The organism is Kribbella sp. DT2 (assembly GCF_049844575.1).
Taxonomy (GTDB): domain Bacteria; phylum Actinomycetota; class Actinomycetes; order Propionibacteriales; family Kribbellaceae; genus Kribbella.
The window spans coordinates 1-56,764 of the sequence record NZ_JBNCLH010000003.1 but is presented as its reverse complement, the minus strand read 5'-3'; the positions used below and the strand labels follow the sequence as shown (position 1 = coordinate 56,764).

The following is a 56,764-nucleotide window of genomic DNA, read 5'->3' as shown; positions in this document are numbered from 1 at the left end:
GCGATCGCCTGCTCACCGGCAGGCAGCACCGACACGGCCCACTCCCCGCCGGCCAGCACCGCCTCGTGCATCCGCACGCCGCGGTCCACGCACACCAGCACCAACGGCGGTTCCAGCGACACCGAGGTGAACGCGCTCGCCGTCATCGCGTGCGCGACCCCACCCTGCACCGTGCTCATGATCGTGATCCCCGACGCGAACCGGCTCAGCGCCGTACGGAAGGCCGCGGGCGCGATGCTGCCACTGGAGTCCGGGGTCACTCCAGCAGCCTAAGACCCACCAGTAACCGACGCGTCGCCCCAGTGCGTGGCCCCGGTCACTCCAGGCCGGCGAACAGGTCCGTCTCGACGCCCTTGGGGCCGGGGACGGCGGTGCCCTTGACCAGGCGGTAGGCCTCGTCGCCGAAGATCTCGCTGCCGTTGTTGTTGGACAGGGCGAAGAACGGGCCGTCGACGGTGATCTGGGTGGCGTGCGCCTTCATCGCGTTCATCTTGCGGTCGATGTACCCGTCGGCGGAGACGATGCAGTCGACCAGGCGGTCGGGGGTGATCATCGGCGGCAGCGGGCCGTCCGGGTCCATGCCCTCGAAGGTGGTGGTGTCACCGGACTCGCGCAGCTTGCGCAGGCCGTCGCGCATCGGGCCCTCGGCCATCGCGGTCCAGTAGATCTTGGCGACGTCCCAGGCCGGGCCGAGGTCCTCGCGGTACGAGCGGGCGGCGGCCAGGGCGGCGGCGTACGTCGCGACGCGGTGGGCCTTGACGTGGTCGGGGTGCCCGTAGTTGCCCCACTCGTCGTAGGTGACCAGGACCTGCGGGCGGATCTCGCGGATGATCGGGACCAGGTCGTTGGCGGCGGCGACCAGGTCGGCCTGCCAAAAGCTGTCCGGCCGGGTGTCCGGCGGTACGGCGGCGTTGCCGGACGCGTCGTAGATCATCCCGGTGTCCCGGTACCGGCCGGGACCGCCGAGGAAGCGGTGGTCGGTGACGCCGAGCTCGTCCATCGCGGCGGCCAGCTCACCGATCCGGTGCTGACCGAGCCCGTCGGTCCGGTCGGCAGCCAGGTGCTCCAGCTCCGGCACCAGCACCTCGCCCTCCTCCCCGAGCGTGCAGGTGACCAGCGTGACGTGGGCGCCTTCGGCGACGTACTTCGCCATCGTCGCGCCGTTGTTGATGGTCTCGTCGTCCGGGTGGGCGTGCACCAGCAGCAGCCGGCGATCAGGAAGCTCGCTCATGCGGCCAGCCTACGTCGCACCCCGGACAGTTCCGGACGACGCAGGCCGGCCGCCACGGGCCGCTACCACCAGGTCACGGCCCGCAGGAGCTCAGCCGAAACGGCGTACCAGCAGGCACCCCGCCTGGAACCGCGACCGCGCCCCCAGCCCGGCGATCAGCGCGCTGATCTCGGACCGCACAGTCCGCAGCGACAGGCCGAGCTGCCGCGCGATCGCGGCATCCTTCGCCCCGGTCGCCATCAGCCGGCCGATCATCACCTGACGGACTGTCAGGTCCTTCGCCGCGGCCGGTGTGGGCCGCCGCGAACCGAGCTCGTACACCTCGCAGACGACCTCCGGCGCGAAGTCCTCCATTCGCACCACAGGGACAGCCTGGTAAACGGACATCCTCAACTCCTCCCCAGATTGGTCCAGCGCAGCCCATTCTTCTGACGGCCCGGGGAGGTCACCAGGTACAACCCATACAGTTCACCCATACAAAGTCGCGATCGTGAGGGGTGACGGACGTGGAGTCACAGTTCGCGGCCCTGTTGCGCCGGCACCGTACGGCGGCGGGCCTCACCCAGGACGAGCTGTCGGTGGTGTCCAAGATCAGCGTGCAGGCCATCAGCACGCTGGAGCGTGGGACCCGGAAGTACCCCCAGCCGGCCACCGTCCAGGCGCTGGCGGCCGCCCTGCGGCTCGACAAGGACCAGGAGGCCGCTCTGGTCGCCGCGGCCTCCCGTCGCGGCCGGACCGACCGGATGCCGCTGGTCGCGCCAGAGACCCCGGTGGTCTCGCCACGGCAGCTGCCGTTCGCCAGTGGTGACTTCACCGGACGGGTCCAGGAGCTGGCCGAGCTGAGCCAGTACCTGCTCGGCAGCCCCGGCGTGAGCGTCACGGCGATCACCGGCATGGGCGGCATCGGCAAGACCACTTTGGCCATTCACGTCGCCCACGAGGTGGCCTCCCGCTTCCCCGACGGCCAGCTGTACCTGGACCTGCGCGGGTTCGGGCTGGGCCCACCGCTGGAGCCCCTGGAGGCTCTCACCTACTTGCTGGAGGACCTGGGCGAGATCCCGGCGGCCGACCTGCCGACGGCCGCAGCCAGGTTCCGGACCGTGCTGGCCGAACGCCGGCTGGTGCTCCTGCTCGACAACGCGGCCGACCACGAGCAGGTCCGTCCACTGCTCCCCGGGGCCGGCCGCTGCGCCGTGGTCGTGACGAGTCGCCGCAGCATGGCGGGCCTGGGCGGCCGCCAGTACCAGCTGGGCGAGCCACCGCTGCACGAGTCGATCGAGATGCTCCGCCGGATCTCCGGCCGCCCGGACGCACCGGAGGACGAGTGCGCCGAGGTGGTCCGGCAGTGCGGCGGTCTGCCGCTGGCGATCCGGATGGCCGGCGCCCGGCTGGCCTCCAGACCGTCCTGGCCGGTCGCGCACCTGGCTGACCGGCTGGCTGACGGCCGGCGTCGGCTGGACGAGCTCCAGCTCGACGACTCCGGCGTACGGGCGACTCTGGTGCTGTCGATCGAGCAGCTGGCGGGCAGTGACGACCCGATCGACGTACAGGCCGTGTCGATGTTCGCCCTGCTCGGTCTGGCCGAGTGTCCCGACCTGACGTCCGCTCTGGCCGCGTCGTTCTCGGACAGTCCGGAGCAGGAGGCGGAGATCGTGCTGGAGCGGCTGGTGGACGTCCATCTGCTGACCACGCCGGCACCTGGGGTGTACCGCTTGCACGACCTCGTACGAGTCGCCGCCCGGGAGTTCGCCGAGCAGACGCTGTCCCGCGAGGACCGGCTGGCGGTGACCACGCGGTGGATCCAGCGGATCTCGGCTGTCGTCTGGCGAGCCAGCGAGTACTCCGGCCACGGGGTGACCCGGGAGCGATGGCTGGACCCGGAGTGGCTGAAGGGGGCCGACGACCTGCCGACGCAGGAGGACGTGCTCGGCTGGCTGGACGCCCAGCGCTCCGGGCTGGTCACGACGCTCCAGCACGTCGCTACCGAGCAGCCTGAGCTCGCCGTACAGGTGGCGGTCGGTCTCAACGCCTACTACGCCCTACGGCGCGCGTGGCTCGACTGGCTGCAGGTCAACGAGGCTGTACTACGCCTGGTCAGCAACGGCCCGGACCGGATCGCCGAAGGCCTCGTGCTGCACGACCTGGGCGCCGCGCACGCCGAGCTCGACCAGTACCAGCAGGCCGTGACGCCGCTGCGGCGAGCGATCGAGGCAGCCGACGCGTCCGGCGACGGCAACCTGCAGGCGCTCTGCCTGAGCAGCCTCAGCCACGTCCTCGAACGCACCGGCCGGACCGCCGACGGCATCCCGTACGCCGAACGCGCCCGCGAGATCGGCCTGCGCCTGGGCATCCCGCCCCGCGCCGCCTGGGCCTGCCTGGCGCTCGGCATGCTCTACCTGAAGACAGGTGCGACCGAGGCGGCGCAGCGCCACTTCACCGAGGCCCTCGACCTGCTGGTCGAGCCCGGCCAGGAGCGCTACCGCGGCATGATCGCCCAGAACATCGGCGTCTCCTACCGCGAGGCCGGCCGGTACGAGCTCGCCGCCGAGAGCCTCCGGCAGAGCCTCGCCCTCTACCGGGAGGCCGGCGCCGCCGTACAGCAGGCCGAGGTGCTCAACGAGCTCGGCAAGCTCTGCCTGGACCAGGGCCGGCTCGACGAGGCCGTCGCCCACCAGAGCGAGGGCCTGGCCATCGCCGGCCAGTACGGCGACTGGCTGTGCGAAGCCGACATCCGCAAGTCCCTCGGCGAGGTCCGCCACCTCCAGGGCCGCCTCCCCGAGGCCCGCCGCGAGTGGCGCATCGCCCTGTCCATCCGGGACCAGCACAACGCCCACGGCACCGCCGAGCTCCGCGAACTGCTCGGCATCGCGTAGAACGTGCCGAGGGCGGTACCGGAGATCCGGTACCGCCCTCGGGTTCAGCTAGTGCGTGCTACCTGTTCGAGATCAGCCGACCTTCTTCAGGGCGATCTTGGTCAGGTCCGGCAGACCACCGATGTCGGAGTTGGCGGTCGCGCCGGTGACGTTGCCACCGAAGACGTAGATGTTGTTGTCCGCGGAGATCGGCACGAGCGGGAAGCCCTTCATCGCCTCGTCCAGGACGTCGCCCCACGCGGTGGTGGCTTCCTTCTGGTCCGCGATCTTCGGGATCTCGTTCATCTTGTCCCAGCCGATGTTCGAGCGGCCGTAGTTGTTCTGCGCGGCCTTGCCCGGCGCGGAGTTGTCCGGGCCGAGGACCGGCGGAACGATCGTCGACAGCGACGGCCAGTCCTGGCACCAGCCGGCGGTGATCAGGTCGGTCGCCGACGCGTCGTTCTGCTGCGTCGAGTAGTAGTTGTCACCCGGGATCTTCTTGATGTCGACGTTGACACCGATCTTCTTCCAGGCGGCCTGAGCGGCCTCCGCGGCCTTGATCGAGATGTCGGTCGCGTCGGACGCGCCCAGCTGGAGCTTCTCGCCCTTGTAGCCGGACTCGGCCAGCGCGGCCTTCGCCTTCTCCAGGTCACCGGTCACCGGCACCTCGAACGCGGTGTTCTTGCGGTAGCCGTCGAGGCTCTCCGGAACGATCGAGTCCACCGCGACGTTCAGCTTGTCGCCGCCACGGGCAGTGATGTACGCGGTCTTGTCGAAGGCGTAGATCAGCGCCTCGCGCATCTTCGGGTTCTTCAGCAGCGGCTTCTGCTGGTTGAACGCGATGTAACGGCGGCACTGGTCGGTCCCCTCGACCACACGGTCCTTGACGTTGGCCTGGGTCAGCTTGGCCAGGTTCTGCGGCTGAACGCCGGAGAAGCTGATCGAGTTGGCGTCGGCGCCGGTGCCCGCGATCAGGCGCTGGTCGACGATCGCCTCGTCGTCACCGAACTTGAACTCGAAACCGTCCGGCATCGCGGTGTTGATCGGGTCGGTGTTCTGGTCCCAGTTGGTGTTGCGCTCCAGCACCAGCGTCTTGTTGCGGGTGTAGGTCTTGATCTTGTACGGGCCGGACGAGAACACCCGGTTGTCGTACTGGGTCTTGGTGTCCTTGGCCTGCGGCACCGGCGCGAAGATCTTCATCGACGCGGTCATGTCGAACTCCGAGACCGCCTGGTTCAGCTTGAAGACGATCGTCTTGTCGTCCGGAACCTCGATCGCGGTGCAGCCCTTACCACCGTTGTTGCCGGCCGGCGTGTACGGGCCGGCGTAGCCCTTGCAGTCCAGGTAGTTCTTGCCGTACGGCGCACCTTCGGACAGGTCGGCGGAGAACGACCGCTCGACGTTGTACTTGATGTCCTTGGCGGTGATCGGCGAGCCGTCCTCGTACTTCAGGCCGTCCTTCAGCGTGAAGGTCCAGGTCTTGAAGTCGGCCGACTTCTCCCACTTCTCGGCGGTGTCACCGACCAGTTCGACCTTCTTCGCCGTCGGGTCCCACTTGAACGCGGTCAGCGTGCGGTAGAGGAGCTGGCCGGCCATCCCGGTGTCCGTGACGAACGCACGGGCCGGGTCCAGGTGCTCGAAGTCCGAAGCGTGGTAAACGGTAACGATTCCACCCTTCGCCCCCTGATCCGAGCTCTGGGTGCCTGCGTCGTCGCTGTTGTTGTTGTCCCCGCCGCATGCCGCCAGCGTAAGGGTCAGGGCCAGACCCGTGGCGACCACGGTTCCGGCGCGCTTGGCGTGTGTCATGCCATCCTTCTTTCTGTTTCCTCCATCGGGACGCCGGGTCACGGCTGCCCTGGTGACTGGAATGCCGGTCATCTACTCACGACCGTGATTTCCCTTCAACGGTTCTCCGCCTCCGTCACCGGATCGTGACGACTTCAGTGCGGGACGGAGACCGTTTGTTACCGTCTGTGTCCGTCAGACGACGTCGCGTTCCTCCGGGAAGTGGCAGGCGGCCGCGTGGCCGGGGGCTCCGATCTGGATCAGTGGCGGCTCCTGCTCGGCGCAGACGTCCTGCGCCTTCCAGCAGCGAGTACGGAACCGGCACCCGGACGGCGGGTTCAGGGGGCTGGGGACGTCGCCGGTGAGCCGGATCCGTTCGCGGCGCTTGACCGCGTCCGGGTCGGGCTCGGGCACCGCCGACAGCAGCGCGTGGGTGTACGGGTGGCGCGAGTGGTTGTACAACTCGTCCCGGGTCGCGACCTCGACGATCTTGCCCAGGTACATCACCGCCACCCGGTCGGAGATGTGCCGCACCACCGACAGGTCGTGGGCGACGAACAGGTAGGTCAGGTCGAACTCGTCCTGCAGGTCGTCCAGCAGGTTCACCACCTGGGCCTGGATCGACACGTCGAGCGCCGAGACCGGCTCGTCGCAGACGATCAGCTTCGGCCGCAGCGCGAGCGCGCGGGCGATCCCGATCCGCTGCCGCTGACCGCCGGAGAACTCGTGCGGGTAGCGGTTGTAGTGCTCGGGGTTCAGGCCGACCCGGGCCATCAGGTCCTGGACGGCCTTCTTGGTGCCGCCCTCGGACTTGATGCCCTGGATGTCGAACGGCGCGGCGATGATCGTGCCGACCGTCTGGCGCGGGTTCAGCGACGAGAACGGGTCCTGGAAGATGATCTGCACGTCACGCCGGAACGGCCGCATCTGGCGCCGGTTCATGTGCGTGATGTCGGCGCCCTGGAAGGTGATCTTGCCGCCGGTCGGCTCGTCCAGCCGGGTGACGAGCCGCCCGGTGGTGGACTTGCCGCAGCCGGACTCACCGACCAGGCCGAGCGTCTCGCCGGCGATCAGCTGGAAGTCGATCCCGTCGACCGCCTTGACCGCGCCGGTCTGGCGCTGGAACAGGATGCCCTGGGTGACCGGGAAGTGCCGTCGCAGGCCCTCGACCTCGAGCAGCACCTCACCGCGGACCGGGTTGGACCGCTGCGAGAACGCCGTCTGCCGGCCGGTCGACCTCGGCGCCTTCGGGGTGGAGGTGGTGGTCACGTCGTCTCCTCGAGTGGCCGCGCTCACAGCGCCGGCTTGATCTGCTCGGTGAACAACCGCTGCCGTTCCGGGCTGGCGATGTGGCAGCGCGACGCGTGCGGACCGCCGCCGATCTGCAGCAGCTCCGGTACGTCGGTGACGCACAGGTCGCCGGGCACCTTGTCGCGGAAGTCGCAGCGCGGGTGGAACGGGCAGCCGGTCGGCAGGTTGATCAGTGAGGGCGGTGAGCCCTTGATCGACTTCAGCCGGTCGCCGCCGCCGGTGATCCGCGGGATCGAGCCGAGCAGGCCCCAGGTGTAGGGGTGCTCGGGCCGGTAGAAGATGTCCCGGACGTCGCCGGCCTCGACCACGCGGCCGCCGTACATCACGACCAGCTTCTCGGCCATCTGGGCCACCACCCCGAGGTCGTGGGTGATGATGATGATCGCGGAGTTGAACTCCTTCTGCAGGTCGTTCATCAGGTCCAGGATCTGGGCCTGCACGGTGACGTCGAGCGCGGTGGTCGGCTCGTCGGCGATCAGCAGCCGCGGGTCGCACATCAGCGCCATCGCGATCATCGCGCGCTGCCGCATCCCGCCGGAGAACTGGTGCGGGTAGTCGTGGAACCGGCTGGCCGGCGACGGGATGCCGACCCGGTCGAGCATGTCGACCGCGCGCTTCTTCGCGACCGCCTTGGACACGTCGTTGTGCACCAGGTACGCCTCGACCAGCTGGTCGCCGATCCGGTAGAACGGGTGCATCGCCGACAGCGGGTCCTGGAAGATCATCGAGACCTTGCTGCCGCGCAGCCGGCGGATCTCCTCGACGCGCATCGAGACCAGCTCGTCGCCGTCCAGCCAGATCTCGCCCTCGACCTGGGCCCGGCTGCCCTTGTGCAGCCCCATGATCGCCAGGCTGGTCACGCTCTTGCCGGAACCGGACTCGCCGACGATGCCGAGCGTCTCACCGGGCTTGAGCGAGAAGCTCAGCCCGTTCACGGCCCGGACCAGCCCGTCGTCGGTGGGAAAGCGCACCTGCAGGTCGCGGACCTCGAGAAACGCCTCGGGGTCGCGAGTGCCGGACGGCTTGGCCGGCTGGGTGGATACGGTCTTGCTCACGATGTCGGCTCCATCCGGGTGTGAGTGACGCCGGTCGCGCGGCCGGTCATGGGGTCTCCCCGTCTGAATCAGGAGTTCCCCCAAGGTTTTGGGGCCGCCCGTTCTGGACTGAGGAGGGAGGGAGCGCAGCGACCGACCGACGAGGGAAGAACGGGCGACAAAGCCCCAAAACCCGCGGCGACGAAGTCGACGCCAAAAGTGACGAAGTCGACGCCAAAAGTACTGTCATGACAGCCGGACCCGCGGGTCGATGAAGGCGTAGAGCACGTCGACCACGATGTTGGCGAAGACGACGAAGAACGCGGCGACCAGGACGACGCCCATCACGACCGGCAGGTCGTTGCCGAGCACCGAGTCGATCGACAGCTTGCCCAGGCCCTGGATGCTGAAGATCCGTTCGGTGATCACGGCACCGCCGAGCAGCGCGCCCAGGTCGAGGCCGAAGATCGTCACGATCGGGGTCAGCGCGGCGCGCAGGCCGTGCTTGAAGACCACCTTGCGCTCGCCCAGGCCCTTGGCCCGCGCCGTACGGATGAAGTCCTCGTTCATCGTGTCGATCATGTTGGCCCGGGTGAGCCGCGTGTAGAGAGCGGCGTTGACGAGCGCCAGCGTCACCCACGGCAGGATGAAGAACTGGAAGAACGGTCCTATCCCCGCCGATGGACTGGAGTTCGCCTGATCTGGATAGGGCAGGATCCCGCCCTTGACGATGAAGACGAACACCAGCAGGTAGCCGAGGACGAGCGTTGGGAACGAAACACCGAACAACGCCAGTCCGACGCTGAGTTTGTCGACCCACTTGCCCTTGCGCAGCGCCGCTATCAGCCCCAGCAGCACGCCGGAGACCAGCCAGAGGACGGCGGCCCCGGTGGCCAGCCAGAACGTCGGGCCGATCGCGTCGGCGATCGAGTCGGTGACCTGCAGGCCGTTCTGCAGCGAACGGTCCAGGCACGGCCACGCGCAGTGCTCCTGGGAGCCCTCGGTGCCGAGCTCGCGGCCGCCGGGGTTGATCAGGCCGCTCATGTACCGGCCGTACTGGACGACCAGCGGGTCGTCGAACCCGTACGACGCGTTGACCTCGGCGATCCGCTCGGTGTTGCAGTCCTTGCCGCAGATCAGCAGGGCCGGGTTGGCCGGCGTCGCCCAGAACAGGAAGAACGTGATCGCGCTGATCGCGAACAGGATCAGCACCATCTGCAGCAGGCGGCGGACGATGTAGTTGAACACGGGTCGGTCAGCTCCGTCCGGCTCGCGGGTCGAGCGCGTCGCGCACCGAGTCACCCAGCAGGTTGAAGGCGAGCACTGTGATGAACAGCATCGCGCCAGGGAAGAAGAGGTAGAGCGGGTTGCCCTCGTACCAGTTCGAGGCGTCGGAGATCATCCGGCCCCAGGAGGCGGTCGGCTCCTTGACGCCGACACCGAGGAAGGACAGCGCGGCCTCGGCGGTGATGTAGGTGGGGATGATCAGCGTCGAGTAGACCAGCAGCGTCGGGATCAGGTTCGGCAGAATCTGCTTGAAGATCACGTAGCCGGGACCGGCGCCGAGCGAGCGGGCGGCGTCGATGAACTCGCGCTCCCGGATCGACAGCGTCTGACCGCGCACGATCCGGGCCAGGTAGGCCCAGCCGAAGAAGCCGAGCACGAAGATCAGTACGCCCATCCGCAGCGTGTTGTTGTCAGGGATGCCGAAGGTGTCCTGCGCCCGGTCCGCGATCACCGGCGTCAGCGCCAGGATGAACAGCAGCGTCGGGAAGCTCAGCAGGATGTCCATCAAACGGCTGATCAGGGCGTCGACCCAGCCGCGGAAGTAGCCGGCGACCATGCCGATGACCGTGCCGAGCACGACGGCCACGACGGTGCCGCCGAGGGCGACCAGCAGCGACGAGCGGGCGCCGTACACGAGCCGCGCGAACACGTCGCGGCCGTTCTGCGGCTCGACGCCGAGCCAGTGCTCGGAGCTCATCCCGCTGCCGAACAGACCACCGGCCGGGATACCACCCAGCTGGGTGTCCAGCAGGTCGTTGCCGTTGCTGTCCTTGAAGTTCGGCTGGTCCGGCGGGAAGCCGCTGATCTTCACGATCAGCGGGGCGCAGATGGCGATCAGGATGATGAGCACGATGAGGACCGCGCTGATCAGCGCCACCTTGTCCTTGCGCAACCGCGCCCAGGCGATCTGGCCGAGCGAACGACCTTCGATCTGCTTCGCCTCGGCCGTCTCGGCGATGTGTTCAGCGGGAAGTCCGCCATCGGGCGGGGAAGCCTCGGTCGCTCCCAGAGTCATTAGTGTTTCCCCCAGCCTTCCCGGTCGAGCGAAATGTCTTTCGCGGCCTGGCGGGAACCCTACAAATCTCGCAGTGTGGACGCCACGGGACGGAGCACCTCGACGCTGAATCGTGACTGATCACCCATCTGCGATGAGATGGTGACTCAGCGTGGCAAGAAACGGCTGGTCGGCCGGCAGCCAGCCGAGAGTTCCCAGGTCAGCGGGCTGCACCCAACGGATCTCGGTGTGCTCCCGCAGCACCGGTAACCACTCGTGACCGGCCGGTTCGGCCAGGTAAACGCGCAAAACGTATTTGTCCCCGATGAGTTCTTCCCCAGGCAAAGCCGCCCCGACGGTGATCCGGAGCCCCAGCTCCTCCTCGATCTCCCGTACGGCGGCCGCCTGGTCGCTCTCCCCCGGCTCGACCTTGCCGCCCGGAAACTCCCACCCACCGTCCGGCCCCGGCCGCAGCGCCGCCAGTACCCGACCCTCGTCGACGATCGCCACGCCGACGACCACCCGTCTGTCCATGGGGAGACTCTGTCACCCGCCCGGAAACTGTCGGTCCAGCCACGCAGGATGGGGACATGCCGCTGCAGAACAGAGTCCTGCCGAGTCAGGAGATCGTCGCCTCCGCCGGCCGCGGACTGCTGATGGGCAACCGCGGCTCGCTGCACGACACCGACCGCCGCCTCGGTACGACGCGATGGCGGTCGAAGGCGTGGCTGTGCTGCCTGCTCGACTACAAGGGCGTCAGCCGGGACCCGATGCCGCCCGGCCGGTGGACGGCGCTGTTCTTCTTCGACGAGGCCGTCGCACTGGCGGCCGGGCATCGCCCGTGCGCGTACTGCCGTCGTACCGACTTCGTCCGGTACGGCGAAGCATGGGCCCGCGGCCACGACCTGACCGAGCGCCCGAAGGCCGCGGCGATGGACGCGGTGCTGCACCGCCAACGAGTCGAACCACACAGTCGCCGGCAGCGCACGACCCGCGCGATCCTGGGAGAACTGCCTGACGGCGCGATGATCGCGGCCGCGGACGGACCGGCGCTGGTGCTGAACGCAAAGGCGAGGCCGTGGTCGTGGGACGGCTACTCCGGCGAGGCCGGGCGGCCGTCGTACGAGGAAGTGACCGTGCTGACCCCGCCCGCGAATCTCGTTGTACTGAAGGCCGGATACGTCCCTTTACTCCACTCGAGCGCGGTCGGCAACAAAGGGGAACCTAACTAGAAACACGCCGTACCGAAGGGTCTTCCGTTGTGCGCCGAGCGGAGGCAAAGTGTGCCCATACTTACAGCGACAAAACCATTACTGGAGTCGGTATGGGCGATGGCAGCAGCAGTGTGGCAGCTGTGCAACGCGCACTCGAGGCGCTGCACGGAAGCGTCGGGAAACTCAGCCAGGAGTACGGCGACACCCTCGGCGTACGCCGGCTGGTCTCGGACGTGGCGAGGTTGAGCGACGACCTGGCCGAGCTGGGCCCGCCTGACCCACGGCACAGACCCGGACCTGTTCCGGAGGAACTCGAGGAGATTTCCGACGTGGAGTATGACGCGTCCATGTGGACAGAGGCTGAGCACGAAGGCTTCGGGGCACCGGACCGGCGCGCCCCCTGATGGCGATCGGTGTGAACAGCCCCGGTCGTGCGCAGATCGGGCAGAAGACACTGCGAACCGACCGCTGGTGGCTGGCGCCGCTGCGGATCGGCGTGATCCTGGGCTTTTTCATCGTCTACGCGACGATCCGGATCTTCATGAACAAGTGGTACTGGGTCGACGAGCACCATTACCTCACTCCCCTGTACTCGCCGTGCGTCACCGAGTCCTGCGTCCCCGGGTCCAGTCACCTCGGCACGTGGTTCGGCGAGTTCCCCCGGGTGATCCCGTTCAGCATCATCACCTTCGCGGTGCTGGCCGGCTTCCGGGGCACCTGCTACTACTACCGCAAGGCCGGCTACCGCTCGCTGTTCTTCGCGCCGGCCGCCTGCGCCGTCCCGGAGCCGCACAAGAGCTACACCGGTGAGCGCAAGTTCCCGCTGGTCGCGCTGAACCTGCACCGGTACTTCTTCTACGGCGCGCTGGTCTTCGGAATCCTCAACGTGTACGACGGTGTGCTCGCCTTCCACGGCACCGACGGCGGCTTCGGCATCGGCCTGGGCACGCTGATCATCTGGGTCAACCTCGTTGCCCTGTGGCTGTACACGCTGTCCTGCCACGCCTGCCGGCACATCGTCGGCGGCCGGCTGAAGAACTTCTCCAAGCACCCGTTGCGCTACCGGTACTGGACCTTCGTGTCCAAGCTGAACCCGAAGCACGGCACCTTCGCGATGGTGTCGCTGTTCACCGTGATCCTGACCGACGCGTACATCATGTCGCTGTCGGCCGGCTGGTTCTCCGACTTGCGCTTCTTCAACTGATACGGACGTTAGCTACTTATGACTGAACTGGAACGACACCAGTACGACGTCGTCGTGATCGGGGCCGGCGGCGCCGGTCTGCGCGCGGCGATCGAGGCCCGCGAGCAGGGCAAGCGCACCGCGATCGTGTGCAAGTCCCTGTTCGGCAAGGCGCACACCGTGATGGCCGAGGGCGGCGCCGCCGCTGCCATGGGCAACGTCAACTCCAAGGACAACTGGCAGGTGCACTTCGGTGACACCATGCGCGGCGGAAAGTTCCTGAACAACTGGCGGATGGCCGAGCTGCACGCCCAGGAGGCCCCCGACCGGGTCTGGGAGCTGGAGACCTACGGCGCCCTGTTCGACCGGACACCGGACGGCAAGATCAGCCAGCGCAACTTCGGCGGTCACTCCTACCCGCGGCTCGCGCACGTCGGCGACCGGACCGGCCTGGAGCTGATCCGCACCCTGCAGCAGAAGATCGTTTCCCTGCAGCAGGAGGACTTCCAGGCCACCGGCGACTACGAGGCGAACCTCAAGGTGTACGCCGAGTGCACCGTGACCGAGCTGCTGAAGGACGGCGACGCGATCTCCGGTGCCTTCGGGTACTGGCGTGAGTCGGGCCGGTTCATCCTGTTCGACGCACCGGCGGTCATCCTGGCCACCGGCGGTGTCGGCAAGTCGTTCAAGGTCACCTCGAACTCCTGGGAGTACACCGGTGACGGTCACGCCCTCGCGATGCGGGCCGGCGCGACGCTGATCAACATGGAGTTCATCCAGTTCCACCCGACCGGCATGGTCTGGCCGCCGTCGGTGAAGGGCATCTTGGTCACCGAGTCGGTCCGTGGTGACGGTGGAGTGCTGCGGAACTCCGAGGGCAAGCGGTTCATGTTCGAGTACGTGCCGGACGTGTTCCGCGCGCAGTACGCGGACACCGAGGAAGAGGCCGACCGCTGGTACAAGGACGCCGACAACAACCGGCGCCCACCGGAGCTGCTGCCGCGTGACGAGGTCGCCCGCGCGATCAACTCCGAGATCAAGGCCGGCCGCGGTACGCCGCACGGCGGCGTCTTCCTGGACGTCTCGACCCGGCTGCCGGCCGAGGAGATCACCCGGCGGCTGCCGTCGATGCACCACCAGTTCAAGGAGCTCGCGGACGTCGACATCACCGCCGAGCCGATGGAGGTCGGGCCGACCTGCCACTACGTGATGGGTGGCGTCGAGGTCGACCCGGACACCGCGTCGTCCGTCGTACCGGGTCTGTTCGCGGCCGGTGAAGTTGCCGGGGGCATGCACGGGTCGAACCGACTGGGCGGCAACTCGCTGTCCGACCTGCTGGTGTTCGGGCGGCGAGCCGGGATGGGTGCCGCGATCTACCTCGACTCGCTCGGGGACAACCGGCCGAAGATCTCCGAGGCCGACATCGACGCGGCGGCGGCCGAGGCGCTGGCGCCGTTCGAGCTGGAGGGCGGTGAGAACCCGTACACCATCCACCAGGAGCTGCAGCAGTCGATGAACGACCTGGTCGGCATCATCCGCAAGGCCGACCAGATGGAGCAGGCGCTGGCGCGGCTGACCGAGTTCCGCGGCCGGATCGCGAAGATGACCGTCGAAGGGCACCGGCAGTTCAACCCCGGCTGGCACCTGGCGCTCGACCTGCGCAACATGCTGACCGTGTCGGAGTGCGTGGCGAAGGCGGCCCTGGACCGTGAGGAGTCCCGCGGCGGTCACACCCGCGACGACTTCCCGGGCATGAACGCCGAGTGGCGCAAGCTGCTGCTGGTCTGCCGGCTGAACGCCGACGGCAGCGTCGACGTGGCGAAGAAGGACCAGATCCCGATGCGGGACGACCTGCTCGAGCTGTTCGAGCTGGACGAGCTGTCGAAGTACCTGACCCCGGAGGAGCTGCCGGCATGACCTACAAGGGCAAGTTCCGGGTCTGGCGGGGTGACGCCGAGGGCGGCGACCTGCAGGACTACGAGGTCGATGTCAACGAGGGTGAGGTCGTGCTCGACGTCATCCACCGTCTGCAGGCCACGCAGACGCCGGATCTCGCGGTCCGGTGGAACTGCAAGGCAGGCAAGTGCGGGTCGTGCTCGGCGGAGATCAACGGCAAGCCGAAGCTGATGTGCATGTGCCGGATGAACACGTTCGAGGAGGGCGAGACCGTCACGGTCACGCCGATGCGCACCTTCCCGGTGATCCGCGACCTGGTCACCGACGTGTCGTTCAACTACACCAAGGCGCGGGAGATCCCGTCCTTCACGCCGCCGGCCGACCTGAAGCCGGGCGAGTACCGGATGCAGCAGGTCGACGTCGAGCGGTCGCAGGAGTTCCGCAAGTGCATCGAGTGCTTCCTGTGCCAGGACACCTGCCACGTGATCCGGGACCACGAGGAGAACAAGGAGTCCTTCTCGGGCCCGCGCTTCCTGATGCGGATCGCCGAGCTGGACATGCACCCGCTGGACGCGGCCGACCGCCAGCACGAGGCCCAGGACCAGCACGGCCTGGGTTTCTGCAACATCACCAAGTGCTGCACCGAGGTGTGCCCCGAGCACATCAAGATCACCGACAACGCGCTGATCCCGATGAAGGAACGCGTCGCCGACCGCAAGTACGACCCGATCGTCTGGCTCGGCAACAAGATCCGCCGCCGCCCCTGAGGTACTTCCCGGGTCCGTGAACACCCTCGCGGGACCGTGAACAGGTTATTTCCTGTTCACGGTCCCGCTTTCCTGTTCACGGTCCCGCTTTCCTGTTCACGGTCCCGCTTTCCTGTTCACGGTCCCGGCTTCCTGTCACGGTCCCCGGTTCCGCACCAGGGTGCTTTCACTCCTGCGAGGGACCGGGCTCACCTGTGCGGGTGAGACATTCGCCACGTTCTGTCTTCTAGGGTGCTCGGCATGGACGTTCTGCTGATCGGGCTGGTCAATCTCGTCGTCTTCATGGTGATCTTCGTGCCGGTGTCGCAGCGGCTGCTCGGGGTGCGGTTCGGGCTGGGGCGGATGGCGATCGGTGCCTTCCTCACCCTCGTCGTCTTCAGCCCGTTGATGAACGCCCTCGTCGGCCCGATGCCCTGGACCGGCTCGACCGGCGCCGCCGTGGCGTACCTGGCGCTCACCGCCCTCTGCTCGATGCTCGCCGGCCTGATCTTCCTCGTCCTGTCCGAGGCGCTCGTCCCGACCGGCTCACTGCCCCGCGTCCGCGACCTGCGGCGCGACCTCGGCGGCCGGATCGCCCGCACCCGCCGGTACCTCCAGATCCTGCGCATCGCCGTACGCCGTGGTCTCGGCCCCTACCTCCGCGGCCGCCGTCGCCCCGGCCGCGAGGACGCCGCCGGTCAGGCCGACCTGGCGCGCTCGCTGCGCCTCGCGCTCGACGAAGCCGGCGTCACCTTCGTCAAGCTCGGCCAGGTCCTGTCCACTCGCAGCGACATCATCCCCGCCTCGGTCGCTCACGAGCTCAGCCGCCTCCAGGACCAGGTCTCCCCCGCGCCCTGGCCCGCGATCGAGCAGGCCCTCACCGAAGAGCTCGGCGCCCATCCCCAGCAGGTCTTCCAGGACTTCAGCACCGAGCCGCTCGCCGCCGCCTCGGTCGCGCAGGTCTACACAGCCCGCCTCGCAGACACCGGTACGCCGGTCGTCGTGAAGGTCCAGCGCCCCGGCATCACCGCCCTGGTCCAGCGTGATCTCGACATCGTCCGCCGCCTGGCCCGCACGCTGGAACGCAACACCGACTGGGGTCGCTCGATGGGCGTCCGCGCGCTCGCCGAGGGGTTCGCCGACGCGATGCTGGAGGAGCTCGACTTCACGGTCGAGGCCGGCAACATGACCAGCGTCGCGGCCGGACAGGCGGTCGCCGGGAACGCCGATGTCGTCGTACCGGAGCTCTATCCCGGCCTGTCCACCCACCGCGTCCTCACCATGCAGCGCCTCGACGGCGTCGGCCTGAGCAGCGCGGCCGCCGTACTGGCCGAGCGTGGGCAGGACGGCACTCAGCTGGCTCGCGTCCTGTTCGACTGCCTGCTGAGCCAGGTCGCGATCGACGGCGTGTTCCACGCGGACCCGCACCCGGGCAACTTCCTGCTGCTCACCGACGGCCGCCTCGGCATGCTCGACCTTGGCTCGGTCGGCCGCCTCGACCCGTCCACCCGCGAGGCCCTGCAGCGCTTCCTGCTCGGCGTCGACCACGGCGACCCGGTGGCGGCGACGGACGCACTGCTCGAGATCGTCCACCGTCCCGACGTCGTCGACGAGCAGGCCCTGGAGCGCGCGGTCGGCCAGTTCATGGCCCGCCACCTCGGCGCCGGCGCGGCGCTCGGCCCGGCGATGTTCAACGACCTGTTCCGGATCATCACCGCGCACGGTCTCGGCGTCCCGCCGGAGGTCGCCGCGGTCTTCCGCGCGCTCGCGACCATCGAGGGCACCATCGCGCGGCTGTCCCCCGGCTTCGACCTGATCGCCGCGTCGCGCCGGTTCGCCGCCGCCCACGTCACCGACCGGCTCGCGCCCGACGCCCTACGCCGTACGGCGACCGAGGAGCTCGCCACGCTCCTGCCGATGCTGCGCAGGCTCCCCCGCCGGATCGACCGCATCGCCGCGGCCGCCGAGTCCGGGCGGCTCGGGCTCAACGTCCGGCTGTTCGCCGACGAGCGCGACCGCCGGCACTTCACCACGATGCTGCACCAGGCGCTGCTGGTGATCCTCGGCGCGACGGCCGGTGTGATGGCCGTCCTCCTGCTCGGGACGCCGGGCGGCCCGCGGGTCACCGATTCGATGACGCTGTTCCAGCTCTTCGGGTACAACCTGCTGGTGATCTGCGCCGTGCTCGTACTGCGGGTCCTGGTGCTGATCTTCCGCCTGCCCGACGCCCGCCGCGGCAGTTGACTTCAAGCGAGCTTGAGCCTTGAGGATGAGGCGCATGTCCCAGGATCAAGCAGTGCACGCCCCGCCCCGCCTGTTCGGTCGCGAGCACCTCGCGCTCGTGCTCGGTGTCGTCGGCCTGGTCACGCTCAGCGCGTTCGAGAACCGCGCGGTCGGTACGGCGCTGCCGACGATGGTCCGGGAGTTCGACGCGCTCGGCAGCTTCGGCCTGGCCAACGCCGCCCCCAACGCGTCGTACCTGGTGTCGCTCGCGATCGCCGGCCTGTGGGCGGACCGGCGCGGACCGGTCGCCGCGTTGCGGTCGGGTGCGATCACCTTCGCGGTCGCCCAACTGCTGGTCGGTACGGCGCAGTCGATGCCGATGGTGATCGCGGGACGGTTGCTGAGCGGGTTCGCCGAGGGGCTGCTCGACGTCGCGCTGATGGTGCTGGTCGCGCGGGCGCTGCCCGCCGTACTGCGGCCGCGGATGTTCTCGCTGTTCGCCGCGATGTGGATCCTGCCGTCGGTGGTCGGTCCGGTGCTGACCGGGCTGGTCACCGAGCAGGCCGGCTGGCGCTGGGTGTTCCTCGGTGCGTTGCTGCTGCTGGTCCCGAGCTGGCTCTGCCTGCGCCCGGCGCTGCGCATGCTGGCGAAGGAGAAGACGGGCGCGGATCCGACGACCGGCGCCGAGCCCGAGTCGACGGATCCGGGCGGGCCCGAGCGCAACGCCGAGGCCCTGGCCGCCGCCCGTGCTTTGTTGCCTTGGGCACTCGCTGCCTCGGTCGCACTCTTCGCACTGACCTGGGCCGGCGATCAACTGGACTCCCACCCGACGACAGCCTGGATCGTGATCCCGATCAGCCTGCTCGTGCTCGGCGTCGCCGCCGTCAGAGTGATGCCCGCCGGCACCTTCACAGCCCGCCGCGGCTTCCCGGCCGTCGTCGCCGTACGAGGTCTAGGCGGGGCCGCGTTCGCCGGAGCCGGCGCCTACCTCCCGCTGCTCCTCACGGTCCTGCACGACTTCAGCCCGTCCCGCGCGGGCGTCACCCTGTCGATCACTGGCGTCAGCTGGGCGCTCGGTTCCTGGCTGCAGGGCCGCGACCACGGCCTCCAACGCCTCACCGTCCTGCGCGTCGGCCTGGGCCTGATGACCGCGGGCATCGCCGGTACGACGCTGCTCGCGTGGACCAACGACACCTGGATCGGCCTGATCAGCTGGTCGATCGCCGGGGTCGGCATGGGTCTCAACTCCTCCAGCGTCTCGGTCCTCACCCTCGACCTGTCCGACGCCACCAACTCCGGCCGCAACACCAGCAGCGCCCAGATGGCGGGAACGATGAGCATCGCCGCCGTGTTCGCGCTCTTCGGCACGCTGCTCGCCGTCAACGCCGACCACCCCACCGGCTGGGTCTTCGGCGCGATCATCACCACCAGCGCCGGACTCGCGCTGATCGGCCTGCTCACCTCGGCACGCATCGCACCCCGGACCACGGATTTGCTTGAGTAAGCTAATCTTTGCTCATGCGAGCAAAAGACGAGGGCCGCACCGAAGGCCGGGCCGAGGGCGAGGGGCGGGACCGGGGCGAGGCGCAGGGCCCGGGCGAGAGGCGGGACCGGGGCAAGGGGCCGAGCCCGGGCGAGAGGCGGGACCGGGGCAAGGGGCAGAGCCCGGGCGAGGGGCAGGGCCGAGGCGAGAGCGAGGCCCAGGGCCGCACCCAAGGGCGCAGCCTCACCGAGCAGGCGCGCCGGGCGCAGATCGTCGCGGCGGCGATCGAGGTGATCGCTCGCGACGGCGCGAGCCACGCGTCGTTCAAGGTGATCGCCCAGGAGGCCGGCCTGAGCAGCACCGGGCTGATCTCGTACCACTTCGCCAGCAAGCAGGAGCTGGTCGAGGAGGTCGGCCAGGAGATCCTCACCGTCTTCGGTGAGTTCGTGCTCGCGCGCACCGAGGGCATCGAGGAACCGGCCGCCGTCCTGCGCGGCTTCGTCGAGGCCAACGTCGAGTTCCTCCGCACCCATCGCCGGCACGCCTCGACCCTGGTCCGGATCAAGCAGGAGCTCGCCCCGGCCGCGCTCGCCCGGTCCGACCAGGCGCAGCTCGCCGAGGTGCTGCGGCAGGGGCAGCAGTCCGGTGTGATGCGTGACTTCGATCCGCACCTGGTCGCCGTCTACGTCCTGTCGATCCGCGACGGCCTGATCCGCCAGCTCGATCTCGAGCCGGACCTCGACCTGACCGCCGCGGCCGAAGAGTTCCGCACCCTCGTCGACCTCGCCACCCGAAAGGCCTGACCGATGATCCGACGACTCACCGCCGCCCTGCTGCTCCCGGCACTGGTTGCCGGATGCAACGAACAGACCAAGCCCACGACCGCCCCACCGCCGGGCCCCGTGGTCCGCACCGACACCGGCGAGGTCAGCGGCACCGTCCTGAAGGACCGCCGCGTCTTCCAGGGCATCCCGTACGCCGCACCGCCGGTCGGCGCGCTGCGCTGGAAGTCACCGGAGCCCGCCAAGCCGTGGACCGGCGTCCGGACCGCGGCCAAGCCCGGCAACCGTTGCCCCCAGGTCAAGAACGCGATCGCCGACCTCGGCAGCACGACCGAGGACTGCCTGTTCCTCAACGTCACCACGCCGGCCACCGCCGGTCCCGAGCACCGCAAGCCGGTGATGGTCTGGATTCACGGCGACGGCGCGATCGGCTCGGGCGACCAGTTCGACCCCGAGCGTCTGGTAGTCGACGGCGACGTGGTCGTGGTGACCTTCAACTTCCGGCTCGGGGTGTTCGGCGGGTTCGGCCTGCCCGGCATGCCCGCCTCCGGGACGATCGGGCTGCAGGACCAGCGCGCCGTACTGCAATGGGTGCAGCGCAACGCGGCGGCGTTCGGCGGCGACCCTGGCAACGTGACGCTGTTCGGCGTCTCGTACGGCGCGACGTCGACCGGCGCGCACCTGCTCGCGGAGCAGTCCCGCGGACTGTTCCACCGCGCGATCCTGCAGAGCGCCTTCACCGTGATGGACATGCCCGCCGGCGCGACGTACCCCGGCATCCCGGCCCTGCCCTGGTACGGCTGGACGACGACCAAGGACGCCCAGACCCAGGGGCAGGTCGTCGCCACCGGCCTCGGCTGCAAGGACCCGGCGACCGCGCTGGACTGCCTGCGCAAGGTGCCGGTGGCCAGGCTGCTCGCCGTACCGCAGGTGATGAACATCTTCCAGCCGTACGCCCTGGGCAACGACGAACTGCCGGCGGACCCGGTCCAGGCGCTGGAGGCCGAGCAGTTCGCCGACGTACCGGTGATCGCCGGGACCACGCGGGACGAGCACACCACCTTCGTCGCGTTCTTCCGTGAGCTCGCGGGCAGCCCGGTGACGAAGGCCAACTACCCCGAGCTGCTGCGGACGGCGTTCGGCGCGGCCGCTCCGAAGATCGCGGCGGAGTACCCGCTGACGGCGTACAAGACACCCGCGCTGGCCTGGGCCTCGGTGCTCACCGACCGTCTCTGGGCCAAGGCGCAGCTCCGGCAGAACCAGTTGCTCTCGGCAAAGAACCCGCTGTGGTTCTACGAGTTCGCCGACCGCGACGCTCCGCTGGACATCCCGTTCCCACCCGGTTTCGACCCGGGCGCCTGGCACGCCGGCGACGTCGGCTACGTCTTCCGCACCGCCGGTGAGAACAAGACCATGACCCCGCCGCAGATCGCGTTGTCCGACAAGATCATCGGCTACTGGTCGACCTTCGCCCACCACGGCGACCCGAACCGCGAGGGCCTCCCGGAGTGGCCCGAGTTCACCGGCCCGACCACCGTCCAGTCCCTGGCCCCGGACGCGATCAAGCCGGTCGACTACGAGCAGGAGCACAAGCTGAAGTTCTGGACGTCGATCGGCTGACCCCAACCCTCCAGGGCACGTCCGGCGGCCGCAGGGGTGCTGCCGGACATGCCCTAGAGTGTCGCCATGGCTGAGCTGCTGACCGACGACCAGATCGACGCGGCGATCCGCGACCACCTGCCCGCGTGGAAGGTGCAGGACAACGCCCTGGTCCGCGGCGTGCAGAAGGAGACCTTCCTGGACGGGATCCGGCTGGTCGCGACGGTCGCGCAGCTGGCCGAGTCGATGAACCATCACCCGGACATCGACATCCGGTACACGACGATCACCTTCCGCGTCTCCAGCCACGACGCCGGCGGCATCACCGACGACGACCTGGTGCTGGCCCGGCACATCGACACCGCCGCGGGCTGACCCACCCGAAAGCGTCATGCGGAAGTTGCTTACCGGTTAACTAGATCGCGCGAAAGTTTCCACCCGGTCGCGTTGGGTCGCGGTATGACTTCTTCCGTACGACGACCGCGCGTCGCCCTGGCCGGTGCTGTGCTGCTGGCCGCGATCGCCGGTCTCAGCCTCGTCCCGGCCGGCGCCAGCGCCGCAGGCGGCCTCACGCTGCCCTTGGGCGACCAGGACCTCACCGAGACCCGCTCCGCCCGGACGCTGACCGACGGCGTCACCCTGACCAGCATCGTGCGCGGCACCGAGCCGGCGCCGGCTGACCAGATCAACACCACCACGCGCGGCCCGTACGCGATCAAGGTGCTCACGATCGACCCGAAGAAGGCCAAGGGGTACGTCAAGGCGACGTACGGGCCGGATCTGGCGAAGACCGAGAAGACCACCGCCCTGGTCGCGGGCGAAGGCGCGCTGGCCGGTGTGAACGCGTCGTTCTTCACCTTCACCGCCAGCCAGCTGTCCCCGGGCGAGCAGGTCGGCCTCGGCCTGTTCGGTGGCAAGCTGCTGAGCGAGCCGCTGGCCGACCCGGCCGAGACGAATTTCCTGATCGACGCCAGGACCAGCAAGGCGCTGATCGGTCACCTGAGCTGGACCGGCACGGTGACGAACAAGAAGACCAAGGCGTCGCTGCCGCTGGAGTTCGTCAACCACCCGCCGGTCGTTCCCGCCGCCTGCGCGACGCTGACCGCCCAGACCGACTGCACCGTGCCCGGTGACGTCTCGCTGTTCACGCCCGAGTTCGCCGCCGCGACACCGGCCGGTGCGGGCGTCGAGATCGTGCTCGACCAGAAGGGCTGCGTCGTCCGCACCGCCACCACCCGCGGTACGGCGCTCGGTGCCGGGCAGACCTCGATCCAGGCCACCGGCCAGGACACGCTCGCGCTCTTCCAGACCCTCGCCGGCGGTTGCGTCAGCACCGCGCTCGCGGTGAAGGACGAGAAGGGCAAGAAGGTCGCGCTCGAGGACAGCCTGTACGGCGTGACCGGCCGCGGCCTGCTGGTCCGCGACGGCAAGGTCGTCGAGCAGCCCACCGGCGGCAGCTTCAACGACCGCAACCCGCGCACGCTGGCCGGCACCACCAAGGACGGCAAGATCGTCTTCGTCACCATCGACGGCCGCCAGACCACCAGCGTCGGCACCACGATGACCGAGTCCGCCGCCCTCGCCAAGGCCCTCGGCCTGCGCGACGCGATGAACCTCGACGGCGGCGGCTCGACGTCGATGGCCGTCAACGGCGCCCTCGTCAACCACCCCGGCGGCGCCGAACGCGCCGTCGGCGACGCCCTGGTCTACATCGACTCCAAGTACCAGGGCTGACGGCTTTACGCCATGTCCGGGGTCGGCCAGCGTCATCGCTGGCCGACCCCGTCGGTGTGCGCCTAGAAGTAGACGCATGCTCATCCACGGACTCGCCGCCCTGCTCATGATTCCCGTTGGTTCCCCCGGATGGTTCTGGAACGCACCGCAGTGCGACACCGTGTACGGCGACGGTGGCGTCACCTTCTCCGTCGACGACGGGGCGCAGCTCGCGCCGACCAAGGGGAAGCTGCAGAAGGTCACCTACGCCAAGGTCGCGACGCTGGCCGAGCCGAACGTGCTGATCGCGATCGGGCGGCAGTCGATCCAGCGGTCCGCGGATGCTGGTTGCAGCTGGCAACAGATCGACAAGTCGCCGGACGACCTCGCGACGTACGACGTGACGGCGGGACCTGGCAGTACGGCGTACGTGCACAGCGTGAACGACCAGCCGATCCACCGGGTCGACGGGACGCGGGTGAGCACGGTGCAGGGTCCGACACCCGGCAGCGGGATCGCCGCGCTGCACGCGGGGCAAGGGGCTCTCAGGGTCGTCGCCGGTGACGGGCAGCTCTTCGACTCGCGGGACGACGGCGTCACCTGGAAGCCCAGCGGCAAGCCCCCGGCGCGCGACCTGTTCGTGTACGACGCGGTGATCGATCCCACGAACCCCGACCACATCGTCGCCGGCGTGATGTCCGACGGCGTCTACACGACCGTGGACGGCGGCCGGACCTGGACCCACGCGGGTTCGGTCGAGCGGGTCAACGCCTTCAGCGTCGCGATCTCCCCCGCCAACCCCCGCCGCGTCTGGATGGAGGGCTACGACCGGGACCAGAGCACCCGCTTCCTGTGGCAGTCCGACGACGGCGGCCTCAAGTTCCGCCCGGTGCTCGACGAGTCGCGGGCCACGCTCTACAACGGCAACCGGATGTGGCCGAGCCCGGTCGACCCGGATCTCCTGTACTTCGCCTACGGCACGTCGTTCGCGAACTACGGCGCCGACCTCTACCGCTTCCGCCCCTCGACCGGCGAGCTGACCAAGCAGCACAACACCTTCGACGGCATTCCCGGCCTCGCCTTCAACCCTGCCGACCCGAACGTGCTCTACCTCGGCCTGGCGGAGGAACGCTGACCGATGCCGACCTTGAGTCTGATCACCGCCGTCCATCCCTCCGGCGGCCAGTACGTCGAGGCCACCGTCGACAGCGTCCTGCGGCAGGAGCTTCCGCCCGGCTGGGAGCTGGAGTGGCTGGTCCAGGAGGACGGCGCGGAGCCACGACAGGCCGAACTGTTCGCCGGTGTCGCCGACTACCAGGCGACCGGCGGCCAGCACGGCCCGGGCGTCACCCGGAACGTGGCACTCACCCGCGCGTCCGGCGAACTGGTCCGCAATCTCGATCACGACGACCTCCTGCTGCCGGGCGCGCTGGCCGGGTTGATCACCAGGTTCGACGACCCGGAGATCGGGTGGGCCGCGACACAGGCCGACGATCTGCTCCCCGACGGCACCCGCCGGCCGTACGCGTCCGCCTTGCCCTTCGGCGTCCTCACGCCCGGTGTCGTCAACGACTGGGCGCTGAAGCACCACGCCTGCTGGCCGATCCACTGCGCCGGGCTGACGGTCCGCACCCAGCTGCTCCGGTCGGTCGGCGGGTGGGGTGCGGCACCGAGTGATGACGACCTGGTCATGTTCGCCGCCGTCTCGGAGCTCTCGGCGGGCTACAACGACCCGGCCGTCACCTGGCTGTACCGGCATCACGACACCCAGCTGAGTCGCCAGGAGAACTGGTGGCGCAACGACTCCGCCAGCAAGGCAGCGGTGATGCAGCGGATCCACGCGCTGCGCAACGGCGTACAGAGCAAGCCGCTGGCCACGACGGAGTTCGAAGCCTTCCCGAACCGCCGCGGCCAGAAGCTCGCGTCGGGCTGGTGGGCGGACGGAACTCAGCACCGGTCGTAGCAGGACTGTCGTGAGGATCTGACATCCTTGACGGGTGACCACCGCTGAGGAGTACCGCCTGCTGGGTTTCAGTGCCGAGGACCAGACCGACGCCGAGAAGCTCTCCGTCGATCCGGTGCTGGTGGCCGACTTCGCCGCGCAGCTGCGCAAGGCGATCGGCCACATGCCGGCCGAGGGAGAGCTGAAGGCGCCCGAGGACCCGCTGGTCTCGCTGGCGGCGTACCTGGAGACCCTGCCGGACATCCGCCGGTACCACCAGGAGCTCGGTGTCAGCGACGAGATCAGCTGGGCGACCTTGGCCGATCTCGGTCAGCAGCTGAAGGTGAACCGGCGGACCCACGGCACGTTCGGCCTGGCGACGCACTGGTGGGTCACGACGTACTGGACCGGCGCGCTCTACGCGCTCGGCCGGCTGCAGTTCATGATCCACCGCGTCCCGGACAAGCACCCGGTGCCCGGCGTCGCGCCCGGCGAGTGGGTGCTCGGCGTGCACATCGCGGAGACCGGCCCGCTGACGCCCGAGGCCGTCGACAACAGCATCCACCAGGCGCGCGCGTTCTTCGCCGAGTACTTCCCGGACCAGCCGGTGAAGACCGTCACGCTCGGCTCCTGGCTGATCGACCCGTACCTGCTCGACCACCTGCCGCAGGACTCGAACATGGTCCGCTTCGGCCGCCGTTTCACGCCGTACGGCGAACCGTACGACTCCCAGGACAGCGCGATCTTCTTCACCTTCCGCAGCCACGGCCTGGGCCAGCTCGACGAGTTCCCGCAGGACACCGCGCTGCAGCGGCTGATCGTCGAGCGGATCAAGGCCGGCGGTACGTGGCAGACCGCTTTCGGCTACCTGGAGCTGTGAGGCGGCTCAGCCCTTGGGCACGCCGTTCTTGGTCAGCCAGGCGATCAGCTCGATGTTGCTGACGCACTTCACGTCCGGCTGCCGGCAGGTCTCCTTGACGAACGTGGTCAGCGAGTCGGAGTAGACGCTGTTGTTCCACCGGTTGAAGTGGTTGCCGAGGAACAGCGGCGGGTTGTTCCCGGCCCGCGACCGCGCGAGCGCCTGCCGGTACGTCGCCAGCACCTGGGCCTTCAGCTTCGGCGCGTGCGCGGCCGGCGCCTTCTTGGCCTTGGTCTGCGCGTACCAGAGGTTGTAGTCCATCGTCAGCGTGCTCTTGTGGGTCCCGGCCAGGTCGACCGACTGCAGCGGGAAGTCCCAGACGCCGTCCTCCTTCTTCGGCCAGGCGATGTAGCCGGGCTCGGAGGCGTCGTACAGCATCCCGCGCTGGCGCATGACCTGCCGGTACGCCGGCCGGTTGCCCTCCAGGCACGGCGTCCGCATGCCCTTCACCGTCGACGGGTCGAACGGCGCCGCCAGGGTCTTCTTGGCGGCCAGCGTCGGCCCGGTCTCGACCATCTTGTCGAACGCGTCGAGCTCGCTCGTCCACTGCGTCGCGGTCCAGCGCTCGATCCCGTTCTTGCCGCAGAAGTGCCCGTTCGCGTGGGTACCGATCTCGTGGCCCTCGGCGATCGCCTGCCGCAGCACGGTCGCCCGCGCGACCGCCTTGGGCGCGTCGGCCCAGCCGATGTCGGAGGCCCCGGGCTTCTTGTACGGCGGCTTGTAGTCGGTCTTGCGCGCCTCGGGGTACAGGTACGGGCCGGACAGGAAGAACGTCATGCGCGCGTCGACCTGCTTGGCGACCGCGCGCCAGTGCGACCAGAGCGCCAGGTCGCCGGCGCCGTCGAACGAGACGACCACGAACAGTGGTGGTTTGCCGTTCGGCAGCTTGGCCGGGAAGGACCTGGTCACCGGCGCCGCGGCGGGCGGTTTCACGCCTGGCGTCAGCGTCGTCGACGGATCCGGTTCGCTCGGCTTCGGCGTACTGGATGGTGGTTTCGCCGGTGGGCTCGACGAGCCCTGCGGCGCGGTGTCCGCGCATCCTGCGGCCAACGCCGCCACTACCGCCGTCGCCGCGATCAGTCGTTGCCGCCTCAGCATGCCTCGACCACGACCTGGACAGATCCCCAGAGCTGTGCCCCCGTCATACAACTACTGACGCACGACAGGCCGATCCAGTTGGCCCGGAACACGCGACCGGTGCGAAAGCGGCCGGACAGCCGTTACTCGGCCGCAACCTTCGCCGCCTTGCGGCGCCCGACGATCCGGCGGGTCGTCTCCAGCACCAGCCCGATCGTGAAGGCCAGCCCCAGGCTGAAGGCGAGCGCCTTCAGCGAGTCGTGCGCGAACGCGTCGCCGCCGAGGTAGCCGAGCAGTGCGACGTACGTGTAGGCCACCGTGACACCGGCGGCCGTGAACAGCACGAACTTCCGGAACGAGTACGCCGTCGCACCCGCGGTCAGCGTCGCGACCATCCGGGCGCCGGGGATGTAGCGCACGGTCATCAGGATCAGCCCGCCGCGGGTGTGCAGCGCCTTGCTGACCTTGTCGTACATCGCCTGCCGTGCCTCCCGGCGGCGCATCCAGCGGCGCAGCGCCGGCCCGGACCCGCGGCCCATGAAGTAGCAGACGCACTCCCCGATCACCGAGCCGGTCATCGCCAGCACGATCACGAGCAGCAGGTTCTGGTGGCCGGCCGCGGCCGCCATCCCGGCGGTGACGACGAGCCCCTCGCTCGGGATCACCGGGAAGACCGCGTCGATCGCGGCGGCGAGGAAGAGGATGAGCAGCAGCCAGTGGGACGCCATCGCGATGCTGAGCAGCTCCCGGGCGGCGTCCATCAACTCTGTCACGCCCCCGAGCATGCCATCCGGAGTCAAGGTCCACCCAATCCCACCGCTGTGGTTCTCCGCGCCCAGGACGGAATTCACCGGGCGTTCACCGGTGAATCCCGTCCCTCGGCAGCTCTCAGCCGGTGATGGTGAAGGTCGACGGCGACTCGTTCTGGGTCGCGACCTGGCCGGGCGCCAGGTTCTGGATCGTGTTCCCGGAGAACCTGCCGGTCCCGGTGACGCCGGAGTTGACGCGGATCCCCTGCTGGGCCGGCCGGTCGATGGTGTTGTTCGTCAGCGTCACGTTGACGCGGGTCCGGTCGACCAGGACCCCGGCCCGCAGCGCACCCCGCAGCAGGTTGTTGCTCAACGTCACCGTGGTGAAGGCGTTCGGGAACAGCGACGTGCTCGAGGGCGACGTGATCTTCACCCCCTGCGGGGTGCCGTTCCAGCCACCGCCGCCCAGCAGGATGTTGTCGCTGATCGTCGCGGACTCGGTCGGGTGCCCGGTGTCGCCGAAGGAGCCGATCTCCAGGGCACTGTTCGACGAACTGCCGTTGACCAGGTTGTTGCGGACCTGGATGTTCCTGCCACCGGCGACCCGGATGCCGTTGGCCCACCAGGGTGCGACGGCGGTGTTGTTCAGGATCCTGGTTCCGCTCATGACGGCGCTGTCGCCGTTGGTCCCGGCGTCGGAGTAGGTGGCGAACGAGTCGTCACCGGTCCCGCGGGCGAAGTTGTTCTGGACGAGCAGGTTGAGCCCGAGCAGGTCCGGGTCCTTGTGGTTGCTGTTGTTGGTGTTGAAGCCGTCCCCGTAGCTGTCGGCGGTCCGGCTGTTGCGGGCCACGCCGTTCGAGCCGGACAGCCAGTTGGCGTCGGTGTGGCGGGTCCAGATCCGCTCGACGAGCCAGCCGCCCGCACCGCTGGCGTTGACGCCGTAGTCGGAGCCACCCGGGCCCTTGACCCCGCGGTAGATCGCGTTGGCGTCGATCTGTACGTCGGTCAGGGTGGTTCCGGAGCCCACCTTGATCTGCGACCGCCAGTTCGCGGGCGTCGGCAACGGCACCCTGCGGTAGAGCGTGGTGTACCACATCCCGGCGCCCTCGACCTTGACGCCGGTGAGGTCCAGGTTCGTGGACACGGTGCTGTTGATCAGGTACTTGCCCTTCGGCAGCCAGACCGATCTGCCCTGCGACCGGGCCGCGTTCACGGCGTTCTGGATGGCGGTGGTCGAGTCCTTGCCGAACGCCGGGTCGGCGCCGTACGTGACGACGGACAGCGAGTTCGCCGGTTGCGTACGCTCCGCGCCGACGTTCTCCAGGTCGATCGAGTCGAGGTCGTAGACGGCGGCCTTGTTCGCGGCGCCCTTCTGGAACTTGAGGTGCTGCCCGGCGGCGATCGGTGCTCCGGTGATCCGGACCGGGAACTCGTTGTAGAACCGGTACGGCATCCCGCCGGCGTTCGGGTCGTCGGGATTGGTGGTGGCACCGCGGTAGTTCCAGGCCTGCTTGGAGCTGAGCGGGATCGCCTGCCGGAAGACGCCGTTGACGTACAGGTCGATGGTCGCGTCGATGCCACCGCCGTTCGCGGCGTCCGGGATCGAGGCCCGCACGACCAGGGAGTTCGCGACCTTGCCGGTCGTGTTGGTGATCGAGAGCGAGTCGTTGGTGTTCTTCAGCTCGACCAGTCCGTAGCCGGAGGCCTCGGACTCCAGCGAGGCAACGGTCCCGACACCGGCCAGCGCGCGTTTGCGAGCGCCGGCACCGCTGATCGACCCGCTCTCGGCCTCGATGGTCACGAACGGCGTCGTGGCGCCGGCCACGGCCGGCACCCGAGGCCCGGGCTGAACTGTCGCATCGGGTTCGTAGGACCGGGCCGCGGCCGGTGCGGCCGCGGCCAGGGCGCTTGCTGGTATCAGTGCCGCGGCCAGCAGAAGGGACCGCAGCGGGTGGGGAGTTCGTGGCACGCCATCGCCTCGCAGATCGTCACACGCCGCGGTGTCAGGTCGCCGAGCGACCTCGATGTCCGGGGCGGGACATCGCGACGGTAGGTCCGATTAGAAGGGGCCGGGCCGGGGTTGGCAAGCGCTTGTCCAGAATTCAACACATTCTGTTCAGAACTCTGGTCCCGGGTCTTGACGACCTTCGGTCACGGGGTGCTACCTTCTGCTCACCCTCGAGCATTCTGCCCGCTCGAAACGCCCACATCCCTTTCCTGCAAGGAGATCGTCGTGCGACGGACTCTCCGGCGGCTTCGTGCTGCCCTGTTCGGTGTGCTTCTCGTCGGTGGACTCTGCACCGGACCGCCGGCCCACGCGGCACCTGCCGAATCCAACGGCGGAGTCCGGATCATGCCGCTCGGCGACTCGATCACGGACGGCCTGACGGTGAAGGGCGGGTACCGGATCAAGCTGTGGCAGCAACTCGTGGCGACCAACCACCCGACCGACTTCGTCGGGTCACGGGTGAACGGGCCGGCCGAGCTGGGCGACCACGACAACGAAGGCCACCCCGGGTGGCGCATCGACCAGATCGACACCGAGATCGTCGGCTGGCTGCGGACCTACGCCCCGCGGACGATCCTGCTACACATCGGCACCAACGACCTGAACCAGAACTACGACGTGGCCAACGCCCCGGCGCGGCTGTCGAAGCTCATCGACAAGATCCGCACGACCCAGCCGAACGTTGAACTGTTCGTCGCGCAGATCTCACCGGTGAGCAGGACCGTCGAGGAAGGCCGGATCAAGGCGTTCAACGCCGCGATTCCCGGCATCGTGGCGCAGAAGGGGCCGAAGACCCACGTGGTCGACATCCACTCGGCACTGACCCTCGCGGATCTCTCCGAGGACGGCGTCCACCTCAACGCCGGCGGCTACACCAAGATGGGCGACCGCTGGTACAGCGCGCTGGCCGCCGTACCGGGCAGCCTCCAGCCCGCCGCGCCGCCGGTGGGCAAGGCCGCAACGCTGGTGAACCCCAACGCGCAGCGCTGCCTCGACGTGGCGGGAGCAAGCACGACCCCAGGCGCCCAGGTCGTCATCAACGACTGCCACGGCCGGCCGAACCAGGTCTGGACCCGCACCGCGGCCGGTGAGTTCCGGGTCTTCGGCGATCGCTGCCTCGATGTCAACGGCAACGGTACGGCGAACGGCACCAAGGTGCAGATCTGGACCTGTTCGGGCTCGCCCGCCCAACGGTTCACGGTCTCGGCCAACGGAGGCATCGTGGGGGCCGGATCCGGCAAGTGTCTGGACGTCACCGCAGCGGGCACCGCGAACGCGACGCCCGTCCAGATCTACCAGTGCAACTACAGCACGGCCCAGGTCTGGGATCCCCGAGGCTAGGGCTCAGAGCTGGACCGGCAGCTCCGAGATGCCGTTCATCAGCAGGCCCGGGGTGCGGTGCGGGTCGCCGTCGGGCTCGGTCAGCCGGAGGTCCGGGAAGCGGTCGAACAGCATGCCGAGCGCGATCCGTCCCTCGAGCCTGGCCAGCGGTGCGCCCAGGCAGTGGTGGATGCCGTGCCCGAACCCGAGGTGCTGGTTGTCGGCCCGCGCGATGTCGAGCTCGCCGCCGGCGCCGAACTTCGCGTCGTCACGGTTGGCCGCGACCAGCGCGAACACGATCACCGCGCCCGGCAGGATCGTCCGCCCGGCGATCTCGATCGGCGCCTTCGCGACGTACGGGATCGCGGCCTGCAGCGGGCCGTCGTACCGGATGAGCTCCTCGACGGCCGCCGGGAGGCGTTCGGGCTCGGCCTTGAGCAGCGCGAGCTGGTCGGGGTGGGTGAGCAGCGCGTGCACACCGTTGCTGATCAGGCTGACCGTGGTCTCGTGCCCGGCGGCGAGCAGCAGGTAGACCATCGAGGTCAGTTCGTCGGTGGTCAGCCGGTCGCCGCCGTCGCGGGCGGCGATCAGGGCGGACAGCAGGTCGTCGGACGGCGCGACCACGCGGCGGTCCTCGATCATCTCGCGGATGAACTCGACCATCGCGAGCGCGGCCTCGATGTACTGCTCGGGCGTGTGCACGGCGGCGTTGACGACGATCGACGACCAGCGGCGGAAGTCGTCGCGGCGGATCGCGGGGATGCCGAGCAGCTCGGAGATCACCGTGATCGGCAGCGGGTAGCTGTAGGCGCTGACCAGGTCGACCGGTCCGTCGGCCGCGGCCAGCTCGTCGAGCAGCTCGGCGGCGATCTCGCGGATCCGCGGCTCCAGCAGCTCGATCCGCCGCCGGGTGAACGCGGCCGACACCAGCTTGCGCATCCGCGTGTGGTCGGGAGGGTTGGCGTTCAGCATGTGCCGTTCCATCGAGTTCACCAGGTTGTCCCACACGTGGTCCCGGTGCGGCCCGTCCAGCGACGACCGTACGACGTCCGGATGCGCGAGCAGCTGCCGTGCCTCGGCGTACCCGGTCACCAGCCACACCGGTACGCCGGTGAACAGCGTCACGTACTGCAGCGGGCCCTCGGCCGCCGCCTCCGCGAATCCCCGCCAACGTGCCTGGCCGCTGGTCTCCGTGAAAGGCGAAGTCACCTCACCACCGTACGTGCGGCGGGGTTGACTCAACAGTTCACCAGATGGTGAAGTGTTCAGGTGCTGACGACAACCTTCGCCGCGCTCGCCGACCCGACCCGGCTGGCGATCGTGACCCGGCTGAGCCGCGGCGAGGCGACCATGGGCGAGCTAGCGACACCGCACGCGATCAGTCCACCGGCGATCACCAAGCACGTGCACGTCCTGGTCGACGCCGGGCTGGTGACCCGGCGCAAGGTCGGGCGGACGATCGTCTGCGCGATCCGGCCGGAGGCGCTGTCCGAGGTGGAGGTCTGGCTCGGCGACCTCACGACGTACTGGAACCGCACGGTCGACCGGCTGGCGGACCTTCTGGAGGGGAACGGCGATGGTGAGTGACATCCGGATCGAGCGCGTGCTGAAGGCCGACCTCGAGGACGTGTACGACGCCTGGACGCGGGCCGAGCTGCTCGCCCAGTGGTACTGCCCGAACCCGGCGCTGGAGCTGAAGGTGGACGCGGACGTCCGGGTCGGTGGCACGTACGTCGTCGAGATGGGGCCGTACGTCGTGCGCGGGAGCTACCTGGAGGTGGACCCGCCGCACCTGCTCGCGTTCACCTGGAAGTGGGACGAGGACGACGACGAGCCGTCGACCGTCCGCGTGGAGCTGAGCCGTGCGGAGGAGGGCACGCGGATGTTGCTTCTGCACACGGGCTTCACGGGCGCGGAGGACGCGGCCAACCACCTGCAGGGCTGGGAACCGGAGCTCGACCGGCTGGACCAACTGCTCAGCTCTCGCTGAGTACGTCGGCCAGCTCGGTGCGGCTGTGGATGCCGAGCTTCGTGTAGACCTTCCGCAGGTGGTACTCGATCGTCTTCGGACTGAGGAACAACTTGGCCGCGGCCTCGCGGGTGCTGTGCCCGGCGGCCAGCAACTGCGCGACCTGGCGCTCCTGCGGTGTCAGGTCGTCGGCGCTGCTGTGCTCCCGCCGCCGAGCCGTCTCCCCCGTCGCCTTCAACTCGGCGGCCGCCTGATCGGCCCAAGCACCAGCCCCCAACTGATCGAAGACCCCAACCGCCGCGCGCAGCTGAACCCGTGCATCCACGCGGCGTCGTACCCGCCGAAGCCAAGACCCGTAGACGAGCTGGGTCCGAGCGGTCTCGAACAGATCAGGCGTCCGCTCGTGCAGCCGCAGAGCGTTCTCAAAGGCCGCCTCGTCATCGTCCACCAGCCCCTGTGCCCGCGCGGCCCGAGCCAGCGACCACGGCAATCCTTTGCGCGCGGCCCGCTCGGCAAACGCCCGAGCCGTCACTGCGGCCTCCTCCCCCCGACCGAGCCGCAGATAGACCTCCACCAACTCGGGCGCCGGCGACAGATCCGGGTCGAGCATCCCGCCGGCCGTGAGGGTTCCAACCAACTGGTTATATGCCAGGAGCGCGGCAGCCGGGTCCCCACGGCCCAGTTCGAGATCCCCCAGCGCGTACGACGACCAGGCGAGCCCGAGCCGGATCTCCCGCTCGGCGCAGATCCCGATCGCCTCGGCGGCCTGGGCCTGGCAGTCCTCCACCCGCCCGCGGCGCGCGGACAGCCACGCCTGCCCCGCGAGGTTGATCGCCAGCTCGGTGGTCTGCCCGGTCTCCCGCGACAATCGGATCCCTTCGTCGTACGACGCCGCCGCATCGGCCCAGCGATCGGTGGTCGCCTGATCGCGAGCCAGGTGGAACAGAACTCCCGGCAGCATGCCGAGCGCGACACCGTCCCGGCTGTCGCGCAGCACCTGCTGGATGACCTCGCGGCCGCCTTCGCGCTCGCGCAGGAAGAGCGGCGCGAGCACGACCCACACCTGGTGCCGCCGATCGAGCGTGACACTGCCGGAGAGCGTGACCGCCGCACGAATCTGCTCGCTGCCTCCGCGACCTGCGAGGACGCGAGCGACTCCACTGGCGACGAGTCCGAGCAGGCGACTCTCGGGCTGGTTGATGCTCGGCAGGATCGCGTCGAGCTTCTCCGCGACGCGCAGAGCGGTGACGGTGTCGCCGAGGTAGAAGCAGGCGTTGACCGCATCGCTCAGGAGCCTGATCCGGGTCGGCAGGTCGTCGGCCTCCTCGGCCGCGGCCAGCAAAATGTCCCGGGCCTGACCGGGCGAACCACACCGTACGGCGATGTCGCCGCGCAACTCCTGAGCGCGGATGCCGACCGCGTGGGACGGCGCGCGGAACGCGCCCGCCGTCGACGACGCACCGGACGTTCCTCCTCCGGACGGCGGGCCGACAGCGCCCGGCTGACCGGGCCGTGCAGCTGGGCTTCGGCCGAGTGTTTCGACCAGCAACTCCTCGGCCCGCTCCGGTAGTCCGGCGAACCACGCGGCCTCGCCCGCGGCGACCAGTCTTCGCGCTTGTTCCGTCGCGTCGTCCGTCAGCCGCGCGGCCCGTTCCAGCGCGGTTGCCGCGACCGCGTGCGCGCCTCGCTCGACGGCATGCCCGGCGACGACTTCCAGCCTCCGCGCGACCTCGTCGTCCGACCCCAGAACGGCCTCGGACAAATGCCACACCTGCCGGTCCGAATCGGCGAGCACACCAGCGGTCCCCTGGTGAACGGATCGACGCGTGCCCGACGCCGCACCGGCGTACACAGCCGAGCGCACCAACGGATGCCGGAACTCCACCCGCCCGTCAACGATCCGAACCAGCCCGGCATCCTCGGCCTCGGCCAGTACGGCGACGTCGACGCCAAGCTCCGCGCAGACAGCAGCGACCACCTGCAGATCACCGTCGTCGGAAGCCGCCACCAGCAAGGCGATCCGGGCCTCGGCGCTCAACCGGTCGGCCTGCGCCGAGAACGCCTCCGCCAGCAACCGCGGCACGGGCACCGGCGCACCTGGCCGGATCCTGTGCAGGCTCCGGGGATTCAGCTCGAGCAACGCGAGCGGGTTCCCGCCGACCATCCGATGCACCTGCGCGACGTCCGCCGTACGGCGTCCGACCAACTCCTCGGCGTCCCCCAGCCCCAGCCCGTCGAGCCGCAGCACCGGCAGATCCGCCTCCGCCAACGGATGCGACTCCCCCGATCGCGCCGCCACCAGCAGCACGATCGGATCGGCCACCAACCGCCGCGCCGCGAACACCAACGCCTCCGCGGACGGCCGATCGATCCACTGCGCGTCGTCGACCAGCACAGCCAACGGCGCCTCCTCGGCGTACCGGCACAACAAACTGAGCGTCGCCGCCCCCACAGCGAACCTCCCAGCAAGGCTGTCCGCCCTCCGCCCGAACTCCACTGACCTCCCTGGGGACGCAGGCGAGCTCTTCCCCGGGGAGGTCAGTGCAAGCGCGGCCGCGAGCGCCTCGCGCTGGGGTGCTGGAATCCTGTCCAGCTCTCCCAGTGCCGGACGCAGCAGCTGCAGCAGTCCTCCGAAGGGGATCTCGTGCTCGGTCTCCGTCCCCCGCGCGCGGAGCAGGCGAAGCCCGGCGGACTGTGCGGCCGCCTGGTCGAGAAGGGTGGTCTTGCCGATCCCCGGTTCCCCGATGATCAGCAGCACCCCCCTGGATCCCACCCTCGCCCCCGCGACCAACCGCTCGATCGCCCGCCGTTCGGCCTCCCGCCCGAGCAACATCTTCGGAGTCTAGGTGTACTCAGGACAAGGTGATACGGACCAGCGCACCGGCCGCACATCGCCGGATCGGGTACCGACCGACAGGACATGTCCACCTCACCAGATCGCCATCCGACGGCCCCACGGCTTGATCAGCGCCGACCCGAGCGGCCGCAACAGGAGACCTCCTGTCGATCGGTCCCGCACCCCGACGACCCCACCGTCCAGCCGGGTACGGCGAGGACTAGGTGACCCACCTGATGCGACTCGGCAGCCCGCGCTCCTAGCGTCGCCCGGGTAAGCGATCCCAGGGAGGGGACCCATGACCACCACCGAACACCCCGTCACCGTCGACGGCGACAAGCTGATGCAGTTCGTGTTCCAGGCCGTCGGTGAGGTCGGCGCCACGCTCAACGCGGCCCTCGTCGTGATGGGCGACAAGCTCGGCTTCTACCAAACCATGGCCGGCGCAGGCGGCCTCACGCCGGCCGACCTGGCCGACCGCACCGGCACCCACGAGCGCTACGTCCGCGAGTGGCTCAACGCCCAGGCAGCAGGCGGTTTCGTCACCTACGACCCGTCCACCGGCAAGTACACGCTGCCGCCCGAGCAGACCGTCGCGCTCACCGACGAGAACAGCCCGGCGTTCCTGCCCGGCTTCTTCCAGATCGCGCTCGGCACCGTCCAGGACACCGACCGGATGATCGACGCGGCCCGCAGCGGCGCCGGGATCGGCTGGCACGAGCACGCCACGGATGTCCACGACGGCTGCGAACGCTTCTTCCGGCCGAGCTACCACGCCAACCTGGTCGACGGCTGGCTGCCCGCGCTCGACGGCGTCGTCGGCAAGCTGACCAACGGCGCGAAGGTCGCCGACATCGGCTGCGGCCACGGCGCCTCGACGATCCTGATGGCGCAGGCCTTCCCGCGTTCGACCTTCACCGGTTCCGACTACCACCAGGAGTCGATCGCGACCGCGCAGCAGCGCGCGGCGGACGCCGGCGTCGACGTCACCTTCGAGGTCGCCGGCTCCACGTCGTACGGCGGGCAGAACTACGACCTGGTGACGACCTTCGACGCCCTGCACGACATGGGCGACCCGGTCGGTGCCGCGCACAGGGTCCGTGAGTCGCTCGCGCCGGACGGCACCTGGATGGTCGTCGAACCGATGGCCGGCGACCACGTCGAGGACAACCTGAACCCGGTCGGCCGCGCGTACTACGGCTTCTCGACGTTGCTGTGCACCCCGGCGTCGCTGTCCCAGGAGGTCGGGCTCGGGCTCGGCACGCAGGCCGGTCCGGCGCGAATCCGTGACGTGACGACAGCGGCCGGTTTCACCCGGTTCCGGGTCGCGGCGCAGACGCCGTTCAACCTGGTCTACGAAGTCCGCCCCTGACACAGTGAGCGGCATGGCACAACGGCCCGCGCGGGCGGCCGACCACGAAGGCACGGTCGCCCGCGACGGCGTGAACCTTCACTACCGGGTGTACGGCGAGAGCGACGGCCCGGCGCTCGTCCTGCTGCCGACCTGGTCGCTCGTGCCCTCGCGGGTCTGGAAGGCGCAGGTTCCTTACCTGGCTCGCCACCTCCGCGTGGTCACCTTCGACGGTCGCGGCTCGGGTTCGTCGGACCGGCCGGCCGGCGCTTCGGCGTACGAGGACGTGGAGTTCGTCGCGGACACGATCGCGGTGCTGGACGCCGTCGGTGCGTCGTACTGCGTGCTCGTGGGGTTCTCCCGCGGCTGTCCGTGGGCCCTGGAGGTCGCGCTGCAGCAGCCGTCGCGGGTGCTCGGGGTGGTCTGCATCGGCTCGGCGACCAGGCTGACGCCGATGCTGGAGGAGCGCACGCGCTGGACGTGGGACGAGCGGCACGACAGCACGGACGGCTGGGCGAAGTACAACCGGCACTACTGGCTGGAGGGCGGGTACGACGACTTCCTGGAGTACTTCTTCGGCCAGATGTTCCCGGAACCGCACTCCAGCAAGCAGATCGAGGATGCGATCGGGTGGGGGCACGAGATCACGCCGTCGCTGCTCGTCGACACCGAGGCCGGGCGGTCCGCACACCTGGATCCTGAGCGTTTCGCCGAGCTGAGCTGTCCGGTGCTGGTCGTGCACGGCTCGGAGGACGCGATCCGGCCGCCGGCCGAGGGCACCCGGCTGGCTGAGTTGACCGGGGGTTCGTTGGTGACGGTCGTCGGGGGTGGGCATGCGCCGCACGCGCGCGACCCGGTGGTCGTGAACCATCTCCTGAAGGAGTTCGCCTCCCGGCTGATGCCACAGCCTGTACGGCGTACGTGGGAACGCGCGGCCCGACGACCGCGGCGGGTCCTCTACCTGTCGTCGCCGATCGGGCTCGGCCACGCACGCCGGGATCTCGCGATCGCGCGCTCGTTGCGCTCGCTGGCCGGAGAGGTCGAGATCGAGTGGCTCGCACAGGATCCCGTGACGCGGGTGCTCATGGACGCCGGCGAGGTCGTGCACCCGGCGTCGTCCTGGCTGCTCAGCGAGTCGGACCACGTGGACCTCGAAGCCGGCGAACACGATCTGCACGCGTTCCAGGCGCTGCGGCGGATGGACGAGATCCTGGTCGCCAACTTCCTCACCTTCAACGACGTCGTCGAGGACCGGCACTACGACCTGGTGATCGGCGACGAGGCCTGGGAGGTCGACTACTTCCTGCACGAGAACCCGGAGCTCAAACGCTTCGCCTACGCCTGGCTCACGGACTTCGTCGGCTGGCTCCCGATGGACTCGTCGGAAACGTCCCTCACCACCGGCTACAACCTCGAGATGCTCACCCAACGCGCCCGCTACCGCCGCCTGCGCGACCACTCGCTGTTCGTCGGCGACCCCGAGGACATCGTCCCTGACTCGTTCGGCCCCGACCTCCCGCGGATCCGCGAGTGGACCGAGCAGAACTACACCTTCACCGGCTACATCACCGGCTTTCAGCCTCCACCCCGGCAGCTGTCCGGACCTCCACGCTGCCTGGTCACTGTCGGCGGCTCCGGCGTCGGCTCCTCCTTGCTGCAAAGAGTTCTCGACGCCGTACCAGCAATTCAGCGTCTCGTCCCTGGCATCACTTTCGACGTCGTCACCGGCCCCAGGATCAAGCCTTCCTCTTTACCGGTAGTCCCCGGCGTCCGCCTGCACGGCTACCTCCCGGACCTCCACCTGTACCTCGGAAAGGCAGACGTGGTGATCACCCAAGGCGGCCTCACCACCTGCATGGAGCTCACCGCCCAGCGAGTCCCCTTCGTCTACATCCCGCTCCAGCATCACTTCGAGCAGAACTTCCACGTCACCGCCCGCCTCGACCGCTACCGCGCCGGCCACCGTCTCGAGTACGCCGATGCCGCCGACCCCGACCGCCTCGCCGAGGCCGTCGCCAAAGCTCTGACCGACCTGATCGACTACCTCCCCGTCAGCACCGACGGCGCCGACCGAGCAGCCCGACTCCTCAACGAGCTCCTCTAGGCGGCCCGCCCGCGCAACCGATCCAGCCCCACCACCAGTACGACGGTCACCGCCAGCAGCACCAGCGACTCCGCGGCGGCGGTGAACGTCTGCCCGCGGTCCGTCAACGCGAACACCCCGACCGGCAACGTCCGCCACGACGCGGGGTAGACCATGATCGTCGCCCCGACCTCACCCATCGACAGCGCGACCGACAGCCCGGCGGACGACACGATCGCCGGCCGCAGCATCGGCAGCCGCACCTTCCACAGCACCCGGGCCGAGGACGCCCCCAGCGACGCGGCCACATCGGCGTACACGTCGTCGGTCCGCTGCAGCGCCGCCGTCACGGTCCCGTACGTGAAGGCGACCATCAGTACGAGATGCGCGATGACCACGATCCACTTGGTCCCGTTGAGCAGCAGCGGCGGCCGGGAGAACGCGACCAGCAGCCCCAGCCCGACGACCACCGACGGTACGGCGATCGGCAGGTGGTGCAGCGCGTCGGTCAGCCGCGCGAGCCCCGGCGTCGCCGCCCGGCTTGCGAGCGCGGCCCACGTACCGAACACGACAGCCAGCAACCCGCCGAGGAACGCCGTCTGCAGACTCACCGCGATCGAGGCCAGTTCGTCCCCGGACAACGCCTCGCGCAGATGTGTGGCCGTCGGATCGGACGGCAGCACCCCGTTCCAGCTCCCGGCGAAGGCCGCGGCCGCGACCACGACGAACGGCGCCAGCACGAGGACGGCGAAGACGAGCAGGAAGATGCCTTGGACAACGAGCCGGGGCCCTCTAGACCAGACGAGCACGACGACCTCCCAGGGTTCCGCGCAGTACGGCGTACAGGCCGATCGACAGCGCGATCTGCACGACCGCGATCACGCAGGCGGCCGGGTAGTCGAACATCACGATGCCCTTGGTGTGCACGAGCAACGGCAGCGTCGTCGTGTCGCGCGCCCCGAGGAACAGCACGATCCCGAACTCGTTCAGCGTCAGCAGCAGCGTCAGTCCACCACCGGCCGCGAGCGCCGGCCGGACCTCGGGCAGGATCACCTGCCGCAGGACCCGCCACGGTCCACCGCCGAGACTCGCCGCGACGTCCAGCTGGACCCGCGGGACCTGGCTCATTGCCCCGAGCAACGGCCGCAGGATGAACGGCGTGTAGAAGGTGATCTCCGCCAGCACGACGGCCCAGGGCGTGGTCAGGAACCCGGTCGCGCCGGTCAGCGATCCGAGGACGCCCGCCGAGCCGTAGAGGAACGTGAACGACAGCGCGACCAGGAACGACGGCAACGCGAGCATCGCGTCGACCAGCCCGGACACGATCCGCGCGCCGGGAAACGGCACGAAGCTGATCACCACCGCCAGGAACGTTCCGACCACCAGGCACCCGGCCGTCGAGCAGACGGCGATCTGCAAGGTCCGCAGCAACGCCTGCCGGAACTCGGCCGACCCGATCACCTCGCCCCACGACCCGCGCGACTCGGCGGCCACCAGGATCAACGGGTAGACGACCAGGACGGCGATCAGCAGCAGCGGCGGGATCAGCCAGAGCGACCTCGGACGTCGTACGGGCGACGGCTTGTTGCTGATGGCAACTGCTGCGGCCGTCATCGCGACTTCACCAGGCTGCACGCCTCGCTCGGCAACCGCATCGACACCGCGGACCCGACCGCGGGGAGCTCCCGGTCGGCCGGTACGTCGATGTGGACCGGGACCTCTTCCAGCCCTTCGATCACACAGGTCAGCCGGTAGGAAGCGCCACGCCACTGCGCACCGACCAGCCGCGCCGGCACACCACCGTCCTCGAGCCGAATCGCGTGCGGCCGTACGCACAGCAGGTCCCCGCTCGCCGGCACCACACCAGGCACCCGATGACCTGCCACCGTCACCTCGTCGTCCTTCACCTCGACCGGCAGCAGGTTGGCCCCGCCCAGGAACGACGCTGTGAACGCCGAGGGCGGTGCCTGGTAGAGCTCGGCGGCCGGCGCGATGTCGACAAGTCGAGCATCGCGCATCACCGCGATCCGGTCCGCGAGCGCGAGCGCCTCGGCCTGGTCGTGGGTGACGTAGACGATCGCGACGTCCGGCACCTCACGCCGTAGCTTCTGCAGCTCGTCGAGCATGTCGGCGCGCAGCTGCGCGTCGAGCGCGGCCAGCGGTTCGTCGAGCAGCAGCACCGGCGGCCGGATCGCCAGCGCCCGCGCGATCGCGACCCGCTGCTGCTGCCCGCCGGACAGCTCGCGCGGGAATCTTCTCGCGTACGACTCCATGCCGACCATCGCGAGCATCTCGGCGACCCGCTGCTGGACCTCCCGCTTCGGCCTGCGCGCGGCCCGCAGCCCGAAGGCCACGTTGTCGGCAACTCTGAGGTGCGGGAACAGCGCGTACTGCTGGACGACGACGCCGATCCCCCGTTTGGCCGGCGGTACGTCGGTGACGTCGACGCCACCGATCCGGATCCGCCCACGGCTCGGCCGGACGAACCCGGCGACCGCCTTCAGCGCCGTCGACTTGCCCGACCCCGACGGGCCGAGCAGAGCAACGGTCTCACCGGCGGCGACGGTCAGGTTCAGCCCTTCCAGCGCACACGTCCGGCCGAAGTGCACCGTGACGTCGTCCAGCTGGACGGTCATCCCCGCACGGCCTTCGTGTACGCCGCCACGTCCGCGTCGAGGTCGGCCAGCACCTTGGTCCAGTCCGGCTGCCAGATCTCGACGCCGGCGACGGCCTTCTCGACGGCCTGGTAGTTCGCGTCGGTCGGCTTCACGTCGGCGCGGGCCGGGAGGCCGAACGCGTCACCGGAAACGGTCTGCTGGGCTTCGGTGGAGAGCAGGTAGTCCATCAACTGCTTGCCGCCGTCGGCGTTCGGGGCCTTGGCACCCAGGCCCATCACGTACGGCAGGGAGACCGTGGTGCGCTTTCCCTGGGGGCCGGCGGGGAAGAACAGCCTGAACGCCGACTTGTCGTTGGCGATCGAGGCCAGGTTCATCTGCACGTCGCCGTTCGCGACCCAGATCTCGCCCTTGCTCACCTTCGGCTGCAGCTTGCCGGTCGACGCCGACGGGCCGACGTTGTTGGCCTCCAGCTTGCCGAAGTAGTCGAGCGCGCCCTGCTTGCCGAGCAGGTGCTGCAGCAGCAGGAGCACCGCCGTACCGTCTCCGGCCTGGCCCGGCGTCGAGTACTGCACCTTGCCCTTGAACCGCGGGTCCAGCAGGTCGTCGAAGGTCTTCGGGCCGCCGGCCTTCTGGTGGACGACGAAGTTCAGGTAGTTGTCGACGACCGTCACGTAGTTGTCGGCCTTCACGCCCTTCACCTGGTCCGCACCCGGTACGGCGTACGGCTGCAGGAGACCGTCGGCCGACGCCTTCTGGATGAACGGCGGCAGCGTGACCACCACGTCGGCCTGCGGGTTGGACTTCTCCTTCTGCAGCCGGGAGACGACCTCACCCGACCCGGCCTCGACGACCTGGACCTTGGTCCCGGTCTTCTCGGTGAACGCGGCGAACCGGGTCTGGTACCAGTCCGCCAGCCCGTCGGCGGTGTAGACGGTCACGGTCTTGGCGTCGCCGGTGGACGCGGCCCCGGTCCCGCCACAGGCGGCGAGCGTGGTCAGCAGGGTCGCGGCGAGCAGGAACTCGAGTGCCTTCACTTCTCCAGCTTTCGGTCGCTGAGCAGCCCGGGCAGGTCCCGGACCGACTCGATCACGTGAGTGGCTCCCCCGGCCGCGAGCTGCGACCGGTCGTGGGCGCCGGTGAGGACCCCGGCCACGACGCCGGCACCGGCGCGCGTTCCCGAGGTCATGTCGTACGCCGTGTCGCCGGCCACCGCGACGTTCGCGGTGGCGTCGGCGCGCAGTTCGAGCAGGGCTTTGAGGACCATGTCGGGGTAGGGCCGGCCGCGACCGGCCTGCGCCGGGCAGAGGGTGAGGTCGGCGAGCGTGCGCCAGCCGAGTGCGGCGAGGATGCGTTGCTGCGTCGTCTCGGCGAAGCCGGTGGTCAGGCAGATCTTGACGCCGTTGTCCTTGATCGTGCGGATGGCGTTCTCGGCGCCGTCGATCGGACGGCAGCGACCGTCGTCGACGAGCTGCCCGTACGCCGTTTCGAACGCCTTGTTCGCCTGCTGGGCCTTGGCTTCGTCGTTGTGCAGGAGGTGCCGGAAGACGGTGATCTTGGACTCGCCCATCGTGGCGCGGACGTGGGCGAGCATGGCGTCGTACCGGTCGTCGCCGGGTTCGATGCCTTGGGCACCGATCGCGGTGGTGAAGGCCCGCTCGACCAGACCGTCGTCGGCGACCGTCGTACCGGCCATGTCGAGGACCACGAGCTGAATACGTGCCTGCTGTCCCGTCATCGGCCGACCGCCTGGAAGCTCGCCTCGGCGATGGCCGGGGCCATCGTCATGCCGCGGCCGCCGGGGCCGGTGACGAGGTGCACGCCGTCGGCGACTGTTCGCCGTACGACGACCTCGCCGGGGCTGGTCGCCTGGGAGTAGACGCCGGCCCAGCGCCTGGTGATCTTCGGGATTCTTTGGCCCAGGACCTGCTCGGCGGCGGTCTTGAGGTAGTCGTAGGGGTCTTCCTGGACGTCGAAACCGAACGGCTCGGCGTACTCGTGGGTGTCGCCGATGGTCAGGCCGCCGTGGGTCCGCTGCACCATCAGCAGCTGCATCTTGTGGTCGTCGGCAACTGTTGCCTGCGGCACCTGGTTGAGCGCGTCGAGCGCCGGGCCCTGGTACGCCGGGTAGTAGCGGAAGCTGTCCGCGTCGGCGACGGCGGTGGTCAGCTGCTCGTCGAGGGGCGCGGTCTGCATCATCTGCAGGCGGACGCGCCGTACGGGAAGGTCGTCGGTGAGCTCGCGAATCAGCCCGCCGTGCCAGGCGCCGGTGCAGAGCCAGACCTCGTCGGCCGCGTGGATCGTGCCGTCATCGGTCCGCACCTGGCGGTCCCGGACGTCCCTGACCTCCCGGCCCGGCCGGAACGAGTACCGGCCAGAAGTCTCCAGCTGCTTGCGCAGAGCAGCCAGCACCTCACGAGGCTCGACGATGCCGTCCTTCGGGCACCAGAGCGCTCCGAGCAGGTCGCCCTTGAGCGCTGGATTCTGCTTCCTGGTCCGCTCGGCGTCCAGCAGCTCGAACCCACGCCCTCCATCCCGTCGGGCGGCGGCTTCCTTGGCGACGGCAAACTCCTCCTCGGTCCGGCAGACCGTCAGCGACCCCGCCGGGCGGAAGCCCAGTCCAGCGACCTCCTTGCTCGTCTGTTCCCACAGTTCGCGCGCCCTGATCGCGGTCTCCAGCTCAGCCCCGTCAGCGCGACCACTCACCCAGACGAGCCCGAAGTTCCGCACAGTCGCCCCGCGCGGCCCCGCCTCCCGCTCGAGGTGCACGACCTCATCACCCCGGCGTACCGCCTCCCAGGCATGGAACGTGCCCAGGACTCCGCCACCCACCACAACCACCCGCACAACTGCCTCCTCGTGTTCCGTCGCGACCAAGATTGGTCCGGACCAATTAAAGAGGCAGAGCGATCAGCTGTCAGGAGGGTGAAACGGAAGCGAACAGTTGGAACTCAGGGCCGCAGCGTCGCGCGGAAGGCGACACGATCCCCTCGATACAGAGACCGGACGACCTCGATCGGGCGGCCATTGACGTCCCGGCTCGTGCGGTGCAGCAGGAACATCGGCATCGACTGCGTCGCCTGCAGCAACTCCGCCTCCCGCGGCGACGCGATCACGGTCTCGACGACCTCCTCGCCCTCGCCGAAGCGCACACCGAGCTCATCGGTCAGGCATCGGTAGAGCGAGCCCTGCGGCCGCAGTACGGTCCTCAGAGTCGGGAACCGCTCGACCGCCAGGTACGTGATCTCCAGCCCGATCGGCTGCCCGTCGGCCAGCAGTACACGCTCCAGCCGGTGCACCGGCTCGCCGATCGCGATCTTGAGCCCGTCCGCCAGCTCCTCGTCGGCGGCAACCTCTTCGAACGCGACCACGTCCCGCGCCGGCTCGTGTCCCTGCGCCCGCAGCGCCTCGGTGTAACTCACCAGCGCCAGCGGCTGAATCAGCTTCGGCGTAGCGACGAACGTCCCCTGCCCCTGCCGGGCCCGCAGCCGCCCGTCGGCGACCAGCTCACGGATCGCCTGCCGCATCGTCCACCGCGACACCCCGAACTCGGCCGCCAGCGTGCGCTCCGGCGGCAGCGCCGCGCCCTCCCCGAGCCGCTTCAGCAGCTCGACCAGCCGGGTCTTCACGGCAAAATGCAACGGCACGTTCACGCGGCCGACTCTAGACGGCCGACCCCGCACCGCCTGCGCACCGACCGCACCGCCTGCCCACCGCCCGCTCCGGGCAAAACTAGAGCCCCGGGCGGCAACCCGGGGCTCGGTACGGATGGATGGGCGGCGGAATCAGCTACCGGACTTGCGCCTGAACTGGCGCTTCTGCTTGTCGTTGTGCGCCTCGCCCACGCCCTCGTGCCGCGGCCCGCTGCCCGGGTGCGACTCGTGCTGCGCGTTCTTCTTCGCGAGCGCCTCGCGGAACTTCTCCTGCAGATCGTCCTTCGCCGGCTTGCTGGACTTGTCGCTCATACCGTCTCCTTAACAAACCGTCAGGGCATACACCCTCTAGCTAACCAAGTGTGACCACCCCCGCGCCAGCCAATATCAGCGGGGCACACCTTCCGCGCCATGAACACGAACTCCCGCCCCGGCCGATCCGGCGCCTCCCGTACGTCGGCCACCGCGAACCCCGCCCCCACCAGCTACTCCTCGACCTCACCCCGCGACCAGAACCGCAGCGTCGAGTCCGACGTCACGGACCCCCGTCCTCGAACTCGAACGTGGCCCGAATCGAAACCAACGGCACCTCCACCGCCGTCAACTCGGTCCAGGTCTCCACCCGCCCCGCTTCCAACGGCGGCAAGCTCGTCGCATCCCCGTGCACCCACCGCACCCGCCCCGCAAACTCCTTGCCCCGAGCAACCACCAATGAAGCCTCGGCAGGATCGACCCCCACCACCTCAACCCCACGCTCCACCAGCAACCCCGCAAACACCCCGGTACCACACCCCACATCCAGCACCGACGCCGCGGGGAACTCCTCCACCATCCCGCAGTAGGCCCCTAGATCCGCCCGTCCCGCCTCCAGCGAGTCGTAGATCCCAGCCAACCGCGCCTCACCACAGATCCGATCAACCATCCCCCGACCCTAGAACGCCCCACCCATCCCATCGCCCCTTGACTACCCTCACCCCCACCCCGGCTCCGCGTGCGACCTGGGCCGAGCCCCCTCAGGTCGTCCTCGAGGAAACGCGGAGGAAACCGGCGGCCGGGTTGGATCTGGCCATGGAGATCAATCGACGGACATTTCTGGGGCGGGCCGGTCTGCTGGCCGGCGCCGCCGCGCTTCCCTCGACCATGACCGGCCGGGCGTCCGCCGTACCGGCGGACCCGGACACGCTCTTCCGGGCCGGCGAGTTCACCCGGGCCGACAGGGGCTACGAGCAACTTCTTCGCAGGGATCCGGGGAACGCGTGGGCAGTGGGTCAGCGCGGCTACATCGCCTTGCTGTCCAATCGATTCGGGGACGCGACGAAGTACCTCACCAAGGCCGTCCGGCTGGCGCCGGACGACGTCGTCTCGAAGCAGCGCCTTGCGGAGAGTTACGTCCGACAGGACCAGCACGCGTACGCCGTACCGCTGCTTCAGTCGACCGGCAGGCCGCGCGACGAGGCGTACGCGAAGCTGTACGACGCGCTCCGCGGCAAACCGTGGCAGGTTCGTGGCGCACAGCACACCCGCGTACCGATGCTCGAAGTCGATCCGGTGCCGCACGTCGAGGCCTCGGTGAACGGCGGGAAGCCGCAGCGCTTCCTCCTCGACACCTACGCGACCCTGGACCTGGCGGCGGATGTCGCCGCGCGGGCGGGGCTTCGAGCGGTCGCCAGTACGTCGGGAGTCGTCAGCGGCAAGCCGATCACGATCTACCTCGGCATCATGGCGTCGTTCCGGATCGGCGACCTCGAGCTCCGCAACCTCCCGGTGCAGTGGATCGACACCCAACGACCACCGCTACCGGACGGATCCCAGCCGGCCGGAGTGATCGGTACGACGGTCTTCTACCACCTGCTCACCACGATGAACTACCGCGACCGCTCCCTCGTACTGCGACGCAAGGGCACCGCCGATCCACGCCGACACCACGACCACCTGCCGCTGTGGCTAGCCGGCGACCACTATCCCTGCACACTCGGCAGCCTGGGATCGGTCGGTCCGCGCCTGGTCACCGTCGACACCGGCGGCATCGGCCACGGTCTCGACACCACGGTCGAGATCGCCGAGCGCGCAGGAATCGCGGTGGACTACGCCCACCCGATCGACTTCGGCGGCAGCACCCTCTACCCGATCACCCCCGACCGAATCAGTCTGGGCCGAGCCGTCGGCCACCACATCAACGGCCTCGCCGCGAAAACCGTCCCCTCGGCTTCCCAGGCCCCGGCCAGTCGGCCCAGTTCGGCTTCGACCTGACCGCGAACTTCACCCACGACTTCTTCAAACCGTTCGCAGTCACCTTCGACTACACGAAGATGCAACTCCGGGTCGGCCGGCCGGCGGTCGGACGTTGACGCGGAGCTCGACCTCAGCCGAGGGCGGTGGCGGTGCTCGGCTTGAGATGTGCGGTCAGAAAGCTGAGCTGATCAGCGACGACCTGCTCGACGACCGGCGGGTGGTAGACCGTGAAGTGGTCGGCGTCGTACTGCTTGAGTACGGCGTGAGGCGCGGCGTCGGCTACCTTCGCCGCGATCGCCGGGTCGATGAGGTTCTCACGGTCGACCGCGCAGACCAGCAGTGGGCACCGCACTCGGGCCGCGTGGGAGGCGGCGTTGTAGAACAGCATTCCCAATCCGGAACTGGCCGTGATTCGGTTGTCGAACCGATAGCCGTCAGGGGCCACCGAGTTCCAGCCCTCCAGAGCGCCGGGCTGGTTGACGAAGGCCAGCTCGCCCGGCTTGCCGACGAGTGCCACGTAGCGCCGGGGAAGGCGCAGCGCGGCGCGGGCCAGGTCGGAGATGATCGGCACGGTGAACCGGGCGAGGTGCCGGACACCTGCCCGCGCGACCACCGCGCGACCGCTCAGCACCGGGCACTGCACCACGGCCGCGGCCAACTCTGGATGCCGGGCGGCCGCGGCGACCACGTGGCTTGCGCCGAACGACGTTCCCCACAGTGCGACGCGGCTGGAATCCAGTTCGGGGCGCGAGGAGGCGAACCGTAGGGCCGCGTCGACGTCTGCGGCGTACCGGCGCTGACTGACGAGTTGGCGCGGCCGGCCATCCGACTCGCCGAGGTGGCGAAAGTCGAAGGCCAGGACGGCGAGGCCCGCCTGCGAGAACCACTCCTCGTACTGGCCGAGCATCATCGCGTGGGTCGCGCCGCCACCGTGCACCAGTACGACGACCGGATGCGGCCCGGGGCCGGGCGGCAGGGTCAGCCAGGCCGCGCACTGGTCATTGCCGGAGCGGAACGTCGTGCGTAGTGCCATCACGGGCCTCCATTAAGTACGTTGTACGTGATCAGGTTTCCAGTTGAACACGTACTCTGTACTTAATCAAGGAGGATGGTGTCAGCCCCGAGGAAGTTCGCCCGAGAGCAGTTGCAGGTCGCCGCACTGGCCCTGGTCGACGAGGAGGGTCTGCCCGGCTTGACGATGCGAAGCCTGGCGACAGCTTTGGGCACTGGTCCGATGACGATCTACAACTACGTCGACGGACGGCAGGGGCTCGAGCAACTTGTCACCGAGGCGGTGATGGCCCAAGCGCGTTGGACCTCCGAACCACGCGATGACTGGCGGGACCAGGTTGTCGCCGTCGCGGAGGGAATGTGGCAGGCGGTGCGGGCCCACCCGCACGCTGTTCCGCTGATCCTCACCCGGCGCAGCCTGGACCTCGCGACGCTCTTACCGGCCGAGGCGCTGCTGCAGGCGATCGCCCTCGGCGGCAAGTCCGGGGCCGAACTACTCGTGGCGTTCCGCACGCTGTCCGGGTTCATCACCGGATTCGCCCAAGCAGAACTCGCGGGCCCGCTCGCCCTGGCACGCGACGAAGACGCCACGGCAGCCACCGACCGAGTCGCCGCACTGCCGTCCGAGCAGTTCCCCAGACTCACCGAGATCGTGCACGCCGCCGTCACCAGCAACCCGGAGACCGAATTCCGCGCCGGCCTGCACATCATCCTCAAAGGCCTCGACGCTTAGCCCCCGAGCAGACCTCGGACGTCGAAGCGAACTCCACCACGGCGTTATCCATCCTCCCGGCCCGGAAGTGGCGCTCCGCCCAGGAACGCTTCGTATGCCTCACGAGCATCTTCGTCGACGTGCGGCGGCCCAGGCCCGTACCGGAGGTCCGTGCGGTCGCGCTTCGGTCCTGACAACCAGAACCACTCACCCGTCACGACGTCGTAGAAGTTGGCGTCGAACGCCTGGAACCGCCTCAACTCCCGACCGTGGACCCGCGCCGTCTTCCACGTCTTGTTGAAGTCCACCCAGGCTATCCAGGACGGACCACGATCGATCTGATGGCCCGACTTCAGCTGCACGAACATCAGCCGCCGGGCCATGGCTCCTTCTTGGGGGCAGGCGTCGGGCTGAAGCGGAACTCGACTGAATACCGTGCAACCGGTGTAGCCACTAACGATCCCGCAGTTCGTCGATCTGGTCCATGAGGTCGACGAACTGCTCCCGCTCCAGCCCTGTCAGCGCATGGAGGTCCTCACTGAACGCAGGATCGAGATGGTATTTCGTGATGAACAGGCCCTGCCGCAGAGTGAACATCTCCTCCGGCGTCACGATGAACTCACCGTCCTCGATGTGCACGACCTGCTCCCCCTCGGCAGAGACGTTTGACAGCTACTTCTTTGTCGATCCGGACCTCAGACGTTGAAGCGGAACTCGACGACGTCGCCGTCGGACATGATGTAGTCCTTGCCTTCCATGCGGACCTTGCCGGCGGACTTGGCGGCGGCCATGGAGCCGGCTTCGACGAGGTCGGCGTAGGAGACGATCTCGGCCTTGATGAAGCCGCGCTGGAAGTCGGTGTGGATGACGCCGGCGGCCTCGGGCGCCGTGGCGCCCTTCTTGATGGTCCAGGCGCGGGACTCCTTGGGGCCTGCCGTGAGGTAGGTCTGGAGGCCGAGGGTCTCGAAGCCGACTCGGGCGAGGACGTCGAGACCGGGCTCTTCCACGCCCATCTCGGACAGCATCTCGCGGGCCTCGTCCTCGTCGCCGAGCTCGACCAGTTCGGCCTCGAACTTGGCGTCGAGGAAGATCGCCTCGGCCGGCGCGACGAGTTCGCGCATGCGGGACTTGAGGTCCTCGTCGGCGAGCTCGTCGGCGTCGCAGTTGAAGACGAACAGGTACGGCTTCGCGGTCATCAGCATCAGTTCGCGGATCGCGTCGCGGTCGACGTTCGTCGCGATGATCGGCGTACCGGCCTCGAGGTGCTTCTGCGCCTCACGCACGGCTTCGAGTACGGCGACGCTCTCCTTCTTCAGCCGGGACTCCTTCTCCAGCCGCGGGATCGCCTTCTCGACGGTCTGCAGGTCGGCCAGGATCAGCTCGGTCTGGATCGTGGAGATGTCGTCGGCCGGCGAGACCTTGCCGTCGACGTGGGTGACGTCCTCGTCGACGAACACCCGCGTGACCTGGCAGATCGCGTCGGACTCGCGGATGTGGCTGAGGAACTTGTTCCCGAGCCCCTCACCCTCCGACGCGCCGCGCACGATCCCGGCGATGTCGACGAACTGGACCGTGGCCGGCAACTGCTTGGCCGAGGAGAAAATCTCGGCCAGCTTGCCCAGCCGCGGGTCCGGCACCCCCACCACGCCGACGTTGGGCTCGATCGTCGCGAACGGGTAGTTCGCCGCGAGCACGTTGTTCTTGGTCAGCGCGTTGAAGAGCGTGGACTTGCCCGCGTTGGGGAGCCCGACGATTCCGATGGAGAGTGCCACGGGCGCCAAGACTACGCGTCCGTCACGCCTGACCCCAATCCACAGCCGGTACGCCGGACAGCAGCGCCCGTACGCCGTACCGCCCGGCCGCACACTCCGCCCCGGCCGACGCCCCACGCCGTACCGACCCGACGCCGTACCGCCCGCCTCAGATCACGAAGGACTCCAGCTCCGCGTCATACCAGCGCTTGGTCAGCCCGAGCCGCCGCATCCCCAGCCGCCGGCAGACCGCGAGCGACGCCTGGTTGTCGGGCCGCACCACCGCGTAGATCTCCGGCAACCCGGCCTTGAACCCGTGCCCGATCGCCCCACTCGCCGCCTCCGTCGCCAGCCCGCGCCCCCACGCGTCGGGATGAAAATGCCACCCCACCTCGACCTCACCGCGCCCCGGCTCAGGACCGGCCGGCAACGGCACCAGCAACACAGTCCCCGCGACCACGCCCGTTGCCTTCTCCTCCACCGCCCACACCCCGTGCACCGGATCGGCGTTCCGCGCGTTCCACCGCTCGATCACCCGCGTCGCGGCGTCCCGGTCCGGCATCGCCCGCGGTGTCGCGCCGAGCCAGCGCGACACCTCCCACCGCCGGTAGATGTCGAACACCCGGTCACCGTCGGCGTCGGCCCAGTCGCGGACCACCAACCGCTCGGTCTCGAAGACCACCTTGGCGTCCATCGCGCCTCCCCTCGCCTTGTCCCGTTGATCTACCGGGCCCGGCAGCGCACCAGCAAGCGATCAGGACAAGCGTGATCACACCGTTGTTGCCTGACGCGGAAGCGACCGAGATCTCCTTGCAACACGACCATGCCAACCAGCGCACAGATCGCCGCGTCTCCTTCTGTGAAAGCTCCTGAGGGGGAGCGACTGGGGACCATCCGCCTGATCTGCAAGGGAGCATCATGTCCCGAAAGCTTGCTGCCGTCATCGGCACCGCCGCTGCCGCCGCACTCGTTCTCGGCGGGCTGTTCGCCGTCGCGCTGGGACATTCCGCTCAGCCCAAGCCCACCGCCGCGGCCGGCAGTACGGCGGGTTCGGTACCGCCGCCGTCGACGCCCACCACGACACCGACGAGCACTCCGCCGAAGACGCCGGACCACACGCCCGGCACGCCGATCGCCGATCCGACCGCGGCCCTTGTCGCCGGCAACAAGAAGGTCATCTTCTTCAGCTTCGACGACGGTCCGGACCCGGTGTGGACGCCGAGAATCCTGCAGGTGCTGAAGAAGTACGGCGCGCACGCGACCTTCTTCCAGCTCGGCAAGAACCAGGCCCTGCACCCCGGCCTGCGCGAGCAGATCCTTGCCGACGGCAACACCATCGGCAGCCACTCGATCAACCACCCGCAGCTGACCGCGATCCCGGCGGCCGAGCGGCACCACGAGATCTTCGACGGTCCGCAGTCCAAATGCTTCCGGCCGCCGTACGGCGCCTCGAACCCGAAGGTGCGCGCCGACATCAAGGCCGCCGGCATGGCGCAGGTCCTCTGGGACGTCGATCCGCGGGACTGGGCCAGGCCCGGTACGAACGTGATCGCGCACAACATCATGACGCACGCCCACCGGCGCAACATCGTGCTGATGCACGACGGTGGCGGCGACCGCGCGCAGACCGTCGCGGCCCTCGACAAGGTCCTCCCGCAGCTGAAGGCCCAGGGCTACACCTTCCCCGCGATGGACTGCTGACGGAAATTGTCGGAGGCCTGTGTCACTGTCTGTGGCATGACCGGTACGACGCTGTTGTTGGTGCTGCTCTTTCTCGTCATCGGGTTGTTGCTCGGGGCAGGCTTCGGCGTGCTCTGGTCGCGCGGGCGTGACGGCGCCGAGCTGGCGCGGATCACCGCCGAGCGCGACGCCGCCGAGGACCGGGTGGTCGAGCTGACGCAGGAGCGGCACTCGGTCGGGCAGCAGATGTCCGGCCAGGCCGTCGTCAAGGAGGCGCTGGACCGGCTGCACGCCGAGCTCAGCCAGCTGGAGAAGGGCCGCGCGGCCTGGCAGTCCCAGCTCCACCAGCAGGTCAACGAGGTCCGCATGAGCGGCGAGGCACTCCGCCGGGAGACCGCGTCGCTGTCGACCGCGCTGCGCAAGCCGCAGGTGCGCGGTCGGTGGGGCGAGCTGCACCTGCGCCGTACGGTCGAACTGGCCGGCATGGTCGCGCACTGCGACTTCACCGAGCAGACCTCGACCGTCACCGACGACGGCCTGCTCCGGCCGGACCTCGTGGTGAGACTTGCCGAGGGCAAGAATCTCGTCGTCGACTCGAAGGTCCCGCTGGCCGCCTTCCTGGAGGCGGCCGAGAGCGACGACGCCGACTTTCGTGAAGAGCGCCTCCGGGCCCATGCGCGGCACCTGCGGACGCACGTCGACCAGCTGTCCGCGAAGGCGTACTGGTCGCGCCTGCCGAACACCCCGGAGTTCGTCATCCTGTTCGTGCCCGGCGAGTCGTTCCTGTCTGCTGCGCTGGATGTCGAGCCCAGCCTGCTCGAGTACGCCGCTGAGCGACGCGTGATCCTGGCGACACCGACCACGCTGATCGCGACCCTGCGCGCCGCGGCGTACGCGTGGAACCAGTCGGCGCTGACCGAGTCGGCCCAGCAGGTGTTCGAGCTCGGGCGTGAGCTGTACGAACGGCTCAGCACGATGGGCGATCACCTCGGCCGGGTCGGCCGGTCGCTCACGTCGGCGGTCGACGCCTACAACCGGACCGTGGGTTCGTTCGAGAGCCGCGTCTTCACGACGGCGCGCAAGCTTCGCGACCTGCACGTCACCGAGGCCGAGCTCGAAGCGATGGAGACCATCGAGGCGTCCGTCCGCCCGTTGGCCGCGCCCGAGCTGCTGGCTCTCGACGAGCCGGACGACCCGACCCGCCGCTGGCTGCCGACCCCACCGGTCGATCGCACGGAGCGCGACACCCCACCCCCGCTGCCCGGCCTCGACTCCCAGACGGGCTAATCCACTGGCGCTCGGGCGGAGCGGCCGAGGAGACTGATCAGGTGACCCGGAAGACGCCGCAGGAGAAGAAGGCGCTGTCGTACGCCAAGGACCGCCGCAACTCGTACGGCGAGAACGACAAGGCCTCCCGCAAGGCGATCCCGCTGCGCAAGCGGCTGGTCAACCGGGCCAACCGCCACCAGCTCCAGCAGTCGCTGGCCTCTGCCACGGACGCACCCGACCCCGAAGCGGTCGAGGTGCGCGCGCTGGGGAAGCGGCCGAAGCGCTGGAAGAAGTGGCCGGACGAATCGCTGGCCGAGGCCGTCGCCTATCAGCTCAAGCGCCGAGCAGAGCGTCAGAACAAGAGCTGACTTCCGCACTGACAGTGACGGGCAACCAGCACTCAGTGGCGAATTAACGAAAGCTGTCTGCGGTTCGGCATTGACATCGTTGGAACGCTGTCCAACGATGAGAGCGCTCTCACCCCATCCGGTGGCCTACCGTCCCTCATCGGATGGGCCGGGAGCACCGGTGTTTTCACCGTGGTCCGGCGCGGCTGCGCCCTGGTGTCGCAGCTGCCGTACGACCTGCCGGTGCTCCACCTTCTCTCGCACTGGGACAGACCTGAGGAGGAGTTGTGCGCATCAAACCGAAACTGCTCGCAGTGCTCGCCGCTGCGGCCACCGTGGCGGCCGGACTCACGGCCGTCGTCTCGGCTCCCGCCCAAGCGGTGCCGGCGACCGTGCCACTGCAGATCACGAACAACTCGGGCCGCGGCGACGCGGTGTACATCTACAACCTGGGCACGAACCTCGCGACCGGCCAGCAGGGCTGGGCGGACGCGAACGGCACCTTCCACGCCTGGCCGGCCGGCGGCAACCCGCCGACCCCGGCCCCGGACGCTTCCATCCCCGGGCCCGCGAACGGCCAGTCGATCACGATCCAGATGCCGAAGTTCTCCGGCCGGGTCTACTTCTCGTACGGCCAGAAGCTGGTCTTCCGGCTGACCACCGGCGGCCTGGTCCAGCCCGCGGTGCAGAACCCTGACGACCCGAACGCGAACATCCTGTTCAACTGGACCGAGTACACGCTGAACGACTCCGGCGTGTGGATCAACAGCACCCAGGTCGACATGTTCTCCGCGCCGTACGCCGTCGGCGTGCAGTCGTCGGCGGGCACGAAGACCACCGGGCACCTGAAGTCCGGCGGGTACAACGCGTTCTTCGACGCGCTGCGCGGTCAGTCCGGCGGCTGGTCGAACCTGATCAAGACGGCACCTGACGGTTCGGTCCTGCGGGCACTCGCGCCGTCGTACGGCGTGGAGACCGGTGCGCTGCCGGGCTCGGTGATGGACGACTACGTGAACCGGGTCTGGTCGAAGTACACCAACGAGACGCTGACCGTGACGCCGTTCACCGACCAGCCGAACACCAAGTACTTCGGCCGGGTGTCGGGCAACACGATGAACTTCACCAACGGCTCCGGCCAGGTGGTCACGTCGTTCCAGAAGCCGAACTCGACCAGCATCTTCGGCTGCGCCGGCCTGCTCGACGCACCGAACGACCTGGTCCGCGGGCCGATCTCACGCACGCTGTGCGCCGGCTTCAACCGGTCGACGCTGCTGATCAACCCGAACCAGCCCGACGCCAACAACGCGAACTTCTACCAGGACGGCGTCACCAACCACTACTCCCGCCTGGTCCACGCCCAGATGGCCGACGGCAAGGCCTACGGCTTCGCCTTCGACGACGTCGGCGCCCACGAGTCCCTCGTGCACGACGGCAACCCCACCCGGACGAGCATCACGCTCGACCCGTTCAACTAACCACCGGAGCGCCGCCCCGGCGCTCGCCTCGTCCCCCGGGTCCCCCGCAGCTGCCGCGGTGGGACCCGGGGTTCTTTCGGCCGTCTGTGAACTGGTCCCCGGAAGTTGGACTGGTTGGATAAGAGCCTAGGCCGCGAGGGTCTGGGTCCGGTATTGCACCGGGCTCAGGCCCTTGAGTCTTGTTGAGATGCGGTCGTTGTTGTACCAGTCGATGTAGTCGTGCAGTGCTGTGGTCAGTGCCTCGAGGTTCAGGTAGCGGACGTGGTGGAACGCTTCTTCCTTCAGATGCCCGAAGAAGTTCTCGATCACGGCGTTGTCGTAGCAGTTGGCTTTGCGAGACATCGACTGAGTTGCCCCGGCCTCGGCCAGCAGGTTCCGCCAGGAGACGTGCTGGTATTGGAATCCCTGGTCGGAGTGGACCAGCGGGCCCGG

General features: G+C 69.1%; 55 protein-coding genes (1 of these 55 cut by a window edge). 26 read left to right on the top strand and 29 right to left on the bottom strand.

What is annotated here, in order from left to right:
* From ACLQ2O_RS13760 to ACLQ2O_RS13750, 3 genes are all read right to left on the bottom strand, one after another.
* Positions 1-260, bottom strand: partial view of a flavin reductase family protein gene (locus ACLQ2O_RS13760; RefSeq protein ID WP_425831066.1) — the 5' portion only. Its footprint begins 250 nt before the window's first position; only the first 260 of its 510 coding nucleotides appear in the window; its start codon is at positions 258-260; the stop codon falls past the left edge of the window.
* Between the two features lie 56 nt (positions 261-316).
* Positions 317-1,231 carry an N-acetyl-1-D-myo-inositol-2-amino-2-deoxy-alpha-D-glucopyranoside deacetylase gene (gene mshB, locus ACLQ2O_RS13755; protein WP_425831064.1) on the bottom strand — a complete coding sequence of 305 codons (915 nt, stop codon included), beginning with the start codon at positions 1,229-1,231 and terminating at the stop codon, positions 317-319.
* A gap of 90 nt (positions 1,232-1,321) precedes the next feature.
* Entirely contained in the window at positions 1,322-1,618 is a 297-nt protein-coding gene (locus tag ACLQ2O_RS13750; RefSeq protein WP_425831062.1) for a response regulator transcription factor, read from the bottom strand.
* A 119-nt stretch (positions 1,619-1,737) separates the two neighbouring features.
* Between ACLQ2O_RS13750 and ACLQ2O_RS13745 the strand changes: the two genes are divergently transcribed.
* On the top strand, positions 1,738-4,104 hold the full coding sequence (locus ACLQ2O_RS13745) for a tetratricopeptide repeat protein (RefSeq protein WP_425831060.1): 2,367 nt from the start codon (positions 1,738-1,740) through the stop codon (positions 4,102-4,104).
* A gap of 72 nt (positions 4,105-4,176) precedes the next feature.
* Here the strand turns inward: ACLQ2O_RS13745 and ACLQ2O_RS13740 are convergent, their stop codons facing one another.
* The 6 genes from ACLQ2O_RS13740 to ACLQ2O_RS13715 all read right to left on the bottom strand — a co-directional run bounded on the left by ACLQ2O_RS13740 (position 4,177) and on the right by ACLQ2O_RS13715 (position 11,028).
* Positions 4,177-5,889, bottom strand: coding sequence for an ABC transporter substrate-binding protein (locus ACLQ2O_RS13740; RefSeq protein WP_425831058.1), 1,713 nt, complete (start codon positions 5,887-5,889; stop codon positions 4,177-4,179).
* Between the two features lie 174 nt (positions 5,890-6,063).
* The gene (locus ACLQ2O_RS13735) at positions 6,064-7,050 is read right to left on the bottom strand and encodes an ABC transporter ATP-binding protein (protein ID WP_425832604.1); all 987 of its coding nucleotides are present in this window, start codon (positions 7,048-7,050) and stop codon (positions 6,064-6,066) included.
* Between the two features lie 110 nt (positions 7,051-7,160).
* Positions 7,161-8,234 (bottom strand): ABC transporter ATP-binding protein, encoded by a 1,074-nt coding sequence (locus ACLQ2O_RS13730; protein ID WP_425831056.1) that lies wholly within the window; start codon positions 8,232-8,234, stop codon positions 7,161-7,163.
* A 225-nt stretch (positions 8,235-8,459) separates the two neighbouring features.
* Positions 8,460-9,461, bottom strand: a complete 1,002-nt coding sequence (locus tag ACLQ2O_RS13725) for an ABC transporter permease (protein ID WP_425831054.1) — start codon at positions 9,459-9,461, stop codon at positions 8,460-8,462.
* Between the two features lie 7 nt (positions 9,462-9,468).
* Positions 9,469-10,515: an ABC transporter permease gene (locus tag ACLQ2O_RS13720; protein WP_425831052.1), complete on the bottom strand. Its 1,047-nt coding sequence runs from the start codon at positions 10,513-10,515 to the stop codon at positions 9,469-9,471.
* Between the two features lie 120 nt (positions 10,516-10,635).
* Positions 10,636-11,028: a (deoxy)nucleoside triphosphate pyrophosphohydrolase gene (locus ACLQ2O_RS13715; protein WP_425831050.1), complete on the bottom strand. Its 393-nt coding sequence runs from the start codon at positions 11,026-11,028 to the stop codon at positions 10,636-10,638.
* A 56-nt stretch (positions 11,029-11,084) separates the two neighbouring features.
* Here ACLQ2O_RS13715 and ACLQ2O_RS13710 point away from each other — a divergent pair, with 56 nt between their 5' ends.
* From ACLQ2O_RS13710 to ACLQ2O_RS13645, 14 genes are all read left to right on the top strand, one after another.
* On the top strand, positions 11,085-11,726 hold the full coding sequence (locus ACLQ2O_RS13710) for a hypothetical protein (protein WP_425831048.1): 642 nt from the start codon (positions 11,085-11,087) through the stop codon (positions 11,724-11,726).
* A 122-nt stretch (positions 11,727-11,848) separates the two neighbouring features.
* Entirely contained in the window at positions 11,849-12,112 is a 264-nt protein-coding gene (locus ACLQ2O_RS13705) for a hypothetical protein (protein ID WP_425831046.1), read from the top strand.
* A gap of 11 nt (positions 12,113-12,123) precedes the next feature.
* Positions 12,124-12,912 (top strand): hypothetical protein, encoded by a 789-nt coding sequence (locus ACLQ2O_RS13700; RefSeq protein WP_425831044.1) that lies wholly within the window; start codon positions 12,124-12,126, stop codon positions 12,910-12,912.
* Positions 12,913-12,930: 18 nt separating this feature from the next.
* A complete protein-coding gene (locus tag ACLQ2O_RS13695; RefSeq protein ID WP_425831042.1) occupies positions 12,931-14,808 on the top strand; it encodes a fumarate reductase/succinate dehydrogenase flavoprotein subunit in 1,878 nt (625 codons plus the stop codon).
* Positions 14,805-15,554 carry a succinate dehydrogenase/fumarate reductase iron-sulfur subunit gene (locus tag ACLQ2O_RS13690; protein WP_425831040.1) on the top strand — a complete coding sequence of 250 codons (750 nt, stop codon included), beginning with the start codon at positions 14,805-14,807 and terminating at the stop codon, positions 15,552-15,554. The genes ACLQ2O_RS13695 and ACLQ2O_RS13690 overlap by 4 nt, the downstream gene beginning before the upstream one ends.
* Before the next feature lie 240 nt (positions 15,555-15,794).
* Positions 15,795-17,777 carry an ABC1 kinase family protein gene (locus ACLQ2O_RS13685; protein WP_425831038.1) on the top strand — a complete coding sequence of 661 codons (1,983 nt, stop codon included), beginning with the start codon at positions 15,795-15,797 and terminating at the stop codon, positions 17,775-17,777.
* A gap of 34 nt (positions 17,778-17,811) precedes the next feature.
* Positions 17,812-19,260, top strand: a complete 1,449-nt coding sequence (locus ACLQ2O_RS13680) for an MFS transporter (protein WP_425831036.1) — start codon at positions 17,812-17,814, stop codon at positions 19,258-19,260.
* Positions 19,261-19,274: 14 nt separating this feature from the next.
* Positions 19,275-20,042, top strand: coding sequence for a TetR family transcriptional regulator (locus ACLQ2O_RS13675; RefSeq protein WP_425831034.1), 768 nt, complete (start codon positions 19,275-19,277; stop codon positions 20,040-20,042).
* Positions 20,043-20,045: 3 nt separating this feature from the next.
* Positions 20,046-21,641, top strand: a complete 1,596-nt coding sequence (locus ACLQ2O_RS13670; protein ID WP_425831032.1) for a carboxylesterase/lipase family protein — start codon at positions 20,046-20,048, stop codon at positions 21,639-21,641.
* Between the two features lie 66 nt (positions 21,642-21,707).
* Positions 21,708-21,995, top strand: coding sequence for a 4a-hydroxytetrahydrobiopterin dehydratase (locus tag ACLQ2O_RS13665; protein ID WP_425831030.1), 288 nt, complete (start codon positions 21,708-21,710; stop codon positions 21,993-21,995).
* A gap of 84 nt (positions 21,996-22,079) precedes the next feature.
* On the top strand, positions 22,080-23,354 hold the full coding sequence (locus tag ACLQ2O_RS13660) for a phosphodiester glycosidase family protein (RefSeq protein WP_425831028.1): 1,275 nt from the start codon (positions 22,080-22,082) through the stop codon (positions 23,352-23,354).
* Positions 23,355-23,430: 76 nt separating this feature from the next.
* The gene (locus ACLQ2O_RS13655; RefSeq protein ID WP_425831026.1) at positions 23,431-24,468 is read left to right on the top strand and encodes a WD40/YVTN/BNR-like repeat-containing protein; all 1,038 of its coding nucleotides are present in this window, start codon (positions 23,431-23,433) and stop codon (positions 24,466-24,468) included.
* Between the two features lie 3 nt (positions 24,469-24,471).
* Entirely contained in the window at positions 24,472-25,296 is an 825-nt protein-coding gene (locus ACLQ2O_RS13650; RefSeq protein WP_425831024.1) for a glycosyltransferase, read from the top strand.
* A gap of 34 nt (positions 25,297-25,330) precedes the next feature.
* Positions 25,331-26,155 carry an acyltransferase domain-containing protein gene (locus ACLQ2O_RS13645; RefSeq protein ID WP_425831022.1) on the top strand — a complete coding sequence of 275 codons (825 nt, stop codon included), beginning with the start codon at positions 25,331-25,333 and terminating at the stop codon, positions 26,153-26,155.
* A gap of 6 nt (positions 26,156-26,161) precedes the next feature.
* Here the strand turns inward: ACLQ2O_RS13645 and ACLQ2O_RS13640 are convergent, their stop codons facing one another.
* The 3 genes from ACLQ2O_RS13640 to ACLQ2O_RS13630 all read right to left on the bottom strand — a co-directional run bounded on the left by ACLQ2O_RS13640 (position 26,162) and on the right by ACLQ2O_RS13630 (position 29,989).
* Entirely contained in the window at positions 26,162-27,292 is a 1,131-nt protein-coding gene (locus ACLQ2O_RS13640) for a hypothetical protein (RefSeq protein ID WP_425831020.1), read from the bottom strand.
* A gap of 122 nt (positions 27,293-27,414) precedes the next feature.
* Positions 27,415-28,044, bottom strand: a complete 630-nt coding sequence (locus ACLQ2O_RS13635; RefSeq protein ID WP_425831018.1) for a DedA family protein — start codon at positions 28,042-28,044, stop codon at positions 27,415-27,417.
* A 115-nt stretch (positions 28,045-28,159) separates the two neighbouring features.
* Positions 28,160-29,989 carry a glycosyl hydrolase family 28-related protein gene (locus ACLQ2O_RS13630; protein ID WP_425831016.1) on the bottom strand — a complete coding sequence of 610 codons (1,830 nt, stop codon included), beginning with the start codon at positions 29,987-29,989 and terminating at the stop codon, positions 28,160-28,162.
* Between the two features lie 264 nt (positions 29,990-30,253).
* On the opposite strand from ACLQ2O_RS13630, the gene ACLQ2O_RS13625 reads away from it, so the two are divergent.
* Positions 30,254-31,369, top strand: a complete 1,116-nt coding sequence (locus ACLQ2O_RS13625) for a ricin-type beta-trefoil lectin domain protein (RefSeq protein ID WP_425831014.1) — start codon at positions 30,254-30,256, stop codon at positions 31,367-31,369.
* Between the two features lie 3 nt (positions 31,370-31,372).
* Here the strand turns inward: ACLQ2O_RS13625 and ACLQ2O_RS13620 are convergent, their stop codons facing one another.
* Positions 31,373-32,557: a cytochrome P450 family protein gene (locus tag ACLQ2O_RS13620; RefSeq protein ID WP_425831012.1), complete on the bottom strand. Its 1,185-nt coding sequence runs from the start codon at positions 32,555-32,557 to the stop codon at positions 31,373-31,375.
* A gap of 60 nt (positions 32,558-32,617) precedes the next feature.
* On the opposite strand from ACLQ2O_RS13620, the gene ACLQ2O_RS13615 reads away from it, so the two are divergent.
* Both ACLQ2O_RS13615 and ACLQ2O_RS13610 read left to right on the top strand, forming a co-directional pair.
* Positions 32,618-32,935, top strand: a complete 318-nt coding sequence (locus ACLQ2O_RS13615; RefSeq protein WP_425831010.1) for an ArsR/SmtB family transcription factor — start codon at positions 32,618-32,620, stop codon at positions 32,933-32,935.
* Positions 32,925-33,338: an SRPBCC family protein gene (locus ACLQ2O_RS13610; RefSeq protein WP_425831008.1), complete on the top strand. Its 414-nt coding sequence runs from the start codon at positions 32,925-32,927 to the stop codon at positions 33,336-33,338. Before ACLQ2O_RS13615 ends, ACLQ2O_RS13610 begins: the two co-directional genes overlap by 11 nt.
* Here the strand turns inward: ACLQ2O_RS13610 and ACLQ2O_RS13605 are convergent.
* On the bottom strand, positions 33,325-36,150 hold the full coding sequence (locus ACLQ2O_RS13605) for a helix-turn-helix transcriptional regulator (RefSeq protein WP_425831006.1): 2,826 nt from the start codon (positions 36,148-36,150) through the stop codon (positions 33,325-33,327). The genes ACLQ2O_RS13610 and ACLQ2O_RS13605 overlap by 14 nt on opposite strands.
* Before the next feature lie 301 nt (positions 36,151-36,451).
* Between ACLQ2O_RS13605 and ACLQ2O_RS13600 the strand changes: the two genes are divergently transcribed.
* Together ACLQ2O_RS13600 and ACLQ2O_RS13595 are read left to right on the top strand one after the other, a co-directional pair.
* Complete coding sequence (locus ACLQ2O_RS13600; protein WP_425831004.1) at positions 36,452-37,525, top strand: class I SAM-dependent methyltransferase; 1,074 nt, start codon at positions 36,452-36,454, stop codon at positions 37,523-37,525.
* A gap of 13 nt (positions 37,526-37,538) precedes the next feature.
* A complete protein-coding gene (locus ACLQ2O_RS13595) occupies positions 37,539-39,608 on the top strand; it encodes an alpha/beta fold hydrolase (RefSeq protein ID WP_425831002.1) in 2,070 nt (689 codons plus the stop codon).
* On the opposite strand, the gene ACLQ2O_RS13590 is transcribed toward ACLQ2O_RS13595, so the two are convergent.
* From ACLQ2O_RS13590 to ACLQ2O_RS13550, 9 genes are all read right to left on the bottom strand, one after another.
* Positions 39,605-40,396, bottom strand: coding sequence for an ABC transporter permease (locus ACLQ2O_RS13590; RefSeq protein WP_425831000.1), 792 nt, complete (start codon positions 40,394-40,396; stop codon positions 39,605-39,607). The genes ACLQ2O_RS13595 and ACLQ2O_RS13590 overlap by 4 nt on opposite strands.
* Complete coding sequence (locus tag ACLQ2O_RS13585; protein WP_425830998.1) at positions 40,380-41,201, bottom strand: 2-aminoethylphosphonate ABC transporter permease subunit; 822 nt, start codon at positions 41,199-41,201, stop codon at positions 40,380-40,382. The genes ACLQ2O_RS13590 and ACLQ2O_RS13585 overlap by 17 nt, the downstream gene beginning before the upstream one ends.
* Positions 41,198-42,223, bottom strand: a complete 1,026-nt coding sequence (locus tag ACLQ2O_RS13580) for an ABC transporter ATP-binding protein (protein ID WP_425830996.1) — start codon at positions 42,221-42,223, stop codon at positions 41,198-41,200. Before ACLQ2O_RS13580 ends, ACLQ2O_RS13585 begins: the two co-directional genes overlap by 4 nt.
* Positions 42,220-43,239: a 2-aminoethylphosphonate ABC transporter substrate-binding protein gene (locus ACLQ2O_RS13575; RefSeq protein WP_425830994.1), complete on the bottom strand. Its 1,020-nt coding sequence runs from the start codon at positions 43,237-43,239 to the stop codon at positions 42,220-42,222. The genes ACLQ2O_RS13580 and ACLQ2O_RS13575 overlap by 4 nt, the downstream gene beginning before the upstream one ends.
* Positions 43,236-43,940: a phosphonatase-like hydrolase gene (locus ACLQ2O_RS13570; protein WP_425830992.1), complete on the bottom strand. Its 705-nt coding sequence runs from the start codon at positions 43,938-43,940 to the stop codon at positions 43,236-43,238. The genes ACLQ2O_RS13575 and ACLQ2O_RS13570 overlap by 4 nt, the downstream gene beginning before the upstream one ends.
* On the bottom strand, positions 43,937-45,049 hold the full coding sequence (locus tag ACLQ2O_RS13565) for a TIGR03364 family FAD-dependent oxidoreductase (RefSeq protein ID WP_425830990.1): 1,113 nt from the start codon (positions 45,047-45,049) through the stop codon (positions 43,937-43,939). Before ACLQ2O_RS13565 ends, ACLQ2O_RS13570 begins: the two co-directional genes overlap by 4 nt.
* Before the next feature lie 104 nt (positions 45,050-45,153).
* Positions 45,154-45,855 carry a GntR family transcriptional regulator gene (locus ACLQ2O_RS13560; RefSeq protein ID WP_425830988.1) on the bottom strand — a complete coding sequence of 234 codons (702 nt, stop codon included), beginning with the start codon at positions 45,853-45,855 and terminating at the stop codon, positions 45,154-45,156.
* 132 nt (positions 45,856-45,987) lie between these two features.
* Complete coding sequence (locus ACLQ2O_RS13555; protein WP_425830986.1) at positions 45,988-46,167, bottom strand: DUF5302 domain-containing protein; 180 nt, start codon at positions 46,165-46,167, stop codon at positions 45,988-45,990.
* Between the two features lie 223 nt (positions 46,168-46,390).
* Positions 46,391-46,777, bottom strand: a complete 387-nt coding sequence (locus ACLQ2O_RS13550; protein WP_425830984.1) for a class I SAM-dependent methyltransferase — start codon at positions 46,775-46,777, stop codon at positions 46,391-46,393.
* Between the two features lie 146 nt (positions 46,778-46,923).
* Here ACLQ2O_RS13550 and ACLQ2O_RS13545 point away from each other — a divergent pair, with 146 nt between their 5' ends.
* Complete coding sequence (locus ACLQ2O_RS13545; protein ID WP_425830982.1) at positions 46,924-48,105, top strand: aspartyl protease family protein; 1,182 nt, start codon at positions 46,924-46,926, stop codon at positions 48,103-48,105.
* A gap of 112 nt (positions 48,106-48,217) precedes the next feature.
* On the opposite strand, the gene ACLQ2O_RS13540 is transcribed toward ACLQ2O_RS13545, so the two are convergent.
* Positions 48,218-49,120 (bottom strand): alpha/beta hydrolase, encoded by a 903-nt coding sequence (locus ACLQ2O_RS13540; RefSeq protein WP_425830980.1) that lies wholly within the window; start codon positions 49,118-49,120, stop codon positions 48,218-48,220.
* Positions 49,121-49,198: 78 nt separating this feature from the next.
* On the opposite strand from ACLQ2O_RS13540, the gene ACLQ2O_RS13535 reads away from it, so the two are divergent.
* Positions 49,199-49,831, top strand: a complete 633-nt coding sequence (locus tag ACLQ2O_RS13535; RefSeq protein WP_425830978.1) for a TetR/AcrR family transcriptional regulator — start codon at positions 49,199-49,201, stop codon at positions 49,829-49,831.
* A 44-nt stretch (positions 49,832-49,875) separates the two neighbouring features.
* Here the strand turns inward: ACLQ2O_RS13535 and ACLQ2O_RS13530 are convergent, their stop codons facing one another.
* The 4 genes from ACLQ2O_RS13530 to ACLQ2O_RS13515 form a co-directional block, all read right to left on the bottom strand.
* Positions 49,876-50,193 (bottom strand): hypothetical protein, encoded by a 318-nt coding sequence (locus ACLQ2O_RS13530; RefSeq protein WP_425830976.1) that lies wholly within the window; start codon positions 50,191-50,193, stop codon positions 49,876-49,878.
* A gap of 70 nt (positions 50,194-50,263) precedes the next feature.
* On the bottom strand, positions 50,264-50,449 hold the full coding sequence (locus ACLQ2O_RS13525; protein ID WP_425830974.1) for a hypothetical protein: 186 nt from the start codon (positions 50,447-50,449) through the stop codon (positions 50,264-50,266).
* A gap of 56 nt (positions 50,450-50,505) precedes the next feature.
* Positions 50,506-51,582, bottom strand: a complete 1,077-nt coding sequence (ychF, locus tag ACLQ2O_RS13520) for a redox-regulated ATPase YchF (protein WP_425830972.1) — start codon at positions 51,580-51,582, stop codon at positions 50,506-50,508.
* Between the two features lie 148 nt (positions 51,583-51,730).
* Positions 51,731-52,255, bottom strand: a complete 525-nt coding sequence (locus tag ACLQ2O_RS13515; RefSeq protein ID WP_425830970.1) for a GNAT family N-acetyltransferase — start codon at positions 52,253-52,255, stop codon at positions 51,731-51,733.
* 224 nt (positions 52,256-52,479) lie between these two features.
* Here ACLQ2O_RS13515 and ACLQ2O_RS13510 point away from each other — a divergent pair, with 224 nt between their 5' ends.
* From ACLQ2O_RS13510 to ACLQ2O_RS13495, 4 genes are all read left to right on the top strand, one after another.
* Positions 52,480-53,262 (top strand): polysaccharide deacetylase family protein, encoded by a 783-nt coding sequence (locus ACLQ2O_RS13510; protein WP_425830968.1) that lies wholly within the window; start codon positions 52,480-52,482, stop codon positions 53,260-53,262.
* Positions 53,263-53,298: 36 nt separating this feature from the next.
* Positions 53,299-54,528 (top strand): DNA recombination protein RmuC, encoded by a 1,230-nt coding sequence (locus tag ACLQ2O_RS13505; protein ID WP_425830966.1) that lies wholly within the window; start codon positions 53,299-53,301, stop codon positions 54,526-54,528.
* A gap of 41 nt (positions 54,529-54,569) precedes the next feature.
* On the top strand, positions 54,570-54,878 hold the full coding sequence (locus tag ACLQ2O_RS13500; RefSeq protein WP_425830964.1) for a hypothetical protein: 309 nt from the start codon (positions 54,570-54,572) through the stop codon (positions 54,876-54,878).
* A 266-nt stretch (positions 54,879-55,144) separates the two neighbouring features.
* Entirely contained in the window at positions 55,145-56,332 is a 1,188-nt protein-coding gene (locus ACLQ2O_RS13495) for a glycoside hydrolase family 64 protein (protein WP_425830963.1), read from the top strand.
* A 126-nt stretch (positions 56,333-56,458) separates the two neighbouring features.
* On the opposite strand, the gene ACLQ2O_RS13490 is transcribed toward ACLQ2O_RS13495, so the two are convergent.
* The coding region (locus tag ACLQ2O_RS13490; protein WP_425830961.1) for a transposase at positions 56,459-56,764 on the bottom strand (306 nt) is incomplete at its 5' end.

Excerpts from the sequence above, each read along its gene's own strand:
- ACLQ2O_RS13540 (WP_425830980.1), bottom strand. The coding sequence starts at position 49,120 with ATGGCACTACGCACGACGTTCCGCTCCGGCAATGACCAGTGCGCGGCC.
- ACLQ2O_RS13715 (WP_425831050.1), bottom strand. The coding sequence starts at position 11,028 with ATGGACAGACGGGTGGTCGTCGGCGTGGCGATCGTCGACGAGGGTCGG.
- ACLQ2O_RS13650 (WP_425831024.1), top strand. The coding sequence starts at position 24,472 with ATGCCGACCTTGAGTCTGATCACCGCCGTCCATCCCTCCGGCGGCCAG.
- ACLQ2O_RS13510 (WP_425830968.1), top strand. The coding sequence starts at position 52,480 with ATGTCCCGAAAGCTTGCTGCCGTCATCGGCACCGCCGCTGCCGCCGCA.
- ACLQ2O_RS13670 (WP_425831032.1), top strand. The coding sequence starts at position 20,046 with ATGATCCGACGACTCACCGCCGCCCTGCTGCTCCCGGCACTGGTTGCC.
- ACLQ2O_RS13675 (WP_425831034.1), top strand. The coding sequence starts at position 19,275 with ATGCGAGCAAAAGACGAGGGCCGCACCGAAGGCCGGGCCGAGGGCGAG.
- ACLQ2O_RS13585 (WP_425830998.1), bottom strand. The coding sequence starts at position 41,201 with ATGACGGCCGCAGCAGTTGCCATCAGCAACAAGCCGTCGCCCGTACGA.
- ACLQ2O_RS13710 (WP_425831048.1), top strand. The coding sequence starts at position 11,085 with ATGCCGCTGCAGAACAGAGTCCTGCCGAGTCAGGAGATCGTCGCCTCC.
- ACLQ2O_RS13750 (WP_425831062.1), bottom strand. The coding sequence starts at position 1,618 with ATGTCCGTTTACCAGGCTGTCCCTGTGGTGCGAATGGAGGACTTCGCG.
- ACLQ2O_RS13610 (WP_425831008.1), top strand. The coding sequence starts at position 32,925 with ATGGTGAGTGACATCCGGATCGAGCGCGTGCTGAAGGCCGACCTCGAG.
- ACLQ2O_RS13605 (WP_425831006.1), bottom strand. The coding sequence starts at position 36,150 with ATGTTGCTCGGGCGGGAGGCCGAACGGCGGGCGATCGAGCGGTTGGTC.
- ACLQ2O_RS13690 (WP_425831040.1), top strand. The coding sequence starts at position 14,805 with ATGACCTACAAGGGCAAGTTCCGGGTCTGGCGGGGTGACGCCGAGGGC.
- ACLQ2O_RS13545 (WP_425830982.1), top strand. The coding sequence starts at position 46,924 with ATGGAGATCAATCGACGGACATTTCTGGGGCGGGCCGGTCTGCTGGCC.
- ACLQ2O_RS13570 (WP_425830992.1), bottom strand. The coding sequence starts at position 43,940 with ATGACGGGACAGCAGGCACGTATTCAGCTCGTGGTCCTCGACATGGCC.
- ACLQ2O_RS13595 (WP_425831002.1), top strand. The coding sequence starts at position 37,539 with ATGGCACAACGGCCCGCGCGGGCGGCCGACCACGAAGGCACGGTCGCC.
- ACLQ2O_RS13665 (WP_425831030.1), top strand. The coding sequence starts at position 21,708 with ATGGCTGAGCTGCTGACCGACGACCAGATCGACGCGGCGATCCGCGAC.
- ACLQ2O_RS13600 (WP_425831004.1), top strand. The coding sequence starts at position 36,452 with ATGACCACCACCGAACACCCCGTCACCGTCGACGGCGACAAGCTGATG.
- ACLQ2O_RS13580 (WP_425830996.1), bottom strand. The coding sequence starts at position 42,223 with ATGACCGTCCAGCTGGACGACGTCACGGTGCACTTCGGCCGGACGTGT.
- ACLQ2O_RS13550 (WP_425830984.1), bottom strand. The coding sequence starts at position 46,777 with ATGGTTGATCGGATCTGTGGTGAGGCGCGGTTGGCTGGGATCTACGAC.
- ACLQ2O_RS13655 (WP_425831026.1), top strand. The coding sequence starts at position 23,431 with ATGCTCATCCACGGACTCGCCGCCCTGCTCATGATTCCCGTTGGTTCC.
- ACLQ2O_RS13695 (WP_425831042.1), top strand. The coding sequence starts at position 12,931 with ATGACTGAACTGGAACGACACCAGTACGACGTCGTCGTGATCGGGGCC.
- ACLQ2O_RS13505 (WP_425830966.1), top strand. The coding sequence starts at position 53,299 with ATGACCGGTACGACGCTGTTGTTGGTGCTGCTCTTTCTCGTCATCGGG.
- ACLQ2O_RS13530 (WP_425830976.1), bottom strand. The coding sequence starts at position 50,193 with ATGGCCCGGCGGCTGATGTTCGTGCAGCTGAAGTCGGGCCATCAGATC.
- ACLQ2O_RS13680 (WP_425831036.1), top strand. The coding sequence starts at position 17,812 with ATGTCCCAGGATCAAGCAGTGCACGCCCCGCCCCGCCTGTTCGGTCGC.
- ACLQ2O_RS13740 (WP_425831058.1), bottom strand. The coding sequence starts at position 5,889 with ATGACACACGCCAAGCGCGCCGGAACCGTGGTCGCCACGGGTCTGGCC.
- ACLQ2O_RS13685 (WP_425831038.1), top strand. The coding sequence starts at position 15,795 with ATGGACGTTCTGCTGATCGGGCTGGTCAATCTCGTCGTCTTCATGGTG.
- ACLQ2O_RS13720 (WP_425831052.1), bottom strand. The coding sequence starts at position 10,515 with ATGACTCTGGGAGCGACCGAGGCTTCCCCGCCCGATGGCGGACTTCCC.
- ACLQ2O_RS13640 (WP_425831020.1), bottom strand. The coding sequence starts at position 27,292 with ATGCTGAGGCGGCAACGACTGATCGCGGCGACGGCGGTAGTGGCGGCG.
- ACLQ2O_RS13515 (WP_425830970.1), bottom strand. The coding sequence starts at position 52,255 with ATGGACGCCAAGGTGGTCTTCGAGACCGAGCGGTTGGTGGTCCGCGAC.
- ACLQ2O_RS13555 (WP_425830986.1), bottom strand. The coding sequence starts at position 46,167 with ATGAGCGACAAGTCCAGCAAGCCGGCGAAGGACGATCTGCAGGAGAAG.
- ACLQ2O_RS13660 (WP_425831028.1), top strand. The coding sequence starts at position 22,080 with ATGACTTCTTCCGTACGACGACCGCGCGTCGCCCTGGCCGGTGCTGTG.
- mshB (WP_425831064.1), bottom strand. The coding sequence starts at position 1,231 with ATGAGCGAGCTTCCTGATCGCCGGCTGCTGCTGGTGCACGCCCACCCG.